The 53,031-nt window shown below is 61.1% G+C and carries 52 protein-coding genes, 1 tRNA gene and 1 pseudogene (1 of these 54 running past the window's edge); 24 read left to right on the top strand and 30 right to left on the bottom strand.

The window, feature by feature from the left end; genetic code table 11:
- The 4 genes from RWK44_RS20065 to RWK44_RS20080 all read left to right on the top strand — a co-directional run.
- A protein-coding gene (locus RWK44_RS20065) for a GNAT family N-acetyltransferase (protein WP_131664330.1) crosses the window boundary here: on the top strand, positions 1-11 show its final stretch. The gene continues 604 nt to the left of window position 1, outside the view; the window shows 11 of its 615 coding nt (coding positions 605-615); its start codon lies off the left edge, out of view; it ends in the stop codon at positions 9-11.
- A 552-nt stretch (positions 12-563) separates the two neighbouring features.
- Positions 564-1,745, top strand: coding sequence for an ROK family transcriptional regulator (locus RWK44_RS20070; protein ID WP_077976207.1), 1,182 nt, complete (start codon positions 564-566; stop codon positions 1,743-1,745).
- Between the two features lie 73 nt (positions 1,746-1,818).
- Positions 1,819-2,112: a helix-turn-helix domain-containing protein gene (locus RWK44_RS20075; RefSeq protein WP_003558384.1), complete on the top strand. Its 294-nt coding sequence runs from the start codon at positions 1,819-1,821 to the stop codon at positions 2,110-2,112.
- Between the two features lie 75 nt (positions 2,113-2,187).
- The gene (locus RWK44_RS20080) at positions 2,188-2,337 is read left to right on the top strand and encodes a hypothetical protein (protein WP_165504243.1); all 150 of its coding nucleotides are present in this window, start codon (positions 2,188-2,190) and stop codon (positions 2,335-2,337) included.
- Between the two features lie 3 nt (positions 2,338-2,340).
- Here RWK44_RS20080 and RWK44_RS20085 read toward each other — a convergent pair whose 3' ends face one another.
- Positions 2,341-2,553: a hypothetical protein gene (locus RWK44_RS20085; protein WP_029872887.1), complete on the bottom strand. Its 213-nt coding sequence runs from the start codon at positions 2,551-2,553 to the stop codon at positions 2,341-2,343.
- A 197-nt stretch (positions 2,554-2,750) separates the two neighbouring features.
- Here RWK44_RS20085 and RWK44_RS20090 point away from each other — a divergent pair, with 197 nt between their 5' ends.
- On the top strand, positions 2,751-2,984 hold the full coding sequence (locus tag RWK44_RS20090) for a DUF982 domain-containing protein (protein ID WP_077976206.1): 234 nt from the start codon (positions 2,751-2,753) through the stop codon (positions 2,982-2,984).
- Between the two features lie 5 nt (positions 2,985-2,989).
- Here the strand turns inward: RWK44_RS20090 and RWK44_RS20095 are convergent, their stop codons facing one another.
- The gene (locus RWK44_RS20095) at positions 2,990-3,211 is read right to left on the bottom strand and encodes a hypothetical protein (protein WP_077976205.1); all 222 of its coding nucleotides are present in this window, start codon (positions 3,209-3,211) and stop codon (positions 2,990-2,992) included.
- A 540-nt stretch (positions 3,212-3,751) separates the two neighbouring features.
- Between RWK44_RS20095 and RWK44_RS20100 the strand changes: the two genes are divergently transcribed.
- On the top strand, positions 3,752-4,384 hold the full coding sequence (locus RWK44_RS20100) for a class I SAM-dependent methyltransferase (RefSeq protein WP_077976204.1): 633 nt from the start codon (positions 3,752-3,754) through the stop codon (positions 4,382-4,384).
- A gap of 188 nt (positions 4,385-4,572) precedes the next feature.
- On the opposite strand, the gene RWK44_RS20105 is transcribed toward RWK44_RS20100, so the two are convergent.
- The 7 genes from RWK44_RS20105 to bcsN form a co-directional block, all read right to left on the bottom strand.
- Positions 4,573-4,649: transfer RNA gene (locus RWK44_RS20105), tRNA-Pro, on the bottom strand.
- A gap of 98 nt (positions 4,650-4,747) precedes the next feature.
- Positions 4,748-5,416, bottom strand: a complete 669-nt coding sequence (locus RWK44_RS20110) for an HAD family hydrolase (protein WP_131664252.1) — start codon at positions 5,414-5,416, stop codon at positions 4,748-4,750.
- A gap of 76 nt (positions 5,417-5,492) precedes the next feature.
- Positions 5,493-7,850: a cellulose synthase gene (locus RWK44_RS20115; protein WP_316029301.1), complete on the bottom strand. Its 2,358-nt coding sequence runs from the start codon at positions 7,848-7,850 to the stop codon at positions 5,493-5,495.
- Entirely contained in the window at positions 7,847-8,890 is a 1,044-nt protein-coding gene (locus tag RWK44_RS20120) for a glycosyl hydrolase family 8 (RefSeq protein WP_316029302.1), read from the bottom strand. Before RWK44_RS20120 ends, RWK44_RS20115 begins: the two co-directional genes overlap by 4 nt.
- Positions 8,887-11,337, bottom strand: a complete 2,451-nt coding sequence (locus RWK44_RS20125) for a cellulose biosynthesis cyclic di-GMP-binding regulatory protein BcsB (RefSeq protein WP_316029303.1) — start codon at positions 11,335-11,337, stop codon at positions 8,887-8,889. The genes RWK44_RS20120 and RWK44_RS20125 overlap by 4 nt, the downstream gene beginning before the upstream one ends.
- A complete protein-coding gene (gene bcsA / locus RWK44_RS20130) occupies positions 11,334-13,526 on the bottom strand; it encodes a UDP-forming cellulose synthase catalytic subunit (protein ID WP_131664256.1) in 2,193 nt (730 codons plus the stop codon). The genes RWK44_RS20125 and bcsA overlap by 4 nt, the downstream gene beginning before the upstream one ends.
- 57 nt (positions 13,527-13,583) lie before the next feature.
- Positions 13,584-14,561, bottom strand: coding sequence for a cellulose biosynthesis protein BcsN (bcsN, locus tag RWK44_RS20135; protein ID WP_316029304.1), 978 nt, complete (start codon positions 14,559-14,561; stop codon positions 13,584-13,586).
- Between the two features lie 321 nt (positions 14,562-14,882).
- On the opposite strand from bcsN, the gene RWK44_RS20140 reads away from it, so the two are divergent.
- Positions 14,883-15,197, top strand: coding sequence for a DUF1236 domain-containing protein (locus tag RWK44_RS20140; RefSeq protein ID WP_020049431.1), 315 nt, complete (start codon positions 14,883-14,885; stop codon positions 15,195-15,197).
- Between the two features lie 40 nt (positions 15,198-15,237).
- Here the strand turns inward: RWK44_RS20140 and RWK44_RS20145 are convergent, their stop codons facing one another.
- Positions 15,238-16,884, bottom strand: coding sequence for a response regulator (locus RWK44_RS20145; RefSeq protein ID WP_222060383.1), 1,647 nt, complete (start codon positions 16,882-16,884; stop codon positions 15,238-15,240).
- A gap of 372 nt (positions 16,885-17,256) precedes the next feature.
- Here RWK44_RS20145 and RWK44_RS20150 point away from each other — a divergent pair, with 372 nt between their 5' ends.
- Positions 17,257-17,604: a response regulator gene (locus RWK44_RS20150; protein ID WP_017959885.1), complete on the top strand. Its 348-nt coding sequence runs from the start codon at positions 17,257-17,259 to the stop codon at positions 17,602-17,604.
- Positions 17,605-17,613: 9 nt separating this feature from the next.
- On the opposite strand, the gene RWK44_RS20155 is transcribed toward RWK44_RS20150, so the two are convergent.
- From RWK44_RS20155 to RWK44_RS20180, 6 genes are all read right to left on the bottom strand, one after another.
- A complete protein-coding gene (locus tag RWK44_RS20155) occupies positions 17,614-18,153 on the bottom strand; it encodes a MerR family transcriptional regulator (protein ID WP_017959884.1) in 540 nt (179 codons plus the stop codon).
- 151 nt (positions 18,154-18,304) lie between these two features.
- A complete protein-coding gene (locus RWK44_RS20160) occupies positions 18,305-18,643 on the bottom strand; it encodes an integration host factor subunit alpha (RefSeq protein WP_003547228.1) in 339 nt (112 codons plus the stop codon).
- A gap of 104 nt (positions 18,644-18,747) precedes the next feature.
- Positions 18,748-19,719, bottom strand: a complete 972-nt coding sequence (locus tag RWK44_RS20165; protein ID WP_012756903.1) for a beta-ketoacyl-ACP synthase III — start codon at positions 19,717-19,719, stop codon at positions 18,748-18,750.
- 20 nt (positions 19,720-19,739) lie between these two features.
- The gene (gene plsX / locus RWK44_RS20170; RefSeq protein ID WP_011651316.1) at positions 19,740-20,786 is read right to left on the bottom strand and encodes a phosphate acyltransferase PlsX; all 1,047 of its coding nucleotides are present in this window, start codon (positions 20,784-20,786) and stop codon (positions 19,740-19,742) included.
- A gap of 98 nt (positions 20,787-20,884) precedes the next feature.
- Positions 20,885-21,439 (bottom strand): YceD family protein, encoded by a 555-nt coding sequence (locus tag RWK44_RS20175; protein ID WP_316029305.1) that lies wholly within the window; start codon positions 21,437-21,439, stop codon positions 20,885-20,887.
- Between the two features lie 11 nt (positions 21,440-21,450).
- Positions 21,451-22,107 carry a ubiquinol-cytochrome C chaperone family protein gene (locus RWK44_RS20180; protein ID WP_168270375.1) on the bottom strand — a complete coding sequence of 219 codons (657 nt, stop codon included), beginning with the start codon at positions 22,105-22,107 and terminating at the stop codon, positions 21,451-21,453.
- A 137-nt stretch (positions 22,108-22,244) separates the two neighbouring features.
- Between RWK44_RS20180 and RWK44_RS20185 the strand changes: the two genes are divergently transcribed.
- Positions 22,245-22,778: an outer membrane protein assembly factor BamE gene (locus tag RWK44_RS20185; RefSeq protein WP_316029306.1), complete on the top strand. Its 534-nt coding sequence runs from the start codon at positions 22,245-22,247 to the stop codon at positions 22,776-22,778.
- Between the two features lie 98 nt (positions 22,779-22,876).
- Here RWK44_RS20185 and RWK44_RS20190 read toward each other — a convergent pair whose 3' ends face one another.
- The 3 genes from RWK44_RS20190 to ribH all read right to left on the bottom strand — a co-directional run bounded on the left by RWK44_RS20190 (position 22,877) and on the right by ribH (position 26,155).
- Complete coding sequence (locus RWK44_RS20190) at positions 22,877-25,015, bottom strand: sodium-translocating pyrophosphatase (protein WP_131664262.1); 2,139 nt, start codon at positions 25,013-25,015, stop codon at positions 22,877-22,879.
- A gap of 198 nt (positions 25,016-25,213) precedes the next feature.
- Positions 25,214-25,696 carry a transcription antitermination factor NusB gene (nusB, locus tag RWK44_RS20195; RefSeq protein WP_020049422.1) on the bottom strand — a complete coding sequence of 161 codons (483 nt, stop codon included), beginning with the start codon at positions 25,694-25,696 and terminating at the stop codon, positions 25,214-25,216.
- Positions 25,697-25,699: 3 nt separating this feature from the next.
- Complete coding sequence (ribH, locus tag RWK44_RS20200) at positions 25,700-26,155, bottom strand: 6,7-dimethyl-8-ribityllumazine synthase (protein WP_131664263.1); 456 nt, start codon at positions 26,153-26,155, stop codon at positions 25,700-25,702.
- Between the two features lie 347 nt (positions 26,156-26,502).
- Here ribH and RWK44_RS20205 point away from each other — a divergent pair, with 347 nt between their 5' ends.
- The 3 genes from RWK44_RS20205 to RWK44_RS20215 all read left to right on the top strand — a co-directional run bounded on the left by RWK44_RS20205 (position 26,503) and on the right by RWK44_RS20215 (position 28,120).
- The gene (locus RWK44_RS20205; protein ID WP_020049420.1) at positions 26,503-26,862 is read left to right on the top strand and encodes a hypothetical protein; all 360 of its coding nucleotides are present in this window, start codon (positions 26,503-26,505) and stop codon (positions 26,860-26,862) included.
- 210 nt (positions 26,863-27,072) lie between these two features.
- The gene (locus tag RWK44_RS20210; RefSeq protein ID WP_131664265.1) at positions 27,073-27,576 is read left to right on the top strand and encodes a cupin domain-containing protein; all 504 of its coding nucleotides are present in this window, start codon (positions 27,073-27,075) and stop codon (positions 27,574-27,576) included.
- Between the two features lie 28 nt (positions 27,577-27,604).
- Positions 27,605-28,120 carry a GNAT family N-acetyltransferase gene (locus tag RWK44_RS20215; protein WP_222037114.1) on the top strand — a complete coding sequence of 172 codons (516 nt, stop codon included), beginning with the start codon at positions 27,605-27,607 and terminating at the stop codon, positions 28,118-28,120.
- 30 nt (positions 28,121-28,150) lie between these two features.
- Here RWK44_RS20215 and RWK44_RS20220 read toward each other — a convergent pair whose 3' ends face one another.
- From RWK44_RS20220 to RWK44_RS20250, 7 genes are all read right to left on the bottom strand, one after another.
- Entirely contained in the window at positions 28,151-28,762 is a 612-nt protein-coding gene (locus tag RWK44_RS20220) for a riboflavin synthase (RefSeq protein ID WP_316029307.1), read from the bottom strand.
- Entirely contained in the window at positions 28,762-30,060 is a 1,299-nt protein-coding gene (ribD, locus tag RWK44_RS20225; RefSeq protein ID WP_168282693.1) for a bifunctional diaminohydroxyphosphoribosylaminopyrimidine deaminase/5-amino-6-(5-phosphoribosylamino)uracil reductase RibD, read from the bottom strand. Before ribD ends, RWK44_RS20220 begins: the two co-directional genes overlap by 1 nt.
- Before the next feature lie 3 nt (positions 30,061-30,063).
- Positions 30,064-30,540: a transcriptional regulator NrdR gene (gene nrdR, locus RWK44_RS20230; RefSeq protein ID WP_003547190.1), complete on the bottom strand. Its 477-nt coding sequence runs from the start codon at positions 30,538-30,540 to the stop codon at positions 30,064-30,066.
- A gap of 9 nt (positions 30,541-30,549) precedes the next feature.
- Positions 30,550-31,848, bottom strand: a complete 1,299-nt coding sequence (glyA, locus tag RWK44_RS20235) for a serine hydroxymethyltransferase (protein WP_020049415.1) — start codon at positions 31,846-31,848, stop codon at positions 30,550-30,552.
- Between the two features lie 217 nt (positions 31,849-32,065).
- Entirely contained in the window at positions 32,066-33,367 is a 1,302-nt protein-coding gene (locus tag RWK44_RS20240) for a L,D-transpeptidase family protein (RefSeq protein WP_020049414.1), read from the bottom strand.
- Between the two features lie 446 nt (positions 33,368-33,813).
- The gene (ldtR, locus tag RWK44_RS20245) at positions 33,814-34,329 is read right to left on the bottom strand and encodes a transcriptional regulator LdtR (protein WP_003547156.1); all 516 of its coding nucleotides are present in this window, start codon (positions 34,327-34,329) and stop codon (positions 33,814-33,816) included.
- A gap of 128 nt (positions 34,330-34,457) precedes the next feature.
- Positions 34,458-34,895, bottom strand: a complete 438-nt coding sequence (locus RWK44_RS20250) for a DUF6163 family protein (protein ID WP_062940717.1) — start codon at positions 34,893-34,895, stop codon at positions 34,458-34,460.
- A 232-nt stretch (positions 34,896-35,127) separates the two neighbouring features.
- Here RWK44_RS20250 and hemB point away from each other — a divergent pair, with 232 nt between their 5' ends.
- The 6 genes and pseudogenes from hemB (at position 35,128) to RWK44_RS20280 (ending at position 39,237) form a co-directional block, all read left to right on the top strand.
- The gene (gene hemB, locus RWK44_RS20255; protein ID WP_206989509.1) at positions 35,128-36,141 is read left to right on the top strand and encodes a porphobilinogen synthase; all 1,014 of its coding nucleotides are present in this window, start codon (positions 35,128-35,130) and stop codon (positions 36,139-36,141) included.
- A 103-nt stretch (positions 36,142-36,244) separates the two neighbouring features.
- Positions 36,245-36,703, top strand: a complete 459-nt coding sequence (locus RWK44_RS20260) for an RDD family protein (protein ID WP_003547150.1) — start codon at positions 36,245-36,247, stop codon at positions 36,701-36,703.
- A 194-nt stretch (positions 36,704-36,897) separates the two neighbouring features.
- Positions 36,898-37,674, top strand: a complete 777-nt coding sequence (locus tag RWK44_RS20265; protein ID WP_168303769.1) for an arginyltransferase — start codon at positions 36,898-36,900, stop codon at positions 37,672-37,674.
- Positions 37,675-38,563: pseudogene (locus tag RWK44_RS20270) on the top strand (DMT family transporter).
- Between the two features lie 57 nt (positions 38,564-38,620).
- A complete protein-coding gene (locus RWK44_RS20275) occupies positions 38,621-38,842 on the top strand; it encodes an AbrB/MazE/SpoVT family DNA-binding domain-containing protein (protein WP_018070513.1) in 222 nt (73 codons plus the stop codon).
- A complete protein-coding gene (locus RWK44_RS20280) occupies positions 38,839-39,237 on the top strand; it encodes a type II toxin-antitoxin system death-on-curing family toxin (RefSeq protein WP_131664276.1) in 399 nt (132 codons plus the stop codon). Before RWK44_RS20275 ends, RWK44_RS20280 begins: the two co-directional genes overlap by 4 nt.
- Here RWK44_RS20280 and RWK44_RS20285 read toward each other — a convergent pair.
- Positions 39,221-39,679: an SRPBCC family protein gene (locus RWK44_RS20285; protein ID WP_020049402.1), complete on the bottom strand. Its 459-nt coding sequence runs from the start codon at positions 39,677-39,679 to the stop codon at positions 39,221-39,223. The two genes, RWK44_RS20280 and RWK44_RS20285, sit on opposite strands and share 17 nt — an antisense overlap.
- 158 nt (positions 39,680-39,837) lie before the next feature.
- The gene (gene parC, locus RWK44_RS20290; RefSeq protein ID WP_316029308.1) at positions 39,838-42,093 is read right to left on the bottom strand and encodes a DNA topoisomerase IV subunit A; all 2,256 of its coding nucleotides are present in this window, start codon (positions 42,091-42,093) and stop codon (positions 39,838-39,840) included.
- 235 nt (positions 42,094-42,328) lie between these two features.
- Here parC and RWK44_RS20295 point away from each other — a divergent pair, with 235 nt between their 5' ends.
- Positions 42,329-43,516 (top strand): hypothetical protein, encoded by a 1,188-nt coding sequence (locus RWK44_RS20295; RefSeq protein WP_077976180.1) that lies wholly within the window; start codon positions 42,329-42,331, stop codon positions 43,514-43,516.
- Between the two features lie 59 nt (positions 43,517-43,575).
- Here the strand turns inward: RWK44_RS20295 and RWK44_RS20300 are convergent, their stop codons facing one another.
- Complete coding sequence (locus tag RWK44_RS20300; protein ID WP_221999573.1) at positions 43,576-44,217, bottom strand: TetR/AcrR family transcriptional regulator; 642 nt, start codon at positions 44,215-44,217, stop codon at positions 43,576-43,578.
- Between the two features lie 66 nt (positions 44,218-44,283).
- Here RWK44_RS20300 and RWK44_RS20305 point away from each other — a divergent pair, with 66 nt between their 5' ends.
- On the top strand, positions 44,284-45,450 hold the full coding sequence (locus RWK44_RS20305; protein ID WP_077976178.1) for a serine hydrolase domain-containing protein: 1,167 nt from the start codon (positions 44,284-44,286) through the stop codon (positions 45,448-45,450).
- 63 nt (positions 45,451-45,513) lie between these two features.
- On the opposite strand, the gene aspS is transcribed toward RWK44_RS20305, so the two are convergent.
- Positions 45,514-47,304 (bottom strand): aspartate--tRNA ligase, encoded by a 1,791-nt coding sequence (gene aspS / locus RWK44_RS20310; RefSeq protein WP_072640771.1) that lies wholly within the window; start codon positions 47,302-47,304, stop codon positions 45,514-45,516.
- Between the two features lie 254 nt (positions 47,305-47,558).
- On the opposite strand from aspS, the gene RWK44_RS20315 reads away from it, so the two are divergent.
- The 4 genes from RWK44_RS20315 to RWK44_RS20330 all read left to right on the top strand — a co-directional run bounded on the left by RWK44_RS20315 (position 47,559) and on the right by RWK44_RS20330 (position 52,951).
- On the top strand, positions 47,559-48,950 hold the full coding sequence (locus tag RWK44_RS20315; protein WP_316029309.1) for a multicopper oxidase family protein: 1,392 nt from the start codon (positions 47,559-47,561) through the stop codon (positions 48,948-48,950).
- A 152-nt stretch (positions 48,951-49,102) separates the two neighbouring features.
- The gene (rnd, locus tag RWK44_RS20320; protein ID WP_020049396.1) at positions 49,103-50,248 is read left to right on the top strand and encodes a ribonuclease D; all 1,146 of its coding nucleotides are present in this window, start codon (positions 49,103-49,105) and stop codon (positions 50,246-50,248) included.
- Between the two features lie 176 nt (positions 50,249-50,424).
- Positions 50,425-51,486 carry an adenylate/guanylate cyclase domain-containing protein gene (locus RWK44_RS20325; protein ID WP_020049395.1) on the top strand — a complete coding sequence of 354 codons (1,062 nt, stop codon included), beginning with the start codon at positions 50,425-50,427 and terminating at the stop codon, positions 51,484-51,486.
- A 106-nt stretch (positions 51,487-51,592) separates the two neighbouring features.
- Complete coding sequence (locus RWK44_RS20330) at positions 51,593-52,951, top strand: esterase-like activity of phytase family protein (protein WP_316029310.1); 1,359 nt, start codon at positions 51,593-51,595, stop codon at positions 52,949-52,951.
- The last annotated feature ends 80 nt before the right edge of the window (positions 52,952-53,031 follow it).

The raw sequence follows: 53,031 nt of genomic DNA on the forward strand, positions 1-53,031 counted from the left end.
GATTGGGTTGAAGCATTTCCTGGTTTCTCCAAGCCACGAAAAGGCCGTGTCTCCCGGGTATAAGCACCCTTGATTGGAGAAAATCTCACACGCCCGAAACTGCCTGCTCGCCACACGGTGAGGTCAGCGCACCCATCCCGATGAACGGCCGCCTGAAGGCATGATAGCATTATCGGCAGTAAAGCAGGTTGCTTCGCGAAAAGCTGTCCATCAGTCGAGGGCTTCATCATGAGCAAATCCTCGGAAGCCGGGTTCAAGGAGTCCGCGGGACGCAAAAAAAGAAATAGCCAGGCAAGCCCAGGCCAGTTCCTCTTTGGCCGATCTTGGCAGGCGCACGGCTAACCGGACGATACGTATGGCGCATACTTCACATCGACCCTCTTTATTTCATCGCGCATTTTCATCGCACGTTAATTTCAAGCCTACAGCTGACCTCCCATTTGTCAAGGACATAGACAAATTGCCTGCTTCGATGTATTGAATTCCGCTTAGTCGCAATAGTTGTGACTTAATATCGCGTCCATTAAGTATGCGCTCCGAACTAATTGGACTGAGCTAGCCGGATGGCAATGGCATCTTCTGTCGCACAGACCCCGATCGCACGAAAAATTTCAACCAATGCCGTCATCCGAACCGTGTTCGCGAACGGATCGATCTCTCGCGCCGATATTGCCAAGCTAACCGGCTTGTCAAAGCAGACGATTTCCGATGTCGTGCGCGACCTTGAGGATGATGGATGGCTGAAACCAGTCGGGCAGACTGATGGTCGCCCGGGCCGGAATGCGATCACCTATGAAATCAATGCCAGGGCGGGGCTGGCCGTCTCTATCGATCTCGGGAGCACCAAGATTGCTGCGGCCATTTGCGATCTGTTGGGGAACGTGGTCGCTGAAACTAAAGTATCCACCGACCCGCGCGGCGGAATGCATCTCGTCAATCAGTTCAGCGATCTTATCGTAGAACTCGCGTTTGCGGCCGGGACGACTGCCGACAAACTCCGTCTCGTCGTTCTAGGCAGTCCCGGTGTGCTCGATCCAGCCACCGGGCATATCAACGTAGCGCCAAGCATCCCCGGCATCGACGCCATAAATCTGCGGCAAGTCTTCAGCGACAGAATGGCCATACCGGTGATCGTTGAAAATGACGTCAACCTCGCCGCGCAAGGGGAGAGATGGCGGGGACACGGTGTCGAAACCAGCAATTTTGCTTTCGTTGCTCTCGGAACGGGCGTCGGCATGGGCATCATCGCCAACGGAACTCTGTTGCGCGGCGCGCGTGGGGCGGCCGGCGAAATCGCCTATCTTCCGATCGGTGGAGATGCTTTTGATCCTGGCGGATTTACGCTTGGAACCTTTGAGAGCGCGGTCGGCAGCGTCGCGATGTTGCGACGTTACGTCGGTTTCGGCGGGCGTAATGCATCCACCGTGGCCGATCTCTTCGCCGCGTTTAATGCAGGAGAAACAAGCGCTGCGGCTGCCATCGAAGAGACGGCAAGGCTGGTCGCAGTCGCTATCGCTGCAATCGGAGCGGCTCTCGATCCTGAATTGGTGATCACCGGCGGCAGCATCGGCTCAAGACCGGAACTCGTAAACGCCATCCGCGGTTTCCTGCCGCGTTGTACGCCTTATCCGCCGCGCATCGAGATCAGTCGCTTTGGGAACCGCGCCGCCCTGATGGGAGGAATGGGGATCGCGGTCGAGCGCATGCATGACGATCTATTTGGTGTCAAATTGAGGGAAGTTTGAAGAGCGCATGCCTTAGGGCCAACGTGCGGTTTCGCCACTTGAGAAGCGCTGGGAATGCGCTAGGTTTTCCATCATGATAACAGCAACGCAGATACGCGGCGCGCGCGCCATGATCGGAATGAGCATCGAAGAGCTCGCCGCCGCCAGCGGCCTGCCGGTCGAGACCGTGACGGCGCTGGAAAACGGCGAATTCGCCGGCGAGCCGCATGCGCTATTCGATGTGCGCAGCACACTCGAGGCGAACGGCATCATATTCCTGTCGAGCGGCAATCAGGATGAAGGCGGCCCCGGTATCCGGTTGCGCGCCCGCACCTCCAGCGATGACGGCATCCGGCCGGAAAACCTCAACGCCGCCAACGACGACTGACGGAACCAATCCGCCGCCCGACCGTTTCCGCTGTCCCATAACATATCGGGCCTATAACGTATCGGGGGCAGTCTCTTGAACCGCAGCAATGGTCTCTACGTCGTCATCGGCGTTCTTGTCGTCGCCGTCATCGGCCTCGGCGCCTATATCTTCCACGAGGAAAGCAAGCCGCAAGGCATCGAGATGAGCATCGGCAAGAACGGTGTCTCGATCGAGCAGAACTGATCTTTAAAGATAGGTTTTTGCAAGGTCGGCGAGTTTGCCGCCGTCCTTCACGCCTTGCCTGTAGAGCTGAATGATGACCGCACCGATCCGCTCGGCCTCCGGCGTCGTCCTGGCGAGGCCGCGTTCGTCGCAGACCTTGTCGAGCACCTGCGAAAGCAGATCGAGATCTTCCGAAAAGAGCGGTAAATCATGCGGATGAATTGATGATCGTAACATCACGCCGCATTTCCTCCGAGGGCAAACGCATCCACGCTTGCATCGCCGGCCGCCCTCCGCAACCGACCATAAAGTCATTATGCGCGAGGGTCCGAACTTTAGCAACTACGCAAATTTCTGTGGAACAAAATTATGGAACAAAATTTTATCCCGCGCGTTCGGGCCGCGTTTGGTAGCAGGAATCGGTGAGTGCAGACGTGAGTGAAAAACGCTTTCCCTCCCCCGTCCGGGTCGTTTCTTCAAACAGCAGCCTGATCGTTTCGACCGTCTGGGAGGCCGTCGAATATCTGAAGCGGTGGCCGAGCAAGCGTGGGCGCGATTATCGCGTTGCGCGCCAGCACTGCCTGGATGCGCTCGACGGACTGCGCAGCCCGCGCGCAGCACAGGCTTCCTTCATCACGGCAGCGAAAACGGCGGGATTGCTGGTGTAAGATCGTTATCTGTTGCGTCCGCCGCCGGCAGCGATGAGCTGAGGATGGACGGAGCCTTCCATGATCACCTTGGCGGTAACCTCAATCACCCGCTCCTCCGCGAGTTCGGCAAGCGCGAGGGCAACATCGCCTTCCGACCAGCCGCCTTTGATGGCCTCGTCCGACAGAGCCTGGAACGCGCTCGCGAGGCTCTGCCTGCAAGTTAGATTGTGCTTCATATCCGCCATGCTCGACTAGGCTATCCGTGACAGGGACAATGTTAATCTACAACATATTCACGAGAATGCGAAGAGGCTTCAGGCTTTTTTCAATCCAAAATTTGGTTGTTAACTTCCAAACTGGGTATAACCTTAACAAAATGCAACAAATACCACCTCTCCCAACTGAGGCAGTACCAAAAAGAACTAAAGGATTTATTTGCTATGCACCTTCAAATGGTATTTCATCGCGTTATTTAGTTTAAATGGTCGAAACGGGCGGAGCCGGATACAGCGGCCCTTTGAACCGCGAGAATGCGGCAAACCTGAAAGCGGCCCGTTTTCAGCATCTTCAGGGCACCCTGTCAATCAGCTTCGGGATCCGGCATGGCGAGCGTGGGCCGTGCTGGAGGATGTCTCGCGCAGTCTGTACAGCCAATCGGCGGGCGACGCTTAGCCGCCGGGGACGCCTTCGGCGTTAATCACCTTAATACCACAACGGCACCACACTCCCGTCAAAGTCCGCCGTACCATTGGCCGCTCACTTTATCCAGACTTTCAGGAGGTAAAATGTCTATCGAACTGGACGCTACTACCTATGTACACGCCAAGCCGGCGACCGCCCATTCCTATATTCTGCCGGCCGTTGTCGATGTTCTCGAGAACAGTTTCGAGGAGGCAAAAGATACGGCGGTCTTCGACCTCGGTTGCGGCACCGGCGGTGCTGCAGCCGTGCTTGCGGAAAAAGGCTATGACGTCGTCGGCGTCGATCCCTCCCAAGACGGCATCGCGAAAGCAAGAACGGCCCACCCCGATCTTCCGCTGGAAATCGGTTCCGGCTACGAAGATCTGTCCAGCCGGTATGGGACCTTCGATGCCGTGATCAGCCTTGAAGTGGTGGAACATGTCTATGATCCCAAGGCTTTCTCGGCGACCATGTATGATTTGGTGAAACCTGGCGGCATCGCCGTTATGTCGACCCCTTTTCACGGCTATTGGAAAAATCTGGCATTGGCCGTCAGCGGAAAGATGGATGACCATTTCATGCCTCTGAAGGACCATGGCCATATCAAATTCTGGTCTCCTGGAACGCTCAGCACCCTCCTGCTTGAAACAGGCTTCGAAGACGTCGACTTCGAATATGTCGGGAGGATTCCGCTTCTGGCGAAGTCGATGATCGCAATCGCCCAGAAACCGCACTGAAAAGGCGGTCAATGGCAGACCGTCCTCTGCAATGTTGGCGCTAAAGCTCGCCTGCAACATGAACAATTACATTTTCGTTCGGGACGTTCGGCTCCCGCTTTAGCATTTCTGCCAATGCCTCGTTCCGTTTTCCGCCGCTAGCGGGACGAAGGAATCTGACATTCTGACTGAGATTTCAAGGGGATAAATGGTCGGGGCGACTGGACTCGAACCAGCGACCCCTTGACCCCCAGTCAAGTGCGCTACCGGGCTGCGCTACGCCCCGACCTGCCGAAACGGCTTGCTTCGTTTAGTTTTTCAGCGCGTGCAATGCAAGCGGAAAAACCTTGCCTCCAAGAAAAAGGAGGCGGTTTGCGCGAATGGTCAGATCGCCGCGAGCCTCAGCCGGCCTTCGGCGGTTTGACGAGGCTGCCATGCCTGGTAGTTGGCGATCGAAAAATGCGGCGTTTCGAAGGGCGTGGCGTGCGTTTCGGTGATGACTGTGACGTCGGCGCCGGCGGCCTCGCCGGCGAGGATGCCGGCGACCGCATCTTCGAAGACCAGGCATTTTTTCGGATCGACACCGAGGCGGCTTGCGCCGAGCAGATAACCTTCGGGGCTGGGCTTGCCTGATTTGACCTCCTGGCCGCTGACGATGACCCTTGGCATGGGGATGCCGGCGGCGGCCATGCGGCGCCTGGCGAGCTCGATCGGCGCCGAAGTGACGATTGCCCATCGGCCCTCAGCGATGGCGGAGAGGAAGCGGACGGCGCAGGGGATTTCGACGATGCCGGAGACATCCTCCATTTCCTCGGCGAGCAGCAGATCCGCCTCATGGGCAGGATCGACGCCGGGCAGGCCAAGCCCGCGGATCACATCGGAGGCGCGGATGCCGTGGATCGTCTTCAGGAAGACCTCCGGCTCGAAGCCGTGGCGCCTTGCCCATTCGCTCCAGACGCGTTCGACGACGGCGATGGAATTCAGCAGCGTTCCGTCCATGTCGAAAAGGAAGGCGTCATAGGATCTGTCGAGGATGTCATGGAGAGCGGGCACAGGCTTTTCCTTACAAGCATGAGGCCGGAGCGACCTTTGCGCAGGCGACTAACGGAGAGCGGAAGCGGCGTCAACGTCAGTTGTTGGTGTCTGGGTGGGTGACGTTACGGACGTCGGCAAGGCCGCGGGCGGCGTCGCGGCTGCCAGTTGCGGCAGCGGCTTCGAAGATACGGGTCGCATCGCCGTACATTTTGAGATTGAGGTAGCTGTAGCCGCGCAGAACCATCAGGTCGATGCGTTCCTGCTGCAGCTGGGCACGCTGGTCGAGATAGATGAGGGTTTCGCGGTAACGTCCGGCGTCGAAGGCTGAAAGCGCACGGTCGGCGAGGATCGCCACCTGAAGCTCGGCGGCGCGCTGGCGGTTCTGCGGCGCCTTGGTGGCCGCGACGGCGGCATTGCTGGAAAGGCCGGCGCGCAAATAGGCAAGGCTCTGGCCGTAGGCTGCGTCTTCGCGGATCTTGCGGGCCGGGCTCTGCAATGCGGCCTCGAAGGCCGAGATCGCCTCCATCGGCCGGTTGATATCCATCAGGCACCAGCCGCGCGACAGCGCGTCGGCCGGCTTAAGCTGCCCGGCATCGATTGTCGTCGAGCAGCCGCGCGTCTGGCGCGGGCCGCGCGGGGCGGTCATCGTCTCCATCGCCGGTCTCGCCGCGCGAACGACCACTTCCGCACCCGGCTGCAGGGTCACGCGGCGCTCTGCCGGGAGCGGTTCGGCCAGGGGACGCTGCGTCGGTTGAGCCGGCTGCTGTGCGACAAGCCCCCCCTTTGCCGGCGGCGGCGTGACGGCATTCGGCATCAGGGAGGACGTGTCTTCGAGGTTGGTGATCCGGCTCGACCGGCCGGCCCAGGCGCGCTGGAGGTCGAGCACGCCCTTGCGGTCGCTCAGTTGCTCGCGGGTGATGACAAGGCCATAGGCGGACGGTTCGTCATCGGGTTTCCAGGCAAGTGCCGTCTCGAACCAGCGCGCGGCGGTCTGGAACTGATTGAGGGAGCGGGCATACCAGCCGAATTGCTGCGCCGTCGGCACATATTTCCGGGCGATGACCTCGGTGGCGATGCGGTGCAGCACGTCTTCGGCCAGATCGACCGGCGGCTGCAACGCCATCAGGTTGGCGGTAGCGGCTAGATAGGTTGATGTCGCATCATCGGAATCGGCGCGCCAGCGGAACATCACGTCCTCGGCTTCCTCAGGCGCCTTGCGGGCGATCAGCGCCAGCGCCAGCCCCTGCGAAGCGGCGGCCGATTCTTGCTTGGCTCGGGCCACGCGGAACCATTTCTCGGCATCCACATCATTGTTGCGGCGAAGCTGGTACCAGCCGAGCAGCAGCGCATCGGAGGCAAGCCCCTCCGTCTCGGCGAGTTTTTCGAGGCGGGCGATATAAGCGGGCGCGATGGCGAGATTCGGATTGTCATTGCCCTCGGCCATGAAGCGTCGGGCGAGGTTGTCGCGGATAGCATCGAACTCCCGGCTGCCGTCGGCAGCAGGCCTCTCCAGCGCGAGCAGCGCCTGCATCGGCTGGTAGGCAAGCAGCGTCGAAGCCTTTTCGGCCGTCGCCTGCCGCTCGGCCGGATTGGTGCAGTTCTTCAGAATATAGGTGTAGGCGTCCTGGCCGCGCTGCGCCCTCTCCGTCTGGATGAAGGCTTCGGCGACGCGCCAGAGAACATCGACCTCGCTGCAGGTGAGCAGGCTCGGTGTTGCGGCAGCGATATCGACCACAGTCGCATATTGCTTGAGGTCCGAAGCATTGACGAGGCGGGCACGGGCCTCGGCGACGTCAAGCCGGTCGAGCAGATCGGCCGGCGGCTGCCATCCGGCATCGGCTACCTGGCGGTCGGCGACGGCCTTGCGCAGTTCGGCATAGCGGCCATCGGAATAGAGCTGCCACATGGCCTCGAGCTGCTTGTCGCCATTCTGCGGCACGGCGAGCGGATCGGCCGGCGGAACCCAGTTCGGATAGAGCGCCTGAAGGCGGGAGATTTCGGCCTGCAGGCGCACCTTGTCGCCGCGGCTGGCAAAATAACGAAGAGCGCTTTCGTCGACGGCAGGCTGCGGTGGTGCGGACACCTGCTGCGGAGCCGGCGGCGCGGAAACGATAGGGGGCGTGACCGGCGCCGGCTGAGTAGCCGTGTGAGGTGCCGCAGGTTGCGGTGCTGCGGGCTGCTGTGCTGCGGCACTCGGCTCGGGCGTGTTCGGTGCTGACGGCGGCGAGGAGGTTATCGCCTCGATCTTATCGGCGACGAGTTGCGCATTGAATTCGGAATCGCCGGCAGGAGCATCCGTCGGCTTGATGCGGCCCATCATCATCAGCTCCGGCGCCGACTTGCCGGCGGCCCCAAGGCCGAACTTTTCCTGCAGAGCGGCACGATCTTTCAGCCCGGTGACGAGGGTCGCCACCACAACTGCCGCTGAAACCGCCACGAGAGAAGACTTCACAGACACTCCGGATGCTTCTCCCCAATATAGGCCAGCCCCAGCAGTTGAAGCGTGGACGGATAATAGAGTGCGGGCGCAAATTGCAGGGCCGAGACCGGCAACTTGGTCCCATCGACCACACAGGCCACAACATCGTTAACAATTCGAAAACCGGGATCCGACAACACAGTCTTCGGCCGGCCGGTGGTCAGATCGATGGTGGCGGGAACGCCGTCTTGCGACATTCCTTGTTGCAAGCGGGTCAGCAGCGCCTTGTCGGTGACGCCGCCGCGAGCGAGATAGAGCGGGATGCGGATGGCGTTATAGGCAAACTCGGCGTCGAATCCCTCTGCCGGCTGCGGCTGGCCGCTGAGACTGACCCATTCGGCTGGAAGCTTGCGCGGGCCAAACTGCATCCTCTTCAACAGCGCCAGGCCATCGTCCGACAGTTTTTGCCAGGCATCCGACGGAGCGAGCGCCGCCATCACTGGGATCGCCTCGTAAATCCAGTAGGACGGGTTGACGACGGGACCGTCCTCACGGTCGGTAGCGGCAAAACCCTCACTCCCCGGCAACAGGAGTGTGTGGCCGGACGAGTGCACAACGGTTTCGGCAAGGAGCGCCTGGGCCATGCGGGAGGCGGCGAGGATATAGTCGTTGCGTTTCCACGTCGTGCCGGCAAGCGCCAGCGCATAGGCGATCAGCATGTCGCCATCCGAGGCGTTGTTGGTGTCGGTGACGTGCGGCTTGCCGTTCGGATCCCATTTCCAGACGGCAAGGCCATCGTCGCGTAGCAGCAGTTCGGTGCGGCTAAAATACCAGATCTGTTCGAAATCGGCGGGGCTGGCTGCGAGATAGGCGAGCAGCATGCCATAGCCCTGCCCTTCGCTGTGGCTGATATTGCCGTTGCCGTTGTCGATGATGCGGCCGGTCGCATCGAGAAATTTCGCCTTGTAGGCGGCCCATGCGCCGGCATTGATCATCGCCTGCTGCGCCCCGGCGGGCGGGCCTGGGGCGAGCGCGACCGTTGCCGCCAGCAGGAGTGCGCGCCACCGCCTCATTTCGACCGGCCCAGCTTTTTGAGCATGCTCGAGGTGGTGACGCCGATCAGCAGCACGAAGACGACCAGCACAAAGGCATAGGAGAGGATATTGGTCGACAGCCAGTTGGCGGCGATCAGGCGGTAATTGGCGATCGACCAGGGTGTGGACGGCACAAAATCGAAACGGGTGACGGGCACGGTCTCGATCTTGCCTGTCTTGCTCGAATAGGTGGTAATGTGGCCCGATATCTGCGACCAGTTCAGCTGCGTGGCCAGAACCTCGAGCCCTTCGCGCAAATCCTTCGCCGACGGCGCCGCCACCACGGTCCAGGCGCCGGCTCCCGCGGGGCTGGAGCCCTGTGCAACCAGCAGCGTGTCGGCGTTGGCCGGCGTGAAAATCTGCTCGGCGCCGGGGATGAATTGCAGCGAGCTGCGGGAGATATCGAAATTGCGCGACAGCCACTCACGGGAGGCAGTGATCCGGTTGCGCAAGACACCGCCGCTGACCTTGGAATTCCACTCCTCGAAGGCCGTACCGGTATCGACGACGCCCGCCTGCGTATCGGCCACGGGACGCCACGAGGCCTGGCTCGCCGTGGCGATATTGGTCTGCGACAGCGCGGTTGCCGGCATCTGCGAGATGGAGCCGATGAAGATCGCGTCACGATCGCCAATCGTATTCGGCGAGGCAACGATTTCGACGGCGATCGGATGGCCGGCAGTGATCGCCATCTGGCCGAGCAGCGTCGCGGCTGCCGAAAGCGTGTCGGCATCGACGCGGTCGATGAAAAGCGGCGTCGGTTCCGTGGCCCGGCCATAGGGATAGGCGGTGCCGGCCATTGCGGCCAGGTTCGGACGCTGACCGACACGGGCGAAATCCGGAATCTGCAGCTCGGAGGTATCGAACAGGGCAAAGCGCGGGGTGGCACCGGCTGTCGCGCCCGGCGCGCAAGCCGCATCGTCCTTGGTCATCAGGATCGCCTCGATCGCCACCGAATTGAAGCCGGGCTTGAAGTGCCGCATCGTCACGCGGATCGGCAGATGACGGAGAATGCCGCCTGATGTCGTGGTGATCGGCACGGTGGAGGCAATGTTGTCATTGACGTAGATATCGATGTGGCTGCCGGGCATTACCTTATCGGTATAGGCGGCGTCGAGCAGCACCTTCGCTTCGCCATAGGCATTGGCATAAAAATCGGCCGGTACGGCGATATTAAAGCTGGTCCGCAGCCGCCGGCCGGAGAATTCGGTGGTCTTCACGCCGAGCTGCGACAGGGCGATACTCGTATCGGAAAAAACCAGCGGCGCGTTCGGCGCGCTCCAGCGTTCGGTGGTCAGCACGTCGCGGCGTACGTCCGAGGACCGGTCTGTCGGCGCGACGATGGTATCGATCGCCGAGGAGACCGCCTGCCAGGAGGGGCCGCTGATCAGAAGCACCGGCGAGCCGCTGCGCGGATCGGTGGCGAAAGCGGCGAATGCCGCGCTTTCGGCACCGGGCGGCAGGCCCGGAAAGATCGGCCGCAGTTCTGCCGCGGTGCCGACGAGCACGCTGAGCTTGCCAGGCCCGGCCGCTGGAAGCGAAGCCGTGCTGAAGGCAAAGATCTGGTTCGGCATGCTGCTCAGCACCGACAGGCCCTGCGCCAGCCGTAGTAGTGGCTTGGTGGTTCCCGGCTGCTCCAGCGCCGGGACAACGACATCGAACTCCGTCTTGCCGGCACCGTCGACGCCGATGGCGCGGATTGCGTCGGCGCTTGATAGCTGGGCGGCATCCCTGCCGGTAAAACTCAGAAAGGTTCCGGCCGGATCGATATTCGACCACAGTTCATAAGTCGATTGGATGCTGCAATCTGTTCGGTGGCGCTGATCGGCTTCGAAGGTGACGAGATTGGCACCGGGCTGCAGCAGACCGGGCGGGACCTCGAAGGTGACGGTCGACGGGCCATCCGGCGAACCGACGCGCTGCTGGCCGATCGGGCGGTTGTTGAGATAGACGGTCAGCGCCGAGGCCTCGGGCGCGACGAAGATCGCATTCTGGTAGGCGAAGGTGAAGCTTGCCTTGGCCGCCGCCTGCTCCGGCGTCAGATAGACCGACCATGACCGGCGATCGTATTCGCCGCCGAGACCAAGTTGCGAAAAGGGCACGACATAGCGACGTACATCACCGGGGCGGGGCGCGGCGGTATTTGCCGTGGCGGCTGGCTGGGGCGCAGGCGCCACCGGCTGCGGCTGGGCGACGACCGCCGGAGGAACAGGAGCGGCCGCCGGGGTTGCGGGCGCGGGTTTGACGGAAACCGGAGGGGTGACAGGAACCGGCGCCGTGGCTGCGGGCGGCGTAGGCGACGTCAATCTCGGGGTAACGGATGCCCCGGGCGGCCGCTCGCCGGACATGTCGAAGGGCGCCGTCTGCGCCTGGGCGAAGGCGGAGGCATTCAGCAGGAGAAGCGAGGCGGCGGCGATCCTTCTCATCCGGCGTTGACCTTTGCCGCCTGCTGCTGGGCTTCTCGCTCCGGCCGCATGCTGCGGAAGAAGTAAACGAGGCCGCGGCTCGTCTGGTAGAACGACATGCCGAGAAACCAGATGGTGCCGCGGATCAGGCCCGGATTGCGACGGCGCGAGGCCTGGAACTCTGTCCACTGATCGGAATTGGCAAATATCAGGTCGGCGATCAGACGATGATCAAGTGCGCTTTTCGGCACGTACTGGCAACCGACATTGCTGATATCGCCCGACGGCTCGATATTGCGGACGATGAGCGGCAGGGTTTCCAGATCCGCGCCACTATAGGGCCGGAAGCGGATTTCGCCGACGGCGCCGACCAGCATCTCGTCGAGATGCTTGTTGAAGATGTGAAGCCTTGCGCCGTGAACCGAGACGTCCTCGATCGAGGCCGTGTACCACCTGCCGTTGGCGCCGAATTCGCAGCGCCGGTTGACGCGGACGCGACGGGATAAAGCGCGCTCGCCGCGCTCTGACACGACACCCAGCGCGCAGCCGGCCATGATCAGGTTGATGAGATTCCATCCGCCGACGACGAGCGTGACGTCGGCCTTATAGGGCTCGGCATAGATTTTGTAGATGGTGATGACGAGCGCGACAATCTGAACCGCAAAGATGACGAAGAACGGACGGCTGATTTCCGACAGTCGGCTGACGGCGATCGATTCGTCCTTGGCGGTGACCTTGAAAGTAGGCTTTCGCGGATTGAGCATGACGGAGACGACTGCCGGCAGCAGATGCACCGTCTGGACATATTCGTAGAGCTCTGAAATCCAGGGCCAGCGGAACGACCCGTAGAGGTAATTCTGCATCATCAGATTCACGAGCATATAGGCAAGCGTGTAGGCGAGGAACTCGCCGCCCGAGGCTGTGAAGATTTCCAGGTCGAAGAACAGGTAGAAGAGCGGCGCAAACAGGAAGATCGTGCGCGGGAACGGGAAGAGCCAGAACAGCGTGGAGGACATATAGCAGAAACGCTGCGGGATCGTCAGGCCGCGCTTCAGAAGCGGAAAGCGGAAACGCAGGATCTGCATCATGCCCTGTGCCCAGCGGCTGCGCTGGCCGATGAAGCTTGCAAAGGTGGCTGGCTGCAGGCCTGCGATCAGCGGCTTGTCGACATAGATGCTGTTCCAACCGCTGCCGTGGAGCGCCAGCGCCGTCTCGCAATCCTCGGTGATGCTGATGCCGCTGAAACCATTCTGGGATTCGAGCGCCCTGCGGCTCAAAACGGCGGCCGAACCGCAGAAGAAAGCGGCATTCCATTTGTCGAGGCCACGCTGGATGATGCCGTAGAACATCTCGTTCTCGCTCGGCATCTTGTCGAAGGTGCGCAGGTTGCGCTCCAGCGGGTCGGGATTGATGAAAAAGTGCGGGGTCTGGACGAGGAAGAGCTTCGGATCGTCTTCGAAGTAACCGACGGTCTCGAGGAGGAAATCGCGGGCCGGCGCGTGGTCGGCATCGAAGACGGCGATGAGTTCGCCGGTCGAATGTTTCATGCCGTTGTTGAGATTGCCGGCCTTGGCGTGCTCGTTGCGGTCGCGCGTGAGGTAGTGGACATCGAGATCGTCGCAGAGCTGCTTCAGCTCGATGTGGCGGGCGGCGGCGGCCTGGGCTTCGAGCAGCTTGCCGGAGTTGCGCTTCTGCAAGGTGGCGCCGTCGTCGAGCAGCCAGACATGCAGCTTCTCGGCCGGATAATCCATGGCCTTGGCGGCGGCCAGCGTGTTTCCGAGCAAGCCGGCATCCTCATTGTAGGATGGCACGAAGACGTCGACATGAGGAAGGCGCCCGGGATTGGCGGCACGCGAGGGGCGCGACGGCAATGGTGTGGCAACAATGAACAGGCTGAGCGCCAGCATCGCGACGCTATACATTTCGGCAAGATAGAGCAGCAGGCCGGGAATGAAGTTTTCCAACTGGTTCAGAGGCGGCAGCGTATTGGTGGTGCGCCAATAAACATAACGCAGCACGATCGACGTGCCGAAGGCGAGCGCCACCAGGCGCCACGTCCCCTCGCCCTTCAGAATTTTGATGACCGCCATCACGGTCACGACCGTGATGGCGGTGATGAGCTGGGTCTGCAGGTTGACCGGCAGGGTGATCAGCACGATCATACAGAGCGAAACCACGGCCCATATAAAGACACTGCGGGCTTTGCGCATCGGCGTTCCTTCGAAATTGCTCAACCGGGGCACCATCCGGCGCCCGCGACATGCTCATTATCTCCGGCAGGCGGCCGTCATGGCCGCGTCGCCTATGCAGTCCGGCGAAGGCACGGTGACGCCGATCGCCCTTACCGATTGTTCGATTGGCGCAACTGCCACAGCCGGCCTTGCACTTGTCTGCGGCGGCTCGCCCGGCAGCGGCACGCGCGGGCCGATGGGTGCCGGCACCGCTGCCACACCTTGATCCGGTTGCGCGGTCGAGGTGCTGCGAACGGCGGCGCGCGGCTGGGTGACAATGGCAGGCGCCGGCTCGTAGCCGATCGGCATCGGGCTGGCGCGATAACCGCCTTCGTCGGGATAGATCGGCGCGCCGGTGCGCCCGAGCGCCACGTCGGCGGGCGGCGGATTGCCGTAAGGGTTCCAGAGCTCGCCGTCGAAGGTGCCGGTGACGGTGTAGCCATAGACGATGCCAAGCAGCTGGCGTTCGCTCGCTCTCGCATCGCAAAGGCGCAGGCGCAGCTGGATCATGCCGAAATTTCGCGCCTGGGTATTGGCAGCAGTGCTGGAGCGTATCTGCTGCCAGGCATAGAGGCAGGTGTCGCCGGCACGGCTGCGACCGGAGGCATACCCGAAGGGACCATAGGCGTTCTGCAGGAAGGTCGCCGACGTCGCCATCGGCACGCCGGGGGCCGAACGGGCCACCTCGCGGGCAATGCCGCTCTCGTTGATCATGCTGAAGCCGGCATTGCCGGCGCCGGGATTGGCGCCCGAAGCGCCGAAGAACTGGACCTTCAGGGAATTCTGACCGGGCACGGAGGATGAGGTAAACAGCGATATCGTCTGCTCGACGCCGTTGCCGCGCTTGCGCTCGACGACGCTGACGATCGACGGGCCGCCCGGCGGCGGCAGGACCAACGCCTTTTCAGGCGCCACGGTTTCCGGCGCGGAAGGCTGGCGCACGCCGCCTGTCGATGTGCAGCCGGCCATTATGCCCGTCACGGCCAACAGCAATATCGTCTTTCGCAAGCGCATGTCTCGAGCCGCCGCAATCGTCTTCTAGAGATCCATTCGCAAGCCGAAACGCGACGGATCGTCGAATCAACGACCGGTTGGTCGTCCGTTCAGAATAAACGTCCAACATGGTTAGCGAAAAGTAAACAAGCGAGCTCTAACATCACCATCTGGACTCTTTTCGAACGCTGTTCAGACGGCTCAACCGTCTGATGTAAAAATTAATTTAGTAACAACTTAATTTCTCTCTTTGCGTCTGTTACCGCGATCGCGAAAGCCCGCGGGGAACTATGCCGCATGGCCAGCGTTGCCTTGATGTCTCAGGTAGAAAGGAGAAATCCCATGCGCAAGACCATGCTAGCTGCGGCCGCCATGCTGACCATCAGCTCCGCCGCCTTCGCGCAGAGCAGCGTCATCGTCACCGATCCCGCACCGACCGGCTCCGTCGTATTGCCCGGCGAAGTGCGCACCTATGTGATGGAGCAGAACACGCCATCCGTCGTCTATGACGGTGATATCGCGGTCGGCGCGACGCTGCCCGATACCGTCGAAGTGCATACGGTGCCAAATATCGACGGCTATGGCTATACGGTCGTCAACGAGCGGCGCGTGATCGTCGAACCGAAGACGCATCGCATCATCCAGGTCTTGGAATAACGCTGACACAGAATTGCGGACGTGCGGCCGTATTCCGGCTTCACGTCCGCTCGTCTCCCACCCTCACCGCGACATTCAGAAGCTCACGGATCTTATGAGCGAGCTGCTCCAGGCTGAAGGGCTTGGCAAGCAGGGAAACGCCGTGATCAAGCACGCCATTGTGGACGATGGCATTGCGGGTGTAACCCGTCGTGTAGAGGATCCGGATCGTCGGCCATTTTTCCTGGACGATATCGGCAAGCTGGCGTCCGCTCATCTGCGGCATGACGATATCGGTGAAGATCAGGTCGACTGCCGCATTCTGCTCCAGAAGCATAAGCGCCTCCATGCCGCTAGCCGCCTGCAACACGGTGTAACCGAGTTCATGCAGGCTTTCGGCGGTCATGGTGCGGACGTTCTCATCGTCCTCCACCACCAGGATCGTATCATTGACGCTGCCCTGAGGAAGCGGCTGGGCGCCGGCGACGTTCAACCGGGCATCCGTCGCGCCGACATGACGGGGAAGATAGATCTTCAACGTCGTACCCCTGTCGATCTCCGAATAGATCTTGATGTGGCCGCCGCTCTGCTTGATGTAGCCGTAGACCTGGCTGAGGCCGAGACCTGTGCCTTTGCCGGGTCCCTTGGTCGTGTAGAACGGATCGAAGGCTCGCTCGATCACGTCAGGCGACATGCCGGTGCCGGTGTCAGTCATGCTGATCATCACATATTGACCTGCTTCGACCTCCGAATGCATGCGCGAATATCGCTCGTCGAGTTCGGTATTAGCGGTCTCGATCGTCAGATTTCCGCCGCCCGGCATGGCGTCGCGGGCGTTGACGGCAAGGTTCAGGATGGCATTCTCGAGCTGGCTCAGATCGGCGAAGCTCGGCCAAAGGCCGCCGGCAAGCACGGTCTCGATCCGGATGTGCTCGCCGAGCGTACGCCGCAGCAGCTCCGACATGCCGCCGACCAGCTTGTTGAGGTCGATCACCTCCGGGGCGAGCGGCTGCTGGCGCGAAAAGGCGAGAAGACGCGCGGTCAGCACTGCCGCTCTCTGCGCACCGTCCCTGGCATTCTGGATGGAGTATAGCAGGCGAGGATCCTCGCTGCCGGTCAGGCGCCGTTGGGCGAGATCGAGGTTGCCGATGATAATTGCCAGCATGTTGTTGAAATCATGGGCGACGCCGCCGGTCAGTTGGCCAATCGTTTCCATCTTCTGCAACTGGCGGACCTGCGCCTGAGCGGCGGCATTCTCTTCCATCTCGTGCCTGAGCTCGGCAGTGCGCTGGACCACAGTCTGTTCGAGGCGCGTGTTGAAGCTGTTGAGCTCGCTGCGAAGGCGGCTCTGCCTGCCATGGGCGATGATGATCATCTCCATCAGCCCGATGATGATCACGGCATTGATGAGATAGGCGGAAAGCCCCACCCATTGGGCGGCGCTGGCCGGCCAGAAAACATTGTGCGGCTCGACGAAAAACTGCTGGACAATGAAACCGGCAACCAAGGTCGCGACAAAGCCCGGCCCGGCGCCGCCTATGAAACTCGCGAGCAATATCGCCGGAAGGAAGCTCAGGAAGGGAAACTCGGAGAGAGTGTCGCTGGCGGCAAGCCTCAGAAGAAACGTCAGGCCAATGAAGGCAATGGCCAGCGGATATGTAAAACCTGGCCTGTGACGCAGCCAATCCGTGGCACTCAACAAATCCATTCGACACCCCTTCTTACAGCGCCGCGCGTCTTTTCGAGAGCCGCAAAAGACGCTGCAACGCTTTGAATTGCTGCATAATTTTATTCATAAATCGATTCCGATTTAAGGAAATTATGCAGGAGCCGTTGCGGAGACGGCACTCCAGCTTTTGCACATCGAATTTCAACCGGCAATATGCTGTTTCTCGCACTGCCGGCCACGACGTCTTGACGAGCCGTGCAAGCGGCCACATAAACCTCCATGCCTAAAGCGTGTCGCAATCTTTCAGATTCGCTCCTTGCGCTTTAGGTCTTTGTTTTTACGCATGTCGCGCAAAACCGCAGCACACTTTTGCGCGACATGCTTTAGCAAGGGCAATGGGTGAACGGGATCATGAAAGACATATTCATCGTCGAAGACGACGCGCTGATTGCCATGCTGCTTGAGGACATGCTTGCCGATCTCGGCTACCGGGTCTGCGCCAGCGCACCCGACCTGGAACGAGCGCTGACAGCCGCCAGGGATACGGAGTTCGACGCTGCAATTCTCGATGTCTCGCTTGCCGGGCAGAGTTCGTTGCCAGTCGCAAAGCTGCTCGACGAACGCGGAAAACCCTATCTCTATGCTACGGGATACGGCACGCCGCCTGATGGCAGCAGCCCAAGCACGCTGCCCGTGCTGCAAAAACCCTTCCAGCTCAGCGAACTCGAACAGGCGATGAAGCGGCTTACCGAAGCCTGACTTTCCTATTCAGCGCACCTGATCGAGCAGACGCTTGCATTCCAGGAGGTCGTAGAGCGCCTCCTGCAGCAGCGCCCTGTCTTCCTTGCCAATGCTCGACTTGCCGATCGAGACTTCCTGCTCGTCGTCTCCAGCGACGAAATTGAAGAACCGGCGGGTGATCGGCGGCTTGGCGCGGCCGACGATCTGGTCTTCGTCAGCCATGCCGACGCGCGGTTCCCCGGCACCCGTGTCCTGCACGCCCGACGCAAGCGCCTCGACGCTGGCGAGGTCGCCATGGCCGACCGATATGACGAACTTGTTGCCATTGGTCTTCAGAAGCTTCTGCACACCCTTGATCGTATAGCCATGATCATAGAGCAAATGCCGGATGCCCTTGAGGAGGTCCACGTCCTCCGGCCGATAGTAGCGACGGCCGCCGCCGCGCTTCATCGGCTTTATCTGGGGAAACCGCGTCTCCCAGAAGCGCAGCACATGCTGCGGCAGATCAAGATCGTCTGCGACTTCGCTGATGGTGCGAAAGGCATCGGGGCTCTTGTCCAACGTCATGCTACTACGCGACCTCGCGGCTCGATCCTACGGCGACTCATCATATTTCAACGGTTTGGCGCCGACAATTCAAGTCATGTCTTGACGTTGCGCACAAGGACGGAGAGTGCGAGAGAGAAAAAAAGCCGTTTCCGAAACGGGAAGCCGATTATCAGGGAGCCGGATTCAGCGGCTTCAGCTTGATCTTGCGAGCGACATGCGATTTGAGGATGCGTGTCTTCAACACGTTCGACGCCTTGAAGGTCATGACCCGGCGGGGGGAAATCGGAACCTCTTCGCCGGTCTTCGGGTTGCGGCCGATCCGCTCGTTCTTGTCGCGCACCTGGAAGGTGGCGAAGGAGGAAAGCTTGACGGTTTCGCCACGCACGATGGCGTTGCAGATCTCGTCGATGACGGTTTCCACAAGTTCGGCAGATTCGGTCCGGGAAAGCCCGACCTTTCGGAAAACGGATTCCGCCAGGTCTGCTCGCGTCACTGTTTTTCCGGTCATGGTTTCCCCGCCCATACAAATATTTTGTGAAATCGCACGAAGAGTATTTGTCTTGCGCCTTACGGTCAAGCTCTTGTTCGCCGCCAGTTTTTTAGGTTTCGTGCCTACCAGCGCAGCAGAACCGCACCCCAGGTAAAGCCGCCGCCCATCGCTTCGAGCATCACCAGGTCGCCCTTCTTGATGCGGCCGTCGCCGGCAGCGGTCGCAAGTGCCAACGGGATCGAGGCAGCCGACGTATTGCCGTGCAGGTCGACGGTGATGACGACCTTCGCGGCATCGATGTTCAGCTTCTTCGCCGAACCGTCGATGATGCGGCGATTGGCCTGGTGCGGCACCAGCCAGTCGAGGTCATCGGCGGTGGTGCCGGTCGAATCGAAAGCCGCCTGGATAACATCGGTGATCATGCCGACGGCGTATTTGAAGACCTCGCGGCCTTCCATGCGCAGCTTGCCGACAGTGCCCGTCGTCGACGGGCCGCCATCGACATAGAGCTTTTCCTTGTGCGAGCCGTCGGAACGCAGATGTGCGGTCAGCACGCCGCGATCGCTAACGGTACCCTCGCCTTCTGTCGCTTCGAGGATGATCGCGCCGGCGCCGTCGCCGAAAAGCACGCAGGTGGTGCGGTCGTTCCAGTCAAGAATGCGCGAAAAAGTTTCGGCGCCGATGACGAGAACGCGCTTTGCCAGCCCGCCGCGGATATAGGCATCCGCGGTCGTCACCGCATAGACGAAACCGGTGCAGACGGCCTGGACGTCGAAGGCGAAGCCGTGGCTCATGCCGAGCCGGTTCTGGATGTTGACTGACGTCGCCGGAAACGTGTTATCAGGCGTCGAGGTGGCGCAGATGACAAGATCGATATCGGCAGGCGTCAGGCCGCCATTGGCAAGGGCTGCGCGCGCAGCGGCCTCGCCCAGCGACGCCGTCGTTTCGTCATCACCGGCGACATAACGTTGGCGGATGCCGGTGCGCTGGACGATCCATTCGTCCGATGTATCGACGATGGCCTCCATGTCACGATTGGTCATTACGCGCTTCGGAAGTGCGGCTCCGAACCCGCGAACCACTGAACGGATCATCTTTGATTGAACCCCATCGCTCATGCCGCTTCCGGGCCCATCGGGGGCAGCCGCTTGGCATGATATTTCTTAAGATCATTTTCTATTTTCTGATTGAGGCCGTTCTTGGCCATGTCGTAGCCGACTTCGATGGCGGCTGCGATGCCTTCGGCATTCGCCCCGCCATGGCTCTTGATGACGATGCCGTTCAGGCCGAGAAACACGCCGCCATTGACCTTGCTCGGATCGAGCTTCTCGCGAAGCATGTCGAAGGCGCTTTTGGCAAAGAGGTAGCCGATGCGGGCCAGCAGCGTGCGCGACATGGCGGCACGCAGATATTCGCCGATCTGCTTGGCGGTGCCTTCGGCGGTCTTCAGCGCGATATTGCCGGAAAATCCTTCGGTGACGACGACGTCGACCGTGCCCTTGCCAAGGTCGTTACCCTCGACGAAACCGGAATATTCGAGCGAATCGATGTTCGCCTCGCGCAACAGCCGGCCCGCCTCCTTGACCTCCTCCTGGCCCTTCATCTCCTCGACGCCGACGTTCAGAAGGCCGACCGTCGGACGTTCGACCTCGAAAAGCGCGCGCGCCATGGCGCCGCCCATCAGGGCAAAATCCATCAACTGCTGCGCGTCGGCGCCGATCGTCGCGCCGACATCGAGCACGATGCTTTCACCCTTCAGCGTCGGCCAGATCGCGGCGATCGCAGGACGCTCGATATTGGCCATGGTCCGCAGACAGAACTTCGCCATCGCCATCAGCGCGCCGGTATTGCCTGCCGAGACAGCGACATCGGCGTCACCCGTCTTCACCGCCGCGATCGAGCGCCACATGGTGGAGATGTAGCGGCCACGGCGCAGCGCCTGGCTCGGCTTCTCATCCATGGCGACGGCAAGCTCGCAGTCGTGAAAGATCGATTTTTCCCTCAGCTTCGGAAACTTGGCGAGAACCGGATCGCACTGTTCCTTGAGACCATAGAGAACGAAGGAAATATCCGGATGCCGATCCAACGCCTTGGCGGCGCCGGGGATGACAACCTGGGGACCAAAGTCGCCACCCATGAGGTCGAGAGATATTCTGATCACGCGTCCCTGATCCTTCTTTTCGCCGAGGGCGAAATTTCGGCCAAAATACCGGTTTTGGCGTCGCTTACAACTGAATTGTGTCAAATGCCAGAGGGGCTTCAGTCCTTTTTCCAGTCCTTGAGGGCTGCGAAAGCGGAGGGCTTTTTATCGTCCTCGCCGCTGTCCTCGACATGGCCGGCGAATTCGATACCCTGCTTGCGCGGATAGGGATCGATCGCCAGAGCGGCGAATTCGGCAACCACCTCGCCAGCGTCGATCGTATCGCCGACAAAGTTTTCGGGCAGATCAGGACCGTCGGGATCGAGCAACATCTCGCCGGCGTCGTTGCCGGCCTGGCGGGCAAGCTTGGAGCCCTCCGGCACGAAGATCTGCTCGAAGCTCTCGTCGATGGCGGATTCGACCGGTTCCAGCGTCACGACGCAGGACTGGACGATCTTCGCCTTCACCCGGCCCTTGATGCGCACGCCGTCGCGCTTCCAGCGGGCAATCTGCAGATCGGCGCTGAGATCGTCGACGGAGACGACGTTCCAGGTCTTGGCAAGCGCCTTCAGTTCGCCGGCGTCGGCCTCGACATGAACCTCGACTGCGTTGGCCGAGATGTGGCCGACCTTGACGTGATAGGAGAAGGGAACATCGTCCCGATCGTTCTTCATCTTTTCCTCCTTCAAGCGACCGGTGGGCAGCCGACCGGCGGAAGCGTTGCCGAACCGGTGGCGATCACCTCTTCGGCTACGGCGGACAGATGCGCTTCCGCGGCCATCATCCATCCGGCGAGGCCGGACATATCGGCCGGCGCTTCGGTTTCTGGGTAGATATTGCGCTGAAGAGCAAGAGCGAGGGCTTCGGCGTCGCCTGTGTCCATCGCCTTCGAATAGGCTTCGAGCCGGCCGTAAAACATGCCGGCGAGCTTCTTCATGCGCTTCGGCACGCTGTTGTCGCCGATGCCGAGTTCGCGGATCGAATAGTCGATATCCTGGAAGAAAGCGTCGACGATCTCCTGGGCGATTTCCTGGCCGCTGGTGGCGGAAGCACGGGTGCGGCGAAAAAACAGAATCATGGCGATCGACAGCATCTCGAAACGGCCCATGACCGTATCCGGCACATTGAGCCGCTCGTAGAGTTCCGGCATGCGCGCGGCCGCCGCCAACGCCGCATATTGCCTGTCGACGATCGCCTGATTGTTGTTTTTCTTGCGGAAGAGCCCGAGGATCATTGTTTTTTCCGGAAATGCCTCATTCTTCATGCCGGCTGGCGTCTGGCCTTGTTGCATGATTTCGAAAGCTGGTTTACCGAAGCAGGCGCGAATTGCAATGCCGATCATGGCCAGTTTCGGAACGACGCCTTCGATGCGTCAGCGAAGCGAATTCGGGAAATTCGACCCGGAATGGCCACAATGGTTTTGCAGGAGGAAAGCGTGCAAGGCCCCAAATGGCTGCTATCGACACTCACAGGGAGTAGATGTCGTTGAAGAAACGGTATTTCAAGTCTGACATGAAATTCTTCAGCAGTGCGGCCATTGCCCTCGTAATTGCCTCCACCACCGCTCTCTCCGGTTGCCAGACCAGCACCGTTCTCAACGGCGGCTACGTCGCCGACCAGCAGTCGCTGAACTTGGTTCCGGAAGGTTCCAGCCGCGAGCAGGTGCTGCTTTCGCTCGGCACCCCGTCGACGACGGCGACCTTCGACGGCGAAGTCTTCTATTACATCTCGCAGCGGCGCACGCGTGCGGTCGCCTTCCAGAAACTGAAGGTCGTCGATCAGAGCGTTCTGGCGATCTATTTCGACAAGGACGGCGTCGTCAGCCGCCGCGCCAACTATGCGCTGCAGGACGGCAAGGTGTTCGACACGATCGGACGCGTCACGCCGACCGGCGGCAAGGAACTCACCTTCCTGCAACAGATGCTTTCCGGCGGCAGCGCCGCGAGTGCTGCCCGCAGCCTGTTCGGCGGTGGCGCCGGCGGCACGCCGCAGAACCCAAGCAGCCTGCGCTGATCGGACACGCCTTATACGAAAACCCCGCCGGATCGCTCCGGCGGGGTTTTTTGATGGTCGCTGCGTCAGCTTGAAGTGTGCCAAGCCGGCGCCGTTGTTTATCCGGCGAGAACGGCCAGCAGCAGCAGCGCGACGATGTTGGTGATCTTGATCGCCGGGTTGACGGCGGGGCCGGCGGTATCCTTGTAGGGATCGCCGACGGTATCGCCGGTGACGGAGGCCTTGTGCGCATCCGAGCCCTTCATGTGACGCACGCCGTCCTTGTCAACGAAACCATCTTCGAAGCTCTTCTTGGCATTGTCCCAGGCGCCACCGCCCGATGTCATCGAGATGGCGACGAAGAGGCCGTTGATGATGACGCCGAGCAGCGATGCGCCGAGGGCAGCAAAGGCGGAGGCCTTGGAGCCGGAGATGAGAAGCACGCCGAAATAGACCACGATCGGCGCCAGCACCGGCAGCAGCGACGGCACGATCATCTCGCGGATGGCGGCCTTGGTCAGAAGGTCGACCGCCCTGCCGTAATCCGGCTTTTCCGTACCCTGCATGATGCCGGGTTTTTCCTTGAACTGACGACGCACTTCCTCGACGATCGCGCCGGCCGCACGGCCGACGGCGGTCATGGCGATGCCGCCGAAGAGGTAAGGAATGAGACCTCCGAAGATCAATCCAGCCACCACGTAAGGGTTGGAAAGATCGAAGGAAATTTCGCCGATGCCGGCAAAATAAGGGAACTTGTCGCCATTCGCCGCAAAATATTTGAGGTCATAGGAGTAGGCCGCGAAGAGCACCAGGGCGCCGAGACCGGCAGAACCGATGGCGTAGCCCTTGGTCACGGCCTTGGTCGTATTGCCGACGGCATCGAGCGCATCGGTGGATTTGCGCACCTCCGGCGGCAGATGCGACATTTCGGCGATACCGCCGGCATTGTCCGTCACCGGTCCGAACGCGTCGAGCGCGACGATCATTCCGGCAATGCCGAGCATGGCCGTGACCGCAATGCCGGTGCCGAACAGGCCGCCGAGCTGGTAAGTGGCGAGAATGCCGCCAACGATGACGATCGCCGGCAGTGCCGTCGATTCCAGTGAAACCGCCAGGCCCTGGATGACGTTGGTGCCGTGACCGGTGACCGAGGCCTGGGCGATCGAGACGACTGGGCGCTTGCCCGTGCCGGTATAATATTCAGTGATCACGACGATCAGCGCGGTGACGACGAGGCCGATGATGCCGCAGAAGAAGAGGTTCGCGCCTGATATGTCGGCGCCTCCGACGGAGCCGATCGATCCCCAGCCAATGGTGAGCGAGGTGGCAGCGCCAAGACCGACGATCGACAGCAGACCGGTGACGATGAGGCCCTTGTAGAGAGCGCCCATGATCGAGCCGTTCGAGCCGAGCTTGACGAAGAAGGTGCCGATGATCGAGGTGATGATGCAGGCGCCGCAGATTGCCAGCGGATAGACCATCGCAGACTGGAGGATCGGCGCACCGGCAAAGAAGATCGCCGCGAGAACCATGGTGGCGACGACCGAGACCGCATAGGTCTCGAAAAGGTCGGCCGCCATGCCGGCGCAGTCGCCGACATTGTCGCCGACGTTATCGGCGATGGTTGCCGGGTTGCGCGGATCGTCTTCGGGAATGCCGGCTTCCACCTTGCCGACGAGATCTCCGCCGACATCGGCGCCCTTGGTGAAGATGCCGCCGCCGAGACGGGCGAAGATCGAGATCAGCGAAGCGCCGAAGCCGAGCGCCACCAGCGCATCGATGACTTCGCGCGAGCCGCTCTCATGGCCGAGCCCGATGGTCAAGACCGTATAGTAGATGGAAACGCCGAGCAGCGCCAGGCCAGCCACCAGCATGCCGGTGATCGCACCCGACTTGAAGGCGATGTCGAGGCCGGCGGAAAGGCTGACGGAAGCCGCTTGGGCGGTGCGCACATTGGCGCGGACGGAGACATGCATGCCGATGAAACCGGCAGCACCGGAAAGCACGGCGCCGATCAGGAAGCCGATCGCGGCCTCGCCGGAAAGAAGCAGCCAGGCTAAAATGAAAACAACAACGCCGACAATGGCAATGGTTCTGTACTGGCGCGTCAGATAGGCTTGCGCTCCTTCGCGGATATAGCCCGCGATCTCCTGCATGCGGCTATTGCCCTGATCGGCGGCAAGCACCGACCGGGTTGCCCAGGCGGCATAAACCACCGAGAGCAGACCGCATGCGATTACGCATAAAAGAATCGTCATTTCGCTCTTTCCTCCCATAGGCCGGAGCTCACTCCTTCTCCGGCAGATACGCCGCCGAATCGCCTTCCTCTCCACAGAAATGCCACAGCTAAGCGGTGCGGAGATTGCGTGGTCGATCACGTGGCGTCAAGACCGCAACGGGCGAAAACCATTGCGGTACAAAGAAAGGCGTAGGGGGATTGTTTGGCGGCTAAAGACTTATTTCTTCGCCTCGCCGCGGACCTGCTTTGCGATGCGGTCGAGCACGGCGTTGACGAGCTTCGGCTCGTCGTCATCGAAGAAGGCCTGGGCGATCTCGACATATTCGGTGACGATGACCGCCACCGGGACGTCCTTGCGGTCGGTGATCTCGAAAACGCCGGCGCGCAGGATGGCGCGCACGGTGCTGTCGAGGCGCGACAAGGCCCAATCATCCTGCAGGGCTGCGGCAATCAGCGGATCGAGGCGGACCTGATCGCGCACGACACCGGAGACGATGGAACGGAACCAGGCGGCATCGGCTTTCAGATAAGTCGCGCCATCGATTTCCTGACCAAGACGGTACGCCTCGTATTCAGCCACGATTTCCAGAACGCCCGTGCCGCCGACATCCATCTGATACAGGGCCTGAACGGCAGCAAGGCGGGCAGCGCCCCGCTGGTTCGCAGTCTTGACCGGCCGTTCCGTCTTGTCGTCGTTCATTCGTTATGCACCCAGTTTCTGCTTCAGCTCGATCATGGTCAGAGCTGCACGAGCGGCAAATCCGCCCTTGTCCTTGTCCGAGCGGCGCACGCGCGCCCAAGCCTGTTCGTCGTTTTCGACGGTCAGGATGCCATTGCCGATGGCAAGGGACTCGCTGACCGCAAGATCCATCAAGGCGCGCGAGGATTCGTTCGACACGATATCGAAGTGATAGGTCTCGCCGCGAATGACCATGCCAAGGGCGACATAGCCGTCATAATGCGCTCCGCCATTGTCGTCTCCATCGAGCGACATGGCAATCGCCGCCGGAATTTCCAGTGCGCCGGGAACGGTGACGACCTCGAAGGTGGCGCCGGCCTCCGTCAATGCGAAGGTCGCGCCTTCGAGCAGGGCGTCGGCCATGTCGTCGTAGAAGCGGGCCTCAACGATCAAAATATGGGGAGCGGTCTCTCTCGGCATGGTTCACCTTCAGTTGGCGGGACATTTACCCACTCGGCAGGCCGCGGTCAAAACATGCCTTCGTCCGAATGGCAAGCAATTTCGCCCGATGCCGCAATGGGAAAGAGGAAATATCTGCAAGGGGATAGCCGCGCCCTGTATGCACAGCTGGGCACGCCTCTGAAATCAGCTTTCCCGGACGCCTGGAAAGCGTCAATTCGAAGGCAGTTTTCGTGAACAATTCTTAATGGATTTTCAGTGGTTTAACCCATTGAATCGCGAATGGGAGAACGCCAATTCCATGTCGTGACGCAGACGATCCCCTGCAACGACAGCCGACCGTCTAAGCAGATGAAAGGATACAAATCATGCACCGCGTTCTCACCATCACCCTCGCTACCGCCCTTTCCTCCATCGCGTTTGCCGGCGTCAGCCGGGCCGCAAGCCTTGGGATGAACACCCCTCAAGGCATCGAGCAGACTCTCAGGAGCTACCAGGGCAATGATTTCAATGTCCAGGAGGTTTACAATTGGCGCAACTTCGACGACGAGACGAGCGGCCCACACTCCGCACCGCAGCGCTCCGGCCAGGCTATCCGCGGCATCCAGGCCTCGATCGACGCCAACAGGTCGCTTGCCCACCGCCTCAACAATGAGGGTGTCAATATTCGCAATGTCGTCAATGCCGAGCAGGCGGCCGATGGAAGTCTGACCTTCTACGTCCGCTGATGGCTCCAGCGCATAGCCCGAAGATCGGATCGGTTTTTGGGTTATGCGTGGGATTGAAAGTGATAGAGCGTCCTCAGCGTGTCGCGTTGGACGCATGGCGCTCCAAGCATGGGCGGCGGTCTCCTCACCGGCCATGCTGGGGATTTCCGAGATAAAGCATTGAATTTTCCGGCGCGATGATGGTTTCTCTTCCTGCAACAGGAGGACACCATGGCGACGGAACCGAACGCGGTGATCAATACCGCCGATCTCAAGCTCGAGCACTGGAAGCAGGGCGAATTCTACGAAAGCGCCGACACCTCGTTTGGCGCGCTTCTTGGCCTTGCCGGCCTCGGTATCAGCTACAACGAGGTGCCATCAGGCAAATCGAGCTGTCCGTTCCACAATCACCATGTCGAAGACGAGCTTTTCTACGTGATCGCCGGTACCGGCGAATACCGCTTCGGCGATGCGCGCCATGCGATCAAGGCGGGCGACGTGCTCGGCGCGCCGGCCGGCGGGCCTGAAACGGCGCACCAGATCATCAATACCGGCACGGCCACACTCGTCTATCTCGGCATTTCGACGATGGCGAAGACCGAGATCGTCGAATATCCCGATTCCGGAAAGTTCCTTGCCAAGACCAACAGGGACCGTGCAGAAACTAAGCGCTTCCGTCATATCGGACGGCCGGAAGGCAACCTCGACTATTGGGACGGCGAGCCCGGCGCCTGAGGACGTGTTTTTTTCATAAGGACCCGATGTGACCGACATTCCGACCCTCGAAACGGCACGTCTGACGCTTCGCCCGCACCGCCTCGACGATTTCGACGCGCATGCGGCGCTATGGGCGGACGAGGATGTCGTGCGCTTCATCACCGGCGTGCCGTCAACGCGCGAGCAGAGCTGGAGCCGCATGCTGCGCGTTGCCGGCATGTGGCACCATATGGGCTTCGGCTTTCTGGCGATCGTCGAAAAGGAGAGCGGCCGGTTCATCGGTGAAGCGGGCTTCCTGGAAGCCCGCCGCGAGATGGAACCCTCGATCGAGGGGACGATGGAGGTCGGCTGGGCGCTGATGCCTTCGGCGCACGGCCGCGGTTATGCCACCGAGGCGTTGACCGTCCTGATCGGCTGGGCGGAAACGCATTTTCCCGGAAAGCCGATGAGCTGTATCATCAGCCCCGAGAACCAGGCCTCGCTGCGGGTCGCAGCCAAGCTCGGCTTCCGCGAGACGGCGCGCACGCACTACAACGGCGAGATCATTCAGTTTGCGCGGTAGGCGCCGCGCGTCCAACAGGACGGCTTTCACTTATGCGCCCGGGAATTCCGCCAGCCGGGCGGCGTAACGCGCCATGGTGTCGACTTCGAAATTGACGAAATCGCCGGCCTTGCGATCGCCCCAGGTGGTGACATCGAGCGTGTGGCGGATGAGCAGCACGTCGAAATCCGTGCCGTCGACCGCATTGACCGTCAGCGAGGTGCCGTCGAGTGCGATCGAACCCTTGGGGGCGACGAATTTCGCCAGATGTTCGGGCGCGCGCAGGCGGTAGCGTGTGGCGTCGCCTTCTGCTGTCACCGAGAGGATTTCCGCCTTGCCGTCAACATGGCCGGAAACGATGTGGCCGCCGAGTTCATCACCGATCTTCAGCGACCGTTCGAGATTGATGCGGCTGCCCTCCTCCCAGGCGCCGATCGTCGTCAGCCGCAACGCCTCTTCCCAGGCCTCGACCTCGAACCAGCGACCATTGCTGCCTTCCTGCGGCAGACCAGTGACGGTGAGGCAGATGCCGGAGTGAGAGATGGATGCGCCCATATCGATGGTCGCCGGGTCGTAACTCGTCGCAACGCGGAGCTTGATACCCTCCTTCAGCGGCGAAACGGATTCGATCGTACCGATATCGGTGACTATTCCGGTGAACATCAAAGCCCTCTTTCGTATTCGTCCAGGCGATCTTCGCCGAACATCAGCGTGCCCGTATGGACAAAACCCGATGGTATGTCGGTTGTCAGCAGCGGGGATTCAATACCGCGCTCGCCGATGACACCGGGCGCCTGATAAAGCTGGATGCGGTCGACGAGGCCAGCTTCGAGGAAAAGCCGCGCGGTCTTTGCACCGCCCTCGACCAGAAGCGAGGAAATACCGCGCGTCGCGAGCGCCGGCAACAGGACTTCCGGATGATAGGGATTGCAGTAGAGCACCTCGACGCCGGCGGCTTCTAGCGCGGCACGGCGGGAGTCCAATGCGGCACCCCCCTCTGCCCTGCCGGGCATCTCCCCCACAAGGGGGGAGATCGGATCGGGGTTAGCCCCTTGCCCTACGTCTTGCCTCAAGCCGAAACCATCACCATCGGAAACTGGGGAATTCGGATCGCGCCTCTTGCCGATCTCCCCACCTGTGGGGGAGATGCCCGGCAGGGCAGAGGGGGGTAATCCCTCCGCATCAGCCGACAACGGCCACACTTCCTCACTCGCCACCACGATGACCGGCACCTCCCGCGCCGTCTCGACGAGCTTGCCCGTCAGCGGCAATGCCAGCGAGGGATCAAGCACGATGCGGATCGGCGATTGCGATTCAAGACTTGGCGTCCGTACCGTCAGCAGCGGATCATCCGCAATCGCGGTACCGATGCCAACCAGGATCGCATCGGTTTCGGCGCGCAGCGCCTGCACCTGGGCGCGGGCCTCCGGGCCTGTTATCGCTACCTGCCCTTCCCCTGCGCGGCCGATCATGCCGTCGGCGGAAACGGCAAGCTTGAGAGTCACATAGGGGCGATTCTTCGTCTGGCGGGTGAGATAGGCGGCAAGCGAGTGCCGGCCCTCTGCCTCCAGCACGCCGGTATCCACCTCTATGCCGGCTTCGCGCAGCATAGCGATGCCGCGGCCGGAGACCCGCGGATCGGGATCGGCGACGCTGATCACGACGCGGGCAACGCCATAGGCGATCAGCGCCTCGGAACAGGGCGGCGTTTTGCCGTGATGCGAGCAGGGTTCGAGCGTCACATAGGCAGTGGCGCCGCGGGCGAGCGCGCCGGCTTCAGCGAGTGCTTGCGTCTCGGCATGCGGGCGGCCACCGAGCGCCGTCACCGCCCGGCCGACGATGACGCCATCCCTGACGATCAGGCAGCCGACGGAGGGGTTTGTGGCGGTGCGGCCGAGATGCCAGCGCGACAGACGGATCGCCGCCGCCATGAAACGTTCGTCATGCGGCGTGATGCTCATGGCTCACCTGTCCAGCGGGTCGCGGGCGATCTTGGCGTTGATTTCGGAAATGACCTTCTCGAAATCCTCGGCAAGCGAGAAATCCCGATAGACCGAGGCGTAGCGCACGAAGCCGACATCATCGAGGCTCTTCATGGCTTCCAGCACCTGCAGGCCGATCTGTTCGGAGGAGATCTCGGTCTCGCCGGAGCTTTCAAGCCGCCGGACGATGCCCGAGACGGCGCGCTCGATACGATCACGCTCGACCGGGCGTTTGCGCAGCGCCACTTCGAAGGAGCGCACCAGCTTGTCGCGGTCGAAGGGCACCTTGCGGCCGGTCTTCTTGATGACCATTAGCTCGCGCAGCTGCACACGCTCGAACGTGGTGAAGCGGCCGCCGCAATCCGGGCAGATGCGCCGCCGGCGGATGGACGTGTTGTCCTCCGCCGGGCGCGAATCCTTGACCTGAGTATCTTCCGAACCGCAATAGGGGCAGCGCATCCCTACTCCTTATCCCATGTAGCCGTACATGGGGAAGCGGTCGGTGAGGCTGACCACCTTGCCGCGCACAGCGGCTTCGACGGCAGCGTTACCTTCATCGGAATTGGCGACCTTCAAGCCGTCGAGAACTTCGACGATCAGATTGCCGATCTCGCGGAATTCCGCTTCCTTGAAGCCGCGGGTCGTGCCGGCCGGTGCGCCGAGGCGCACACCCGAGGTAACGAAGGGCTTTTCCGGATCGAAGGGAATGCCGTTCTTGTTGCAGGTGACGTAGGCGCGGCCAAGAGCTGCCTCGGCGCGTTTGCCGGTGGCATTCTTCTTGCGCAGGTCGACCAGCATCAGATGATTGTCGGTGCCGCCGGAGACGACGTCGAGACCGCCGGCAACAAGCGTTTCGGCAAGCGCCTTGGCGTTCTTGACCACCTGCGCGGCATAATCCTTGAATTCCGGCTGCAGCGCCTCGCCGAAGGCCACAGCCTTGGCGGCGATGATGTGCATCAGCGGGCCGCCCTGCAGACCGGGGAAAACGGCCGAATTGAACTTCTTCGCCAGATCCTCGTCATTGGTGAGGATGACGCCGCCGCGCGGGCCGCGCAACGACTTGTGGGTCGTCGTCGTCGCGACATGGCAATGCGGGAACGGCGACGGATGAACGCCGCCGGCGACAAGGCCGGCGATGTGGGCCATGTCGACCATAAGGTAGGCGCCAACCGAGTCGGCGATCTCGCGGAAGCGCTTCCAGTCCCAGATACGGGAATAGGCAGTGCCGCCGGCGATGATGAGCTTCGGCTTGGTTTCCTCGGCCTTGCGGGCGACTTCATCCATGTCGAGCAGGTTGTCGCCTTCGCGCACGCCGTAGGAGACGACGTTGAACCACTTGCCGGACATGTTGACCGGCGAACCATGCGTGAGGTGGCCGCCCGAGTTCAGGTCGAGACCCATGAAGGTGTCGCCGGGCTGCAGCAGCGCCAGGAACACGGCCTGGTTCATCTGCGAACCGGAATTCGGCTGGACGTTGGCGAAATTGACGCCGAACAGCTTCTTGGCACGCTCGATCGCCAGTTCCTCGGCGATATCGACGAACTGGCAGCCGCCGTAATAACGCTTGCCGGGATAACCCTCGGCATATTTGTTGGTCATGATGGAGCCCTGGGCTTCCAGCACGGCGCGGGAGACGATGTTCTCAGAAGCGATCAGTTCGATCTCGTGCCGTTGGCGACCGAGTTCCTTTCCGATCGCGCCGAAAATATCCGGATCGACGTCCGCAAGCGAGCGATTGAAGAAGGATTCGGTGGAAGCATTGGTCATGGGCGGGCTCCTCAACTGGAATGCGCTGAGGTATTAGCCTTCCGCCGTGGCGAGAGCAATACGAGGAACGACATTTGCTGAGCAAAGCGCGCGCTCACGCTCTTTTGCGGTCGCTCCGTGCCGATCTTTGGCGGCCATCTCAAGAACCGCTTCTCCGACATAAAAAAACCGCGCCGGAAAAAGCGCGGTTTTCAAATTGCGATGCAGAGGTCGCCGCTTACTGGACCGGCTGTTCCATGCCAGCCGTGGTGTCGAGCGCCAGCTCCGCATTGCCGTCCATCTGATAGATGTCGTCGCGGAACTGGACGATGCCGTCGGGCATGCCCCAGGCAGAGATATAGACGAAATAGACCGGAACTTCCGCGGCGAGTTTGATCGGCGTGTTGACGCCGGTTGCGATCACCTGCTCCATCTGCTGGCGGTTCCAGCCGGGGGTCTCGCGCAGCAGCCAGTTCGTCAGGTCGCGCACGTTCTGAACGCGGACGCAGCCCGACGATTCAAAGCGCATCAGCTTGTTGAACAAGCCCTGCTGCGGCGTGTCGTGCATGTACTCGCCGTTTTTATTGTAGAAGTTGATCTTGGTCGACGCCATGGCATTGGTTTTGCCGGGGTCCTGGCGGAACATCAGGTTCGGCGCCTCGCCGTTCCAGTCGATGGTCTCGGGGGCGACTTCATTGCCCTTGCCGTCGAGCAGGCGGATGGCATTCTTTTCGAGATAGGTCGGATCCTTGCGCATCAGCGGCATGATGTCTTTCTCGACGATCGAGCGTGGTGCCGTCCAATAAGGATTGAGGATGACCTCGTAGATCTTCGAATTGACGAGATGCGTCGGGCGGCTGAGACGGCCGACAACCGCGGTGTGGCGCGTCGCGACACTGCCGTCTTCAACAGCCTCCACATAGGCGGCAGGGATGTTGACCATCAGGTGACGGCGGCCCAAGTCTTCAGGGAAGGTCTGCAAACGGACGACATTGGTGTTCAGCTGCTGCAGGCGGACATCGGCAGGGATGTTCATCGCCTTCAGCGTGAATTCGCCGATAACGCCATCGGCCGGCAGGCCGTGACGCGCCTGGAAGCGCTTGACGGCGCCGTCGACATAGGAATCGAAGGCGTTGGACAGGCCGGCCTCGCGTGGCAGATCGCCGGTGATCGCAAGGCGCTGGCGCAGCGCCTGGACGGCGGGAGAGCTGACGCCGAGCTGGAGGCGCTGGTCACCGGGGTTGACCTCAGGCCAGCCGCCGGCTGCGGCGATCTGCTGATACTGCATAATTGCCTGCTGCGCGCTCGCGACCGATTGCGGTCCGAGGATCGGCGTGTTGGAAACCATGGCGGTCGCTGTGCGCGACGCCGCCTTGGCGTCAAACTGGTCGTCCCAGTTGCCGCGGCGCGGCGCATTGATCAGCGTATCGAGCGCCGATTGCGCGAATGCCGGCGCGGCAAGCGCGCCGGCGCCAACCGTTGCCGCGGACGCAAGGAAGGCGCGGCGCGAGAGAGCTTCAATTCCGTTTTTCTTCGACATAGTCCCAACCACTGAATGCCGCTATAAAGAGAATCTGCGGCCTTTTGCGATATCACTGCGCTTTAACGCAGATCCCAGTCCATTCGTTGTCCCGGCGCACCGAAAAATTCCGCTTGCCCCATCACAAGATTGCGATGCGGCAGCCTGAACATTCCTGATCGGTCTATTGAAAGCGCCGGTTGTTAGGCCTTCCGCTGCCACACCAATATGGCCAATTCGTGTTGCCGGGCCGGAAGACGGACATGCCGACTGCCGGAAACAGGACGCAACGAACCATATGACGGGGTAAAGCGTGCCGGTTAATAACGGCTAAAAAACGGCTTGAAAACACGCGAGACCGCTTGGCCCGCCCTGCGTTGCAAAGGTGCCACGCAAGAGCAAACGGCAAAACCGGACACGCAGGGCCGCATCCGGTTTTGGTCAACCCTGGAAGGAGGTCAGGGGTCTTAAAGGCGATACAAAATCTGATCGTTCCAGAAACGGTCCAGACGCTGGAGCAGTTTGTTCATCTGGGTGAACTCGTCCGTGCCGATGCCGCCGACCTTGTCGATCGAGGCGATGTGGCGTTCGTAGAGCTTGGCCACCGTTTCGGCGATGTCCTGGCCGGTTTCGGTCAGGCTGATGCGGACCGAGCGGCGGTCGATGCGCGAGCGCTGGTGGTTGATGAAGCCGAGATCGACCAGCTTCTTGACGTTGTAGGAGACGTTGGAGCCGAGATAGTAGCCACGCGAGCGCAGCTCGCCGGCGGTCAGCTCGGAATTGCCGATGTTGAAAAGGAGCAGCGCCTGGATGGCGTTGACGTCGCTGCGACCCTGACGGTCGAATTCGTCCTTGATGACGTCGAGAAGACGACGGTGCAGACGTTCAACGAGATGAAGGGATTCCATGTAAAGATCACGGATGTCGTGGTCCTGCTGGTCACGGAAGGTCGATACCGCCTGCGGCTTGATTTTCGTGTTCATATTGACTGCCTCACTGTTTGTTTAGCGGTGTGTTTTCTTCCCGCCTTGAGTGAGACCCTATCGAATACATATAAAATTCGACTTAAACCGCAGGCTTAACGGAGCCTTACCGGTAACTCCACGTTGTCTCAGGGTAAATCAACACTTACCTGGCGGCGATGCCGGCGCTTTTCCAGCCAGAGCAGCAGGCGGAAAATCAGGTAAACCACGGCGACGATGACATGCAGCAGGATGATCAGCTGGTTGGGGCCGAAAATATCCGGCAGCAGGCCATACATGAGGATTTGTCCGCCGGCGGCCAGCACCCAGATGACGGGCCCCCAGGAGACGGTGAGCCAGAGGCCGAGGGAGGCGACGGGGAAGAGCACGGCGAGGCTGGTGCTCGCCACCTTCCACGGCAGGCTCAAAAGATCGAAGCGGCCGGCGCCGACCAGCGAATAGCCGACGAGCATCGCCCAGTATTGCAGGCCGAACCAGAAGCAGGATAAGGCAACCAGTCTCAGGAAGAGAATGAAGAGGATATCCGCCAGTGTGCGTTTCGGTATCGTCGGGGTATCGGTTTCCATAGCGCAGACATCGGTTTGGGGTTGCATCTTCATAAAGAACGCCGCGTGTCCGACAGACGCGCTGGAGAACGCTTTATCACTTTGAGTTTGCGCATACCCCCGAAAAATCGATTCCGATTATCGGCATCATGCGCCAGAGGTTCTTCCGCCGCGGCCAATCGTCCGGTTTGGATTTTCCAGGCGCCATGATAATGAGCGCTCCGATAAATGGAATGGGCCAGGGACAGATATCATGCAGGACAGGACGCATCTCGTCGACGACATCACCGGCCATCGCCGCATGCGGCGCAACCGCAAGGCGGATTGGACGCGCCGGCTGGTGCAGGAGAACCGGCTGACGGTCGATGACCTGATCTGGCCGATCTTCATCGTACCAGGTTCCGGCATCATCGATCCGATCCCGGCCATGCCGGGCGTCAACCGCATGAGCATCGACAAGGCCGTCGAAGCGGCGCGGGAAGCCGCCGGCCTCGGCATTCCCGCACTCGCCACCTTTCCGAATATCGAGATGGAGCTGCGCGACGAGACCGGCTCGAACAGCCTCGAAGCCAACAACCTGATCAATCAGGCGACGGCGGCGATCAAGAAGGCAGTGCCTAATATCGGCATCATTACCGACGTCGCGCTCGATCCCTTCACCAGCCACGGCCATGACGGCATTCTCAGAGGCGGCGAGATCGTCAATGACGAGACGGTCGACCAGGTGGCGCGCGCCGCCGTGATGCAGGCGGATGCCGGCGCCGACATCATCGCGCCGTCTGAGATGATGGACGGACGCATCGGCGCGATCCGCATGGCGCTCGATGCGGCCGGCCACCAGAGCGTCGGCATCATGAGCTATGCGACGAAATTCGCCTCCGCCTTCTACGGTCCCTATCGCGAGGCGATCTCGACGGGCGGGCTGCTGAAAGGCGACAAGAAGACCTATTATATCGACCCCGCCAACGGCACCGAGGCGATCCGCGACGCTGCCCTCGACGTCGAGGAAGGCGCCGACATGCTGATGGTCAAGCCCGGCCTGCCCTATCTCGATATCTGCTGGCGGATGAAGGAGGCCTTCGGCCTGCCGACCTTCGCCTACCAGGTCTCCGGCGAATATACGCAGATCAAGGCGGCGGCGATGAATGGCTGGATCGATGGCGAGCGGGCGATGCTCGAAACGCTGCTGTCGTTCAAGCGGGCGGGCTGCGACGGCGTCCTCACCTATTTCGCGGTCGAAGTGGCGAAGATTCTCATCAAACGCTGATTCTGGCCGATCCGGCCTAAAATCATCCGCACCCAGGGCAGATTATTGCATTTGGCCCTGCCGATACCATATCAGCGGCATCGCTTTTCCTGAGGAGATTGAGATGAGCTACAACCCTAATCCGCTTTATGCCGCACCGGAGGACTGGCGCGCCTATAGCGGCGTGTTGAGCCGCCGGGTCTTCGCCTTCATCCTCGACTACGTCATCGTGGCGCTGCTCTGCATTCCCGCGGCGATCGTGCTGTTCTTCCTGTCGATCGTCACGCTGGGGCTCGGCTTCTTTCTCTACCCTGCCCTCTTCGTCATCGTCGCCGGCATTTACTTCGGCCTGACGGTGGGCGGGCCGAGCCAGGCCTCGCTCGGCATGCGCGCCATGGGAATTGCGATCGTGCGCGTCGACGGACGGCCGATGGATTTCATGACAGCGATCGTGCATCTGGCACTGTTCTGGATCCTCAACTCGGTACTGACACCGCTCATCCTGCTTGCCGGCCTGTTCATCGAACGCAGCCGTCTCGTTCACGACCTGCTTGTGGGCACGGCGACGGTGCGCACGGCCTGAGACACTAACTGCGACCCCGGGGCGGAGACCAAATAAAGTCTCCGCCCTCCCTTTGCCGGTGGGCGCAGGCGCTCCATATCTGAAATTAGAAGACTGATATGAAGGGCGAAAAGCGCCCGGCTGTTGACGTTTTTTATTCTTAGGTCATGCTGTCAGGAAACGGCACGGTCTCGACAAGGAAATTTCCGCGACAAATGAATACGCAGACAACGCCATCCCCGCAGTTTTATCTGACGGCTCCGGCTGCGTGTCCGTACCTGCCGCATGAGATGGAGCGCAAGGTGTTCACCCATCTGGTCGGCCCGCGCGCCGCCGAGATGAACGACATCCTGACGCAGGGCGGTTTTCGCCGCTCGCAGAACATCGCTTATCGCCCGGCCTGCGAATCCTGTCGCGCCTGTGTTTCCGTGCGAATTCTCGCCGAGGAATTCGAACCGACGAAATCGATGAAGCGGGTGCTTGCCGCTAATTCCGACGTCATCGCTACCGAATTCGCAGCCCAGCCTTCCAGCGAGCAATATTCGCTCTTCCGACGCTATCTCGATTTTCGCCACCAGCAGGGCGGCATGTCCGACATGACCGTGCTCGACTATGCCATCATGGTGGAAGACACGCATGTGAATACGAGAATCATCGAATATCGCCTGCGTGAGGAAGGCTCGGGACTGGAGCAGCGCCCGAAGGGCGAGCTGCTTGGCGCTGCGCTGACCGACACGATGAGCGACGGGCTGTCGATGGTCTATTCCTATTTCAATCCGGCACTCGAGCGGCGTTCGCTCGGCACCTTCATGATTCTCGATCATGTCAGGCGCACGAAAGCGCTGGGACTGCCGCATGTCTACCTGGGCTACTGGGTTCAAGGGTCGCGGAAAATGGACTACAAGACGCGCTTCCAGCCGCAGGAGCATCTGACCCCGCGCGGCTGGGAACGCTTCGATCCCTCATCCATGCCCGAGAGCACCCACGACTGAATGTTCCCCACCGCTCTTTCCGACCATCGGAAGGGCCTGCTGCTGACGGCGATCGGCGGGCTGGCGCTTTCCGTGGATATCCCGCTGATGAGGCTCGCCGACGGCGAGCTGTGGTCGATCCTGGCCGCGAGAAGCATCGCGACCCTTGGCGTGACGCTTCTGGTCGCCACAGTGCTCAGGATCGCCAATGGGCGCTGGCCGCTGCTGGTGCCGGGCTGGCCGGGCCTCGTCACCGGTCTGCTCTACGGCCTGACGACGGTGGTCTTCCTTCTCGCCGTTTTCAACACCTCGACGGCGAATGTCGTTTTTCATCGTCGCCTTCAATCCGATGTTCGCCGCGCTTCTTTCCTGGATTTTCCTCAAGGAGCGGCCGGCGCTGGCAACGCTGATCGCCATGGCGGCGATGATCTTCGGCGTCGGCCTGATCGTGCGGGACGGGCTTTCGGGCGGCCATCTCTTCGGCGATATTATGGCGCTGCTTACCGCCTTGATCATTGCCGCCGCCATCACCATCAGCCGCGCATCGCGCCGGGAGATGGGCTTTGTCTCGCTGCTTTCGACGGTGCTGCCGGCGGCGGTCGGCCTGATCTTAATCATGCCGGCAGGCGGTTTTTCGATCGAGCATCCGGCCTGGATCCTCTTTAACGGCGCGGTCATGATGCCGCTTGCCCTCTGGTGTCTGGCGACCGGGCCGCGTTACCTCTCCGCGCCGGAGGTGGGCATGTTCTACCTCCTCGAAACCGTGCTCGCACCGATCTGGGTCTGGCTGATCTTTGCGGAAACGCCGGCGCCGATGACGCTGGTCGGCGGCGGCATCCTGGTGATGGCGATCGCAGCGCATTCCGTCTGGATGGTGCAAAGAAGAAGCATCAGGCAAATGGCGGGTTAAGACATTGTCGTCTGCTCGACTTGATGTTATAACTCCGTTACCACAGAGGGCAAAGCGATGAACGTCACAATCCGCAAGATCGGAAATTCCGAGGGTGTAATCATCCCTAAAGAGGTGCTGCAGCGGTTGGGCCTGAGTAGCGGCGACAGCCTCGAACTGCGAGAGATCGAGGGTAATATTCAGCTTGTACCGGAATCGGCCGATCTCGCCGAGCAAATGCGGGCAGCCCGCATCGGCATGGAAAAATATCGGGTGGCACTCCGCGAACTCGCGAAATGATACGGCTTAAGTGGCTAAGCCGCCAAGCAATTGAAAATATGCACGATGAGCAAATTGCCGAGCATGGCGGTCTGGCTGGCCTGCGGGATGCCAACGCATTGGAAACCAGCTTGGCACGCCCGCTTAACAAGGCTGCATACGGCGAGACGGACATCTTCGTACTCGCCGCAGCCTATCTCTATGCCATTGTCAGAAACCACCCATTCGTGGATGGAAACAAGCGTACCGGCTATCTCGCGGCGTTTACCTTTCTCTACATCAACCGCTATGTCATCAATGCCGACAACGCGCAGGTTATTGCATTTGTATTAGAGGTAGCCGCCGGCGAGATCGACGAAGAAGGTGCGACCCGCTTCCTGCGGGATTTCTGCATACCGCTCAACCCGTCGCCTTGAACTGCTGCTGCTCCAGTTCCCTGCCAAGCCCCTCGACCACATGAGCCCAGCCCTTCCTGGTCTTTTCCTCCTGTTCGGCCCATTCGGCGCACATTTCATGGGTCAGCGTCAGACGACTGCCGCCGTCGAGAGGCTCGATGTCGATCTCGACGCGGTCGCAATTGTGATCATGCTCCTCGACGGAAAAGCTGAAGACCATGCGCTGCGGGCGCTTCAATTCCAGGAAAACGCCCTGATGAAAAGCGTCGCCGGTCGGGCGGCGGTCGACGACGAAGAAACGGCCGCCGACACGCGGATCGATATCGGCGCGAATGACATGACCGTCATCGGTCGCAAACAAGAAGCGGCGGGCGATTTCGGGGTTGAGCCAGGCGTCGTAGACGACAGCGGGCGGCGCTTTGTAGGTGTGGCTGACATGCAATTTGATGGTGCTGGCGGGCATCGATTTTCCTCCGTTAATGGCGCGCGCACTTTCCCCAAGCGCACGGGCCACGGCCATTCCGTCCGCCTTCGGAGCCGGCCTGTTCATATTTTTGGTAACAGGAGTGAAATAGAGGAATTGTCGCGCCCGCCAAGAGTCGGGCGCGGAATTTTTAGGCCTCAGCCGGCGAATTTGCCGCTGCGCGGGAAGCCCTTGGGCACGGTGCGACCGGCAGTGGCGCGGTCGGCCAACCATTCGGCAAGTTCGTCCTTGTTCTTCGTGAACGTGCGGCCGGCGCTGTCTTCCCAGACGAGGCCGTCTGATATCGCGAAGCAGCGGACATCGGAAATGCCGCCATCCTTGTAGCGCTGCAGACGCACGCCCTTGCCGCGCGACATTTCCGGCACTTGCGCTAAGGGGAAGACCAGCAGCTTGCGATTTTCGCCGACAACGGCGACATGGTCGCCGCTGACGGGCACGAGCAACTGCGTTTCCTCGGGCAGCGCGACGTTCATGATCTGCTTGCCCTTGCGGGTATTGGCGACCAGCTCGGCCTCCGAAACGACGAAGCCGTTGCCGGCGGTCGAGACAATCAGCTGCTTGCGCGAGGGATCATGGACGAAAGCGGTCAGCACCGCCTGGTCGTTATCCATATCGACGATGATGCGCAGCGGCTCGCCGTGACCGCGGCCGCCCGGCAGCTTGTCGCCACCGAGCGTGAAGGCCTTGCCGCCGGTGGTGACGATCAGGATCTTGTCCGTCGTCTGCGCCGGGAAGGCGATCCTCAAGCCGTCGCCTTCCTTGAAGGTCAGCGCCGCCGTATCGGCGATATGGCCCTTCAACGCGCGGATCCAGCCCTTTTCGGAAATGACGACGGTGATCGGTTCCTTCTCGATCATCGCCTGCTGAATTGCTTCCTCATCGGTCTCGGGCGCGTCGGCAAACTGGGTGCGGCGGCGGCCGACCTCGGTCGCCTTGGCGAATTTCTTCTTCACTTCGCCGATTTCCCAGGCGACCGTCTGCCACTGCTTGTCGTCGGAGGAAAGCAACGCCTCGATCTCGCCCTTCTCCTTGGTGAGTTCGCCGAATTCCTTGCGGATCTCGAACTCTTCCAGCTTGCGCAAGGCGCGCAACCGCATATTGAGGATCGCCTCGACCTGATTGTCGGTGAGATCCCAGCGCGCCATCATCACCGGCTTCGGCTCGTCCTCCTCGCGGATGATGCGGATGACCTCATCGATGTTGAGGTAGGCGACCAGCAGGCCGCTGAGGATTTCGAGGCGTCTGTCGATCGCCGCCAGACGGAAGCGCGAACGGCGCTGCAGGACTTCGCGGCGGTGATCCAGCCACTCCTTCAGCACCTCGTTCAGCGCCATGACCCGCGGGATGCGGCCCATGGAGAGCACGTTCATGTTGAGCGGGAAGCGGCTTTCGAGCTCCGTCAGCTTGAACATCGATTCCATCAGGATCGTCGGATCGACGCTGCGGGTCTTCGGCACCAGCACGACACGAATGTCTTCGGCCGATTCGTCGCGGATATCTTCCAGCAGCGGCAGCTTGCGGGCGATCAGCAGCTCGGCGATCTTCTCGATCAGCCGCGATTTCTGCACCTGGAAGGGAATTTCGGTGATGACGATCTGGTAGCCGCCGCGGCCGAGATCTTCCGTCTGCCATTTCGCCCGTACGCGGAAACCGCCGCGGCCGGTGCGGTAGCTCTCGATAATGCTTTCGCGGTTGTCGATGATGATGCCGCCGGTGGGGAAATCCGGGCCGGGAATGAATTCGACGAGCTTTTCGACGGTCGCATCGGGATGTTTGATCAGATGCAGGGCGGCATCGCAAAGCTCGTGGGCATTGTGCGACGGGATCGAGGTCGCCATGCCGACGGCGATGCCGGAGGAGCCGTTGGCGAGCAGGTTCGGGAAGGCGCCGGGAAGGACGACCGGCTCGGAATTCGATTCGTCGTAAGTGTCGCGGAAATCGACGGCATCCTGATCGATGCCTTCGAGCAGCAGTTCGGAAACCGCCGTCATCTTCGATTCGGTGTAACGCATAGCGGCGGGGCTATCGCCGTCGATATTGCCGAAATTGCCCTGGCCGTTGACCAGCGTGTAGCGCTGCGAGAAATCCTGGGCGAGACGGGCAAGCGCATCGTAAATCGACTGGTCGCCGTGCGGATGGTAGTTACCCATCACCTCGCCGACGATCTTGGCGCATTTCCTGAAGGCCGAGTTCGGCCTCAGCCCCATCTCGTTCATCGCATAAACGATGCGGCGATGGACAGGCTTCAGCCCGTCGCGCACGTCAGGCAAGGCGCGGTGCATGATGGTCGACAACGCATAGGCAAGGTAACGCTGCTCGAGCGCCGCCTTGAGGTCGACCGGCTGGATGTGATCGTCGTCTCCGCCTGAAGGCGGCAAAATCTCTTGTCCCATAGGTTCTGACTAGCTCAGAAGAGGCCGGCGGGCAAGGAATCGGGGCCATTGCAGCTGTGGATGAAGTCTTCGGACCGTCATCAAAGGATGAGACAAACGCGCCGCCGCAATTTGGACTTCGTTTGCCGTTCCTCTCAACAAAAATTTAGAGGTCGGCAAATATAAAGCAGGTCCAATCCGTAGTAGCGTCACTGCAGATTTCCAACCGCCACCACGCCACCAGAGGAACCACCCCATGAACTTTTACCGGACAACGCGGCTGATGCTGTCGAGCGCAGCCTTTTTATCGCTTGCCGGCTCGGCTTTCGCTCTCGACGGTGCCGATCTGCTGAAGAAGCTCAATGCCGCCTATGCCGCACAAGGCGGAACCATTTCGGCTGACAGCGTCGATATCGACGGCACGACCGCGACGCTGAAGAATGTCAGCGTCAAATCGGCCGGTGGCGAAAGCCTGGCCGTTGGCGAAGTCACTCTTTCCGGCGTCGAAGAAGACGAGGATGGCGGCTATTACATCGAAGAGGCCGCCTTCCCCGATATCAACACCACGAAAGACGGCGTCACGGTCACGGCGCAGGAGCTGACGCTCGGCGGCATCTCGATCCCGGCAACGCCGGGCGGCGACACGCTCGATACCATGATGCTCTACGAAACTGCCCATACCGGCCCGCTGAAGGTGGTCAAGGATGGGGCGGAATTGTTCTCGGTGCTCGAAAGCGACGTCAACCTGACGCTGCGCGAAGACGAATCCGGCTTCGATTTCGACGGCGCCTTCAAAAGCATGAAAGCCGATCTCAGCAAAGCCGAGGATCCGCAGAGCAAGGACGCAATCGAGAAGCTGGCCCTGCAGCACATCCAGGGCGACATCACCATGAAGGGTGCCTGGGAACTTGCCCCCGGCACGATCGACATTTCGGAATTCGCCTTCGACTTCACCAACATCGGCAAGCTGAACCTTGGCTTCAAGATCTCGGGCTACACGATGGCCTTCGTGAAGTCGCTGCAGGATGCGATGAAGCAATCCGAAGCCAACCCGAACAAGGAAGAGTCGCAACAAGCGCTTGGCCTTGCCATGCTCGGCCTGATGCAGCAGTTGTCCTTCGAGGCCGCGCAGGTGCGTTTCGAAGACGCCTCGATCACCAAGCGCGCGCTCGATTATGCCGGTTCACAGCAGAACATATCCGGCAAGCAGATGGCGGATTCGTTGAAGGCGATGACGCCGATCATGCTGGCGCAGCTCAATATCCCGGAACTGCAAAACGCCATTTCGGCTGCGGTCAACACCTTCCTCGACGATCCGAAGAGCCTGACCGTCAAGGCCGCTCCTGAAAAGCCGGTGCCGTTCCCGACGATCGTGGGCGCCGCCATGGGCGCTCCGAACACGCTGCCGCAGGTGCTTGGCGTCAAGGTTACCGCCAACGACTGATCGCTTCGATCTCGCGGCGAAAAGGCCCGGCAGTTCGGTGCTGCCGGGCCTTTTCGTTTTCATGCGCGATGACGGGCGACCTCGGCGATGGCGAGGACTGCGATATCAAGCAACTCCCCTAGCGATGCGCCATCCCTCGCCTGCACCGACATGCCCTGGATGATGGCACCGAGGAACCGTGCCAGCGCGCGGGGGTTCGTCTCTGGCTTCATGTCGCCCTCGTGGATGCCACGCTCGATCCTCGCCGTGAAAGCGTCCAGCGACCGACGGCGCAGCGCCGCAACATGGTCGGCGATCACCTCGTTCTCGCTGGCGCAGTTCAGCACGGCCGTCGAGATCATGCAGCCTTTCGGATGCTCCGGCGCCGAGAAAATCTCAGCCGAGCCCCGCAATATGCGCTCGAAGGCGGAGACGGTGTCGATCGGCTCGCCGAGCACGGAAAAAGTGTCGGCGCCCAGCCCTCGGTATTGCTCCAGCGCAGCGCGGTAGAGATCGGCCTTCGAGTTGAAGGCGGCATAGAGGCTTTGCGGCGTGATACCCATGGCGGCGGTGAGATCGGCGATCGAGGCGCCCTCATATCCATGCGCCCAGAAAGTCTCGCGCGCCGCCGAGAGAACGGTGTCGCGGTCGAAGGCCGGCGGACGGCCGCGGCGGCGGGCGGTAGAATTTTCCACGTCTCGGCTATTTTTCACAATGATCACTCTAGAAATTCGAGGCAGCTTTCTGTATTCAGGAACGGTCATTGTGATTATAGAAGGTTTAATCTGATGAGTCTTCCCCTCGAAATGGCAGACGCCGACAGGAATTCATCGCTTGCAGCTGCAGTCGATGCGGCCATCACAAGTGCTCTCGACGACAAACGGCTTGTGGGAACGGTGGTGCTTATCGCCCGCGACGGAGAGATCGTCCATCGCCGCGCCGCCGGCCTTGCCGACCGCGAAAGCGGTCTGGCGATGCGCGAGGACACCGTCTTCAGGCTTGCCTCCATCACCAAGCCGATCGTCACCATCGCCGCAATGCGGCTCGTCGAGCAGGGAAGAATCGGGCTCGACGACCCGGTGACGAGATGGCTGCCGGACTTCCGGCCGAGGCTGCCTGACGGCAGTGAAGCAACCATTCGCATCCGCCACCTGCTGACCCATACGTCGGGCCTCAGCTACAGCTTCTTCGAAGAGGACGATTCTTATACCCGCGCCGGCGTTTCCGACGGCCTCGACAAACCCGGGCTGCCGCTGGCCGAAAACCTGCGGCGGATCGCCAGCACGCCACTGCGCTTCGCGCCGGGCAGCGACTGGCAATATTCCGTCGCCATGGATGTTCTGGGCGGCGTCATCGAGGCGGAAACCGGCGTGCCGCTGGGCGCGGCCGTCGCCGAACTGGTGACGAAACCGCTTGGACTTTCCGATACCGCGTTTTCGGTTCGCGACCACAGCCGGCTGGCAGCGGCCTATATGGACGCTTCACCCGAACCGGCGCTGATGGGCGAGACTGCGCTGGTGACGTCGCTGATGGGTCCCATCCGCTTCGCGCCGAACCGCATCTTCGACCCCGCCTCTTATCATTCGGGCGGCGCCGGCATGGCGGGAACGGCGGGTGATATCCTGACCATACTCGACACCATCCGCAGGGGTGGCGCACCGCTGCTCTCGACCGAAACTGTAGGGATGATGACGACGGACCAGGCTGACGGCCAGCGCCAGCGGCACGAACCCGGCTCCGGCTTTGGCTTCGGCTGGTCGGTCATCACCAATCCGGCCGAGGCAGGCGTCCCCTTCCCCAAGGGCACGCTGAAATGGGGCGGCGTCTACGGCCATAGCTGGTTCATCGACCCGGTCAATGGGCTGACCGTCGTTGCGCTGACCAACACGACGCTTGAAGGCATGTGGGGAAAATTCACGGTCGATCTTCGCGAGGCGATCTACGCGGCATTGTGACCGACCGAACCAAGCAGAAAAGCCCGGCGATTGCCGGGCTTTTGCATTCGGGATCAGGCGATCTCAATCTTTCTTGACGGGCGGGATCGGCCGGATCGACAGCTCGCGCAGCTGCGTCGGCGCTGCCGGGCTCGGCGCGCCCATCAGCAGGTCCTGGGCCTGCTGGTTCATCGGGAACAGCGAGATTTCGCGCAGGTTCTTCGCGCCGACGAGCAGCATGACGATACGGTCGATACCGAAGGCGGCGCCACCATGCGGGGGGGCGCCATACTGGAAGGCGCGGTAGAGGCCGCCGAAACGATCCTCGACATCCTGCTGGCTGAGGCCGACCTTCTCGAAGGCGGCGACCATGGTTTCCGGTGACTGGTTACGGATCGAGCCCGAGGCGATTTCGAAGCCGTTGCAGACGGCGTCGTACTGGAACGCCTTGATGGTCAGCGGATCCTGGTTCTGAAGCGCGTCGAGGCCGCCCTGCGGCATCGAGAATGGATTGTGGGCGAAATCGACCTTCTTTTCTTCCTCGCTCCATTCGAAGAACGGGAAGTCGACGATCCAGCAGAGTTCGAAACGGTCGCGATCGACAAGGTTCAGCTCTTCGCCGGCCTTGGTGCGGGCTTCACCGGCAAACTTGTAGAACTTCGCCGGATCGCCTGCAACGAAGAAGCAGGCGTCACCGTCATCGAGGCCGAGCTGGGTCCGGATCGCGTCGGTGCGCTCCTCGCCGATGTTCTTTGCCAGCGGGCCGGCGCCCTCGAGCTTGTCACCTTCCTTGCGCCAGAAGATGTAACCGAGGCCAGGCTGACCCGTCGACTGCGCCCAGGCATTCATGCGATCGCAGAACGCTCTGGAACCACCGGTCTTGGCCGGAATCGCCCAGATCTCGACCTTCGGGTTGGAGGCGATCATGCCTGCGAAAACCTTGAAGCCGGAGCCGGCGAAATGTTCGGTGACCGCTTCCATGACGATCGGGTTGCGCAGATCGGGCTTGTCGGAGCCATATTTGCGGATCGCCTCGTCATAGGGGATGCGCGGCCATTCCTTGGTGACCGGCTTGCCTTCGGCGAATTCCTCGAAGATCGAGGTCATCAGCGGACCCATCGTGTCCCAGACGTCTTCCTGGGTGACGAAGCTCATTTCCAGGTCGAGCTGGTAGAATTCGCCCGGCAGGCGATCAGCACGCGGGTCTTCGTCGCGGAAGCAGGGCGCGATCTGGAAGTAGCGGTCGAAGCCGGCAACCATCAGCAGCTGCTTGTACAGCTGCGGCGCCTGCGGCAAGGCATAGAAAGTGCCGGGATGGATGCGCGACGGCACGAGGAAGTCGCGCGCGCCTTCCGGCGAGGAGGCCGTCAGGATCGGGGTCGTATATTCGGTAAAGCCGACATTGCCCATTTCGCGGCGCATGGCCGAGATGACCTGGGTGCGCTTGACGATGTTCTTGTGCAGCGTTTCGCGGCGAAGATCGAGGAAACGATACTTCAGGCGGACGTCTTCGGGATAGTCCGGCTCGCCGAAGACCGGCAGCGGCAATTCCTTGGCAGCTGAGAGAACTTCGATCTCCTGAGCGTAGAGCTCGATCTCGCCCGTTGCCATGGTCTTGTTGACGGTATCTTCAGTGCGCGCCTTGACGAGGCCGTCGATACGGATGACCCATTCGCCGCGCACGGTTTCCGCCATCTTGAAGGCCGGGCTGTCCGGATCGGCGACCACTTGGGTGATGCCGTAATGGTCGCGAAGATCGATGAAGAGAACGCCGCCATGGTCGCGAACGCGGTGAACCCAGCCGGAGATACGGACGGTCGAGCCGACATCCGACTTGCGGAGGGCGGCGCATGTGTGGCTGCGATAGCGATGCATGATCTCAAATCCTGGCATGTGGCTTAAGACGGCAGCAAGGGTTCCAAGACCCTCAAGCGCCGACAAGAAAATCGGGCGGAAAAGCGCATGGACGCTCCGATTTGTCAAGGCTTGGCGCACACGGCCGAGCGTTTGACACGCGTTTATGGCGAGGCTGCGACCGGTATGCTGCGGCAGTTTGGCCGCGCTTCCCGTATTGCTGAAGCCGCCGGTCAACTTTAAAAGGATCGGCATTCTCACCGTGGAGCATCCGCATGCCTCTCCTTAGCCGACGCAACCTTTTGAAGGCATCCGCCGTTGCGGGCGCTTATGGCGTCGGCATCGGCATTGCCGGCAAATTCGGGTTTGCCGAGGCGGCTCCCGAGCCGCAGCAGCTGACGGCGGTGAAGACCGAAGCCATGCTGACCGAGGCGGGACCGACCAGGGATATCATGAGCTGGGGCCATGACGGCATGCCGCCGATTCTCAGGATGAGGAAGGGGCGGCCCTATGCGGCGCGGCTGAAAAACGGGCTCGACGAGCCGACGACGATCCACTGGCACGGGCTTCGCATCGACAACCGCATGGACGGCGTGCCGTTCATGACGCAGCCTTACGTCTATACCGGCGACAGCTTCGACTATGCCTTCACGCCGCCCGATGCCGGCACCTTCTGGTACCATCCGCATTGCAACACGCTGACGCAGATGGGGCATGGGATGACAGGCGTCATCGTCGTCGAAGATCCGGCCGATCCGCAATTCGATGCCGAGGTGGTGCTGAACCTGCGCGACTGGCGGCTCGGCGGCAACGGACAATTCATCGCCCCCTTCCGGCCGCGCGACGCTGCCAAGACCGGCACCTACGGCACGGTGCGCACCGCCAACTGGCACCAGGAACCGCGATACGACGCGCCGGCCGGCGGTCTGGTGCGGCTGCGCATTGCCGCCACCGACGTGACGCGGATCTTCTCGCTGAAGATGGAAGGCGCCGACGCCACCGTGATTGCGATCGACGGCAATCCGGTGCCGAAGCGTTTTTCCCTCGACCTCCTGCAGATCGGACCGGGTCAAAGGCTCGATCTTGCCGTGCGCATGCCTGATGGTGAAGGCACGGTCGCGACGCTGGAGGATATCCGCGGCACGGCGCCGAAGACGATCGCCAGCCTGCGCGCGATCGGATCGTCGTTGAAGCGCGCCATCGGCGATCTTGGGCCGCTTGTCGACAACCCCGTCCCGAAGGCCGATCTAACCGCTGCCGAGCAGATCCCACTGGTGCTGAGCGCCACTGCCGAGAATGCTAGCGCCGAAAGCATCTGCGGCACGCTCGGCTACAGTTTCTGGGCCATCAACAAGATGCCGTGGCCGGGCGACACGCCCGATCCGACGGCGCCGCTTGCGGAATTGAAGCTCGGCAAGAGCTATGTCTTCAATCTGGAGAATACCACGCCGCATGCGCATCCCATCCATCTGCATGGGATGAGCTTCACGGTGATCTCCTCCTCGATGCGGAAGGTGATGCCGCTCACCTCCGATACCTATCTCATTCAGCCGGACGAGAAAGTGCAGCTTGCCTTCGTCGCCGACAATCCCGGCGACTGGCTGCTGCATTGCCATATCATCGAGCACCAGAAGACGGGAATGACGAGCTATCTCAGGGTAAGCTGAGACTGCCTGCACTTTCACCGCGATTGCCGCCGTGCCTCAGTTTGGACGTGATTCTTAGCCAGCAATGCTCGAAGCGTATGCTGTTGTATTGACATATCGAACCGAAAGGAGAAGGAAGGTTTAACCGACCTTTTCCTTGCGAATGAATTGATATGATCGAAACCACCGCCGATTTGGCGGCCGCCTGCAAAGAGCTGGCCAAGTCAGACTTCATCACCATCGACACCGAATTCCTGCGCGAAACGACCTTCTGGCCGGAGCTCTGCCTGATCCAGATGGCAAGTCCGACGACGGAAGTCCTCGTCGATCCGCTTGCCAAGGGCATCGATCTCGCCCCCTTCTTCGAGCTGATGGCCGATACGAAGGTGCTGAAGGTCTTTCATGCTGCGCGCCAGGACATCGAAATCATCTTCAATCGCGGCAATCTCATACCGCATCCGATCTTCGACACGCAGGTCGCCGCCATGGTCTGCGGCTTCGGCGACAGCGTCTCCTATGACCAGTTGGTCAGCCGCATCAAGAACGTCCATATCGACAAGTCGTCGCGCTTCACCGACTGGAGCCGCCGGCCGCTTTCGGACAAACAGCTGGATTATGCGCTGGCCGACGTCACCCACCTGCGCGACGTCTACCTGTCGCTGAAGGCGGAACTCGAACGCGAAGGCCGCATCTCCTGGCTCTCCGAGGAAATGGACATTCTCGAGTCGCGCGAAACCTACGACATGCATCCAGACGATGCCTGGCAGCGGCTGAAGATGCGCCTGCGCAAGCCGCAGGAGCTGGCGATCCTGAAATTTGTCGCCGCCTGGCGTGAACGCGAGGCGCGGGCTCGCAACGTGCCGCGTTCGCGGGTGCTGAAGGATGATGCGATCTACGAGATTGCCCAGCAACAGCCCAAGGATACCGAGGCGCTCGGCCGTCTGCGCACCATTCCGAAAGGTTGGGAGCGTTCGACTTCCGGCGCCGCGGTCATCGAGGCCGTCAACACCGCTCTTGCTCTACCGAAGGCCGATATGCCGCATGTGCCACGCCAGGCGCAGGCGCCCGAAGGGGCCGCTGCTGCCGTCGAATTGCTGAAGGTTCTGCTGAAGCTGATTTCGGAAAAACACGGCGTGGCGCCGAAGGTGATCGCCAATAGCGAAGATCTCGACAAGATCGCCGCCGAGGGCGAGAAGGCCGAAGTCGCTGCCCTGCACGGCTGGCGGCGCGATCTTTTCGGCGAGCCGGCACTGCAACTGATCCAGGGCGCGATCGCTCTGCGCTTCGTCGACCGGAAGGTCGAAACCGTCAGCCTCTGAGGCGACTGCATCACGCCTTAAATCGGCATCGATTTAAGGATAGATTATGCAGTCATTCAAATGCCACAGCGCCGCGCGTCTGAAAAAGACGCGCGGCGCTGTAATTTCGAATTCGCTTGACGGTTTTTTCCGGCCTGAAACAATGGCGGGAAGAAACATCACGGCGCAGAGGCGGCATGCGGGAAATATCTCCGACACAGAATTGGATCCTGATCACGATCGTCCTTGCGGCCAGCGGCGTCATCTATGATCTGATGTTCTACTCCAATCAGACGCCGATCATCGGGGCGATCTTCGCACTCTTCATCGGCATGCCGATCCTCGCTTTCGAGCGCAAGGTGCTGTTTCGAGCACTCTACAGGCGCATCCAGAAGCTGCCGACTTTCGCCTTCATCATCACCGAGCTGCTGATCTACGAAATCCTGATGAGCATCGGCTTTGCCTGCGCCGGCCTGCTGCTCTGGTGGCTCGGCATGGTGAAGCCGGTGTCGCTCTTCGACCTCGTCATCATGCCGTTCGAAGTCTTCCTCTATGCGCTTGCGGTCTGCACGATGCTGATCTTCGTCTTGCGTGTGCGGGAACTGCTTGGTCGTGAAGTTTTCCTCAGCATGCTCATCAGCCGCTACCGCAATCCGGTCAAGGAAGAGCGCGTCTTCCTGTTCATCGACCTCGTCGATTCGACGGCTTTTGCCGAGAAGCACGGCGACCTCAGGGCGCAACAACTGCTGAGCTCGCTGTTTGCGACCTTCGCCGAGCCCGTCAGGCGTAACAAGGGCATGATCAACGACTATGTCGGCGATGCTGCGATCATCACCTGGCCACTTGCCCGCGGCGTCAAGGATGCGCGTTGCGTGCGCTGCATCTTCGATATCCTCGCCGATATCGAAGCCAATGCCGCCGGCTGGCGAAAGAATTACGGGCAGGTGCCGAAGCTCCGCGCCGCCCTCCACGGTGGCGAGATCATCACTGCCGAAATCGGCGTCGACCATCACAAGATCAGCTATTTCGGCGATACGGTGAACACCACTGCCCGACTGGAGACGCTCTGCCGCAGTCTGAACCGATCGGTGCTGATCTCCAGCGAGCTTGCCAGGCGCATGAAATTTCCCGACGACATATCCTGCGAGGATCTCGGCACCCATGCGGTGAAGGGACGCGGCCAGGCGCTCGGGGTCATGGCGCTTTCCTCGCGCGCGGTCACCGTGCTGAACACGCCGGCGGTCATTCTGCACGGCTGAGCACGGTCTTAACCTCACGTCACCAAAGCTTCACCCAACCGTCAATTCGCTGACACGGAAGCCCTGCTAAGCGGAAGGCCTTTGCAATCCGTTCCACGGGGATATTATGAAGAACGTCCTTTTTGCTTCCGTATCGCTTTTCATCCTGGTCGCGGGCTCCGCTTCGGCCGACCAGCAGCAGTTCCCGGCCAAGCTCACCGGCCAGGCGATCCTGCCTGCCAACACCATGGTTCCGGCGCCGGCCGACGCCCCCGAATTCCTCAAGCATTCCGGCAAGTTTACGACGCCGGACCGGAAACGCACTGAAGCGCTCGGCACCGTTCCCGGCAAGGATGGCGCCCGCATCACCGATCTGAAGCTTCCCTTCGACGGCCAGCCGATCCAGGGTTTCTCCGGCGTCAAGACGATGGCCGACGGCACCTTCTGGACGCTCTCCGACAACGGTTTCGGCTCGAAGTCCAACTCGTCGGACTCCATGCTCTTCCTGCACCAGATGAAGTTCGACTGGGCTGGCAACAAGGCTGAAGTCGTCAAGAACCTCTTTCTCTCCGATCCGAACAAGATCGCTCCGTTCCCGATCGTTCTCGAAGGCACCGACACGCGTTATCTCACCGGCGCCGACTTCGACATCGAATCGATCCAGCCGGTTGCCGACGGCTTCTGGCTCGGCGACGAATTTGGTCCCTACATCCTGAAGTTCGACATGTCAGGCCGCCTCACCGACGTCATCCCGACGACGCTCGACGGCAAGCCGGTGCTTTCGCCCGACAATCCGCTTCTCTCGGTTCCATCAAACCCGGCCGCGAAGATGCCGGTCTTCAATCTGAAGCGCTCCGGCGGCTTCGAAGGTCTCGCCATGTCGAAGGACGGCGCCAAGCTCTACGGCCTGCTCGAAGGCGCCATCTATAAGGATGACGGCACGGTGGAAACCATCGATGGCCACACCGCCGTCCGCGTCATCGAGTTCGATGTCGCTTCCAAGAAGTGGACCGGCCGCAGCTGGTTCTATCCGTTTGAGGACAAGGGTGTGTCGATCGGCGACTTCAACATGCTCGACGAGACGAGCGCTCTCGTCATCGAGCGCGACAACGGCGCCGGCACGACGGACAAGGCCTGCGCCGACCCGAAGCAGCCGAAGCCGGATTGCTTCGAAGCTCCGGCCGTGCTGAAGCGCGTCTACAAGATCGAGTTCAACGACGCCAATGTCGGCAAGGCCGTCCGCAAGATCGGCTATATCGACCTCATGAACATCCAGGATAGCGACAACAAGAAGAAGGCCGGCAGCAAGGACGGCGTCTACGACATGCCGTTCGTGACGATCGAAAACGTCGACCGTGTCGACGCCACGCACATCATCATCGGCAACGACAACAACCTGCCCTTCTCGGCCGGCCGCGCGGTCGACAAGGCCGACAATAACGAGTTCAGCCTGCTGGAAGTCGGCGAGTTCCTGAACGCGAAGTAGTTTGGGTTGATATGAGATAGAGGGCGGTGCGTAGGCGCCGCCCTTTTGGTGGTCGATATTTGGCGGAATGCCGTGTGTGC

This window comes from Rhizobium sp. 25PS6, assembly GCF_032464655.1.
In the GTDB taxonomy this organism is placed as follows: domain Bacteria; phylum Pseudomonadota; class Alphaproteobacteria; order Rhizobiales; family Rhizobiaceae; genus Rhizobium; species Rhizobium laguerreae.

What these genes read in the sequence shown, in the direction of transcription:
- RWK44_RS20160 (WP_003547228.1), bottom strand. Translation starts at nt 18,643, where the DNA reads ATGACCGGAAAAACAGTGACGCGAGCAGACCTGGCGGAATCCGTTTTC.
- glyA (WP_020049415.1), bottom strand. Translation starts at nt 31,848, where the DNA reads ATGACCAATGCTTCCACCGAATCCTTCTTCAATCGCTCGCTTGCGGAC.
- RWK44_RS20220 (WP_316029307.1), bottom strand. Translation starts at nt 28,762, where the DNA reads ATGTTCACCGGAATAGTCACCGATATCGGTACGATCGAATCCGTTTCG.
- RWK44_RS20165 (WP_012756903.1), bottom strand. Translation starts at nt 19,719, where the DNA reads ATGATCCGTTCAGTGGTTCGCGGGTTCGGAGCCGCACTTCCGAAGCGC.
- RWK44_RS20120 (WP_316029302.1), bottom strand. Translation starts at nt 8,890, where the DNA reads ATGAGGCGGTGGCGCGCACTCCTGCTGGCGGCAACGGTCGCGCTCGCC.
- RWK44_RS20155 (WP_017959884.1), bottom strand. Translation starts at nt 18,153, where the DNA reads ATGACGTTGGACAAGAGCCCCGATGCCTTTCGCACCATCAGCGAAGTC.
- RWK44_RS20100 (WP_077976204.1), top strand. Translation starts at nt 3,752, where the DNA reads ATGTCTATCGAACTGGACGCTACTACCTATGTACACGCCAAGCCGGCG.
- RWK44_RS20190 (WP_131664262.1), bottom strand. Translation starts at nt 25,015, where the DNA reads ATGACGATTCTTTTATGCGTAATCGCATGCGGTCTGCTCTCGGTGGTT.
- rnd (WP_020049396.1), top strand. Translation starts at nt 49,103, where the DNA reads ATGATCGAAACCACCGCCGATTTGGCGGCCGCCTGCAAAGAGCTGGCC.
- RWK44_RS20075 (WP_003558384.1), top strand. Translation starts at nt 1,819, where the DNA reads ATGATAACAGCAACGCAGATACGCGGCGCGCGCGCCATGATCGGAATG.
- RWK44_RS20285 (WP_020049402.1), bottom strand. Translation starts at nt 39,679, where the DNA reads ATGCCCGCCAGCACCATCAAATTGCATGTCAGCCACACCTACAAAGCG.
- RWK44_RS20125 (WP_316029303.1), bottom strand. Translation starts at nt 11,337, where the DNA reads ATGAGAAGGATCGCCGCCGCCTCGCTTCTCCTGCTGAATGCCTCCGCC.
- RWK44_RS20295 (WP_077976180.1), top strand. Translation starts at nt 42,329, where the DNA reads ATGAACTTTTACCGGACAACGCGGCTGATGCTGTCGAGCGCAGCCTTT.
- hemB (WP_206989509.1), top strand. Translation starts at nt 35,128, where the DNA reads ATGCAGGACAGGACGCATCTCGTCGACGACATCACCGGCCATCGCCGC.
- RWK44_RS20150 (WP_017959885.1), top strand. Translation starts at nt 17,257, where the DNA reads ATGAAAGACATATTCATCGTCGAAGACGACGCGCTGATTGCCATGCTG.
- RWK44_RS20095 (WP_077976205.1), bottom strand. Translation starts at nt 3,211, where the DNA reads ATGGCGGATATGAAGCACAATCTAACTTGCAGGCAGAGCCTCGCGAGC.
- RWK44_RS20325 (WP_020049395.1), top strand. Translation starts at nt 50,425, where the DNA reads ATGCGGGAAATATCTCCGACACAGAATTGGATCCTGATCACGATCGTC.
- nusB (WP_020049422.1), bottom strand. Translation starts at nt 25,696, where the DNA reads ATGAACGACGACAAGACGGAACGGCCGGTCAAGACTGCGAACCAGCGG.
- RWK44_RS20305 (WP_077976178.1), top strand. Translation starts at nt 44,284, where the DNA reads ATGAGTCTTCCCCTCGAAATGGCAGACGCCGACAGGAATTCATCGCTT.
- RWK44_RS20280 (WP_131664276.1), top strand. Translation starts at nt 38,839, where the DNA reads ATGATACGGCTTAAGTGGCTAAGCCGCCAAGCAATTGAAAATATGCAC.
- RWK44_RS20140 (WP_020049431.1), top strand. Translation starts at nt 14,883, where the DNA reads ATGCGCAAGACCATGCTAGCTGCGGCCGCCATGCTGACCATCAGCTCC.
- RWK44_RS20145 (WP_222060383.1), bottom strand. Translation starts at nt 16,884, where the DNA reads ATGGATTTGTTGAGTGCCACGGATTGGCTGCGTCACAGGCCAGGTTTT.
- RWK44_RS20330 (WP_316029310.1), top strand. Translation starts at nt 51,593, where the DNA reads ATGAAGAACGTCCTTTTTGCTTCCGTATCGCTTTTCATCCTGGTCGCG.
- parC (WP_316029308.1), bottom strand. Translation starts at nt 42,093, where the DNA reads ATGGGACAAGAGATTTTGCCGCCTTCAGGCGGAGACGACGATCACATC.
- bcsA (WP_131664256.1), bottom strand. Translation starts at nt 13,526, where the DNA reads ATGCGCAAAGCCCGCAGTGTCTTTATATGGGCCGTGGTTTCGCTCTGT.
- RWK44_RS20260 (WP_003547150.1), top strand. Translation starts at nt 36,245, where the DNA reads ATGAGCTACAACCCTAATCCGCTTTATGCCGCACCGGAGGACTGGCGC.
- RWK44_RS20240 (WP_020049414.1), bottom strand. Translation starts at nt 33,367, where the DNA reads ATGTCGAAGAAAAACGGAATTGAAGCTCTCTCGCGCCGCGCCTTCCTT.
- ribD (WP_168282693.1), bottom strand. Translation starts at nt 30,060, where the DNA reads ATGAGCATCACGCCGCATGACGAACGTTTCATGGCGGCGGCGATCCGT.
- RWK44_RS20180 (WP_168270375.1), bottom strand. Translation starts at nt 22,107, where the DNA reads ATGATCGGCATTGCAATTCGCGCCTGCTTCGGTAAACCAGCTTTCGAA.
- RWK44_RS20315 (WP_316029309.1), top strand. Translation starts at nt 47,559, where the DNA reads ATGCCTCTCCTTAGCCGACGCAACCTTTTGAAGGCATCCGCCGTTGCG.
- RWK44_RS20205 (WP_020049420.1), top strand. Translation starts at nt 26,503, where the DNA reads ATGCACCGCGTTCTCACCATCACCCTCGCTACCGCCCTTTCCTCCATC.
- ribH (WP_131664263.1), bottom strand. Translation starts at nt 26,155, where the DNA reads ATGCCGAGAGAGACCGCTCCCCATATTTTGATCGTTGAGGCCCGCTTC.
- RWK44_RS20210 (WP_131664265.1), top strand. Translation starts at nt 27,073, where the DNA reads ATGGCGACGGAACCGAACGCGGTGATCAATACCGCCGATCTCAAGCTC.
- RWK44_RS20265 (WP_168303769.1), top strand. Translation starts at nt 36,898, where the DNA reads ATGAATACGCAGACAACGCCATCCCCGCAGTTTTATCTGACGGCTCCG.
- RWK44_RS20250 (WP_062940717.1), bottom strand. Translation starts at nt 34,895, where the DNA reads ATGGAAACCGATACCCCGACGATACCGAAACGCACACTGGCGGATATC.
- RWK44_RS20070 (WP_077976207.1), top strand. Translation starts at nt 564, where the DNA reads ATGGCAATGGCATCTTCTGTCGCACAGACCCCGATCGCACGAAAAATT.
- aspS (WP_072640771.1), bottom strand. Translation starts at nt 47,304, where the DNA reads ATGCATCGCTATCGCAGCCACACATGCGCCGCCCTCCGCAAGTCGGAT.
- RWK44_RS20185 (WP_316029306.1), top strand. Translation starts at nt 22,245, where the DNA reads ATGTCGTTGAAGAAACGGTATTTCAAGTCTGACATGAAATTCTTCAGC.
- bcsN (WP_316029304.1), bottom strand. Translation starts at nt 14,561, where the DNA reads ATGCGCTTGCGAAAGACGATATTGCTGTTGGCCGTGACGGGCATAATG.
- nrdR (WP_003547190.1), bottom strand. Translation starts at nt 30,540, where the DNA reads ATGCGCTGCCCCTATTGCGGTTCGGAAGATACTCAGGTCAAGGATTCG.
- RWK44_RS20175 (WP_316029305.1), bottom strand. Translation starts at nt 21,439, where the DNA reads ATGAAGAACGATCGGGACGATGTTCCCTTCTCCTATCACGTCAAGGTC.
- ldtR (WP_003547156.1), bottom strand. Translation starts at nt 34,329, where the DNA reads ATGAACACGAAAATCAAGCCGCAGGCGGTATCGACCTTCCGTGACCAG.
- RWK44_RS20085 (WP_029872887.1), bottom strand. Translation starts at nt 2,553, where the DNA reads ATGTTACGATCATCAATTCATCCGCATGATTTACCGCTCTTTTCGGAA.
- RWK44_RS20275 (WP_018070513.1), top strand. Translation starts at nt 38,621, where the DNA reads ATGAACGTCACAATCCGCAAGATCGGAAATTCCGAGGGTGTAATCATC.